Annotated in this window: 60 protein-coding genes (1 of these 60 running past the window's edge); 34 read left to right on the top strand and 26 right to left on the bottom strand. The window is 68.0% G+C overall.

What is annotated here, in order from left to right; all coding sequences use genetic code 11:
* Nucleotides 1-382: the start of a shikimate dehydrogenase gene (locus tag C492_RS20100; RefSeq protein ID WP_008426995.1), read on the bottom strand. 419 nt of this gene lie to the left of the window's left edge; 382 of the gene's 801 nt are visible here — the first part of the coding sequence; it begins with the start codon at nucleotides 380-382; the stop codon falls past the left edge of the window.
* A 103-nt stretch (nucleotides 383-485) separates the two neighbouring features.
* Here C492_RS20100 and C492_RS20095 point away from each other — a divergent pair, with 103 nt between their 5' ends.
* The 4 genes from C492_RS20095 to ftsZ all read left to right on the top strand — a co-directional run bounded on the left by C492_RS20095 (nucleotide 486) and on the right by ftsZ (nucleotide 4668).
* Complete coding sequence (locus tag C492_RS20095) at nucleotides 486-1430, top strand: calcium/sodium antiporter (protein WP_008426994.1); 945 nt, start codon at nucleotides 486-488, stop codon at nucleotides 1428-1430.
* Between the two features lie 52 nt (nucleotides 1431-1482).
* On the top strand, nucleotides 1483-1950 hold the full coding sequence (locus C492_RS20090; protein ID WP_008426993.1) for an NUDIX hydrolase: 468 nt from the start codon (nucleotides 1483-1485) through the stop codon (nucleotides 1948-1950).
* A gap of 56 nt (nucleotides 1951-2006) precedes the next feature.
* A complete protein-coding gene (locus tag C492_RS20085) occupies nucleotides 2007-3326 on the top strand; it encodes a D-aminoacyl-tRNA deacylase (RefSeq protein WP_008426992.1) in 1320 nt (439 codons plus the stop codon).
* A gap of 157 nt (nucleotides 3327-3483) precedes the next feature.
* Nucleotides 3484-4668, top strand: coding sequence for a cell division protein FtsZ (ftsZ, locus tag C492_RS20080; RefSeq protein ID WP_008426991.1), 1185 nt, complete (start codon nucleotides 3484-3486; stop codon nucleotides 4666-4668).
* 49 nt (nucleotides 4669-4717) lie between these two features.
* On the opposite strand, the gene C492_RS20075 is transcribed toward ftsZ, so the two are convergent.
* Complete coding sequence (locus C492_RS20075) at nucleotides 4718-5044, bottom strand: 2Fe-2S iron-sulfur cluster-binding protein (protein WP_008426990.1); 327 nt, start codon at nucleotides 5042-5044, stop codon at nucleotides 4718-4720.
* A gap of 163 nt (nucleotides 5045-5207) precedes the next feature.
* On the opposite strand from C492_RS20075, the gene C492_RS20070 reads away from it, so the two are divergent.
* Together C492_RS20070 and C492_RS20065 are read left to right on the top strand one after the other, a co-directional pair.
* Nucleotides 5208-6614, top strand: coding sequence for a geranylgeranyl reductase family protein (locus C492_RS20070; RefSeq protein ID WP_008426989.1), 1407 nt, complete (start codon nucleotides 5208-5210; stop codon nucleotides 6612-6614).
* 255 nt (nucleotides 6615-6869) lie between these two features.
* A complete protein-coding gene (locus C492_RS20065) occupies nucleotides 6870-7784 on the top strand; it encodes a DUF4397 domain-containing protein (RefSeq protein ID WP_008426987.1) in 915 nt (304 codons plus the stop codon).
* A 110-nt stretch (nucleotides 7785-7894) separates the two neighbouring features.
* On the opposite strand, the gene C492_RS20060 is transcribed toward C492_RS20065, so the two are convergent.
* Both C492_RS20060 and C492_RS20055 read right to left on the bottom strand, forming a co-directional pair.
* Nucleotides 7895-9172 (bottom strand): amidohydrolase, encoded by a 1278-nt coding sequence (locus C492_RS20060; RefSeq protein WP_008426985.1) that lies wholly within the window; start codon nucleotides 9170-9172, stop codon nucleotides 7895-7897.
* A gap of 57 nt (nucleotides 9173-9229) precedes the next feature.
* Complete coding sequence (locus C492_RS20055; RefSeq protein WP_008426984.1) at nucleotides 9230-9565, bottom strand: uS10/mL48 family ribosomal protein; 336 nt, start codon at nucleotides 9563-9565, stop codon at nucleotides 9230-9232.
* Between the two features lie 104 nt (nucleotides 9566-9669).
* Between C492_RS20055 and C492_RS20050 the strand changes: the two genes are divergently transcribed.
* Nucleotides 9670-10107 (top strand): bis(5'-nucleosyl)-tetraphosphatase, encoded by a 438-nt coding sequence (locus C492_RS20050; RefSeq protein WP_008426983.1) that lies wholly within the window; start codon nucleotides 9670-9672, stop codon nucleotides 10105-10107.
* A 166-nt stretch (nucleotides 10108-10273) separates the two neighbouring features.
* Entirely contained in the window at nucleotides 10274-11326 is a 1053-nt protein-coding gene (locus C492_RS20045) for a DUF5787 family protein (RefSeq protein ID WP_008426982.1), read from the top strand.
* A 27-nt stretch (nucleotides 11327-11353) separates the two neighbouring features.
* Here the strand turns inward: C492_RS20045 and C492_RS20040 are convergent, their stop codons facing one another.
* On the bottom strand, nucleotides 11354-11854 hold the full coding sequence (locus C492_RS20040) for a DUF5797 family protein (protein WP_008426981.1): 501 nt from the start codon (nucleotides 11852-11854) through the stop codon (nucleotides 11354-11356).
* Nucleotides 11855-11916: 62 nt separating this feature from the next.
* Nucleotides 11917-13203 carry an MFS transporter gene (locus C492_RS20035; protein ID WP_008426980.1) on the bottom strand — a complete coding sequence of 429 codons (1287 nt, stop codon included), beginning with the start codon at nucleotides 13201-13203 and terminating at the stop codon, nucleotides 11917-11919.
* Between the two features lie 115 nt (nucleotides 13204-13318).
* Between C492_RS20035 and C492_RS20030 the strand changes: the two genes are divergently transcribed.
* Both C492_RS20030 and C492_RS20025 read left to right on the top strand, forming a co-directional pair.
* Nucleotides 13319-13573 (top strand): DUF5789 family protein, encoded by a 255-nt coding sequence (locus tag C492_RS20030; protein ID WP_008426979.1) that lies wholly within the window; start codon nucleotides 13319-13321, stop codon nucleotides 13571-13573.
* Nucleotides 13574-13620: 47 nt separating this feature from the next.
* Nucleotides 13621-13929: a transcription factor S gene (locus tag C492_RS20025; protein WP_008426978.1), complete on the top strand. Its 309-nt coding sequence runs from the start codon at nucleotides 13621-13623 to the stop codon at nucleotides 13927-13929.
* 260 nt (nucleotides 13930-14189) lie between these two features.
* Here the strand turns inward: C492_RS20025 and C492_RS20020 are convergent, their stop codons facing one another.
* Nucleotides 14190-14924 (bottom strand): methyltransferase domain-containing protein, encoded by a 735-nt coding sequence (locus tag C492_RS20020; protein ID WP_008426975.1) that lies wholly within the window; start codon nucleotides 14922-14924, stop codon nucleotides 14190-14192.
* 3 nt (nucleotides 14925-14927) lie between these two features.
* Nucleotides 14928-15314 carry a nascent polypeptide-associated complex protein gene (locus C492_RS20015; RefSeq protein ID WP_049893214.1) on the bottom strand — a complete coding sequence of 129 codons (387 nt, stop codon included), beginning with the start codon at nucleotides 15312-15314 and terminating at the stop codon, nucleotides 14928-14930.
* A 118-nt stretch (nucleotides 15315-15432) separates the two neighbouring features.
* Between C492_RS20015 and C492_RS20010 the strand changes: the two genes are divergently transcribed.
* Entirely contained in the window at nucleotides 15433-15705 is a 273-nt protein-coding gene (locus C492_RS20010; RefSeq protein WP_008426973.1) for a hypothetical protein, read from the top strand.
* A gap of 33 nt (nucleotides 15706-15738) precedes the next feature.
* Here the strand turns inward: C492_RS20010 and C492_RS20005 are convergent, their stop codons facing one another.
* The gene (locus C492_RS20005; protein ID WP_008426972.1) at nucleotides 15739-16227 is read right to left on the bottom strand and encodes a PUA domain-containing protein; all 489 of its coding nucleotides are present in this window, start codon (nucleotides 16225-16227) and stop codon (nucleotides 15739-15741) included.
* A 130-nt stretch (nucleotides 16228-16357) separates the two neighbouring features.
* Here C492_RS20005 and C492_RS24790 point away from each other — a divergent pair, with 130 nt between their 5' ends.
* A complete protein-coding gene (locus tag C492_RS24790; RefSeq protein ID WP_008426971.1) occupies nucleotides 16358-16531 on the top strand; it encodes a hypothetical protein in 174 nt (57 codons plus the stop codon).
* Here C492_RS24790 and C492_RS20000 read toward each other — a convergent pair.
* Both C492_RS20000 and C492_RS19995 read right to left on the bottom strand, forming a co-directional pair.
* Nucleotides 16528-17025, bottom strand: a complete 498-nt coding sequence (locus C492_RS20000) for a LabA-like NYN domain-containing protein (RefSeq protein WP_008426970.1) — start codon at nucleotides 17023-17025, stop codon at nucleotides 16528-16530. The genes C492_RS24790 and C492_RS20000 overlap by 4 nt on opposite strands.
* Before the next feature lie 101 nt (nucleotides 17026-17126).
* The gene (locus tag C492_RS19995; RefSeq protein ID WP_049893213.1) at nucleotides 17127-17951 is read right to left on the bottom strand and encodes a M48 family metallopeptidase; all 825 of its coding nucleotides are present in this window, start codon (nucleotides 17949-17951) and stop codon (nucleotides 17127-17129) included.
* Between the two features lie 385 nt (nucleotides 17952-18336).
* Here C492_RS19995 and dapA point away from each other — a divergent pair, with 385 nt between their 5' ends.
* From dapA to C492_RS19970, 5 genes are all read left to right on the top strand, one after another.
* Nucleotides 18337-19260: a 4-hydroxy-tetrahydrodipicolinate synthase gene (gene dapA / locus C492_RS19990; protein ID WP_008426968.1), complete on the top strand. Its 924-nt coding sequence runs from the start codon at nucleotides 18337-18339 to the stop codon at nucleotides 19258-19260.
* Nucleotides 19257-20024 (top strand): 4-hydroxy-tetrahydrodipicolinate reductase, encoded by a 768-nt coding sequence (gene dapB / locus C492_RS19985; RefSeq protein WP_008426967.1) that lies wholly within the window; start codon nucleotides 19257-19259, stop codon nucleotides 20022-20024. The genes dapA and dapB overlap by 4 nt, the downstream gene beginning before the upstream one ends.
* Entirely contained in the window at nucleotides 20021-20857 is an 837-nt protein-coding gene (locus tag C492_RS19980; protein WP_008426965.1) for a 2,3,4,5-tetrahydropyridine-2,6-dicarboxylate N-succinyltransferase, read from the top strand. Before dapB ends, C492_RS19980 begins: the two co-directional genes overlap by 4 nt.
* Nucleotides 20858-21366: 509 nt before the next feature.
* On the top strand, nucleotides 21367-22116 hold the full coding sequence (locus tag C492_RS19975; RefSeq protein ID WP_008426963.1) for an enoyl-CoA hydratase/isomerase family protein: 750 nt from the start codon (nucleotides 21367-21369) through the stop codon (nucleotides 22114-22116).
* Between the two features lie 70 nt (nucleotides 22117-22186).
* On the top strand, nucleotides 22187-22600 hold the full coding sequence (locus C492_RS19970) for a universal stress protein (protein WP_008426961.1): 414 nt from the start codon (nucleotides 22187-22189) through the stop codon (nucleotides 22598-22600).
* 56 nt (nucleotides 22601-22656) lie between these two features.
* Here the strand turns inward: C492_RS19970 and C492_RS19965 are convergent, their stop codons facing one another.
* Nucleotides 22657-23244: a MaoC/PaaZ C-terminal domain-containing protein gene (locus C492_RS19965; protein ID WP_239643465.1), complete on the bottom strand. Its 588-nt coding sequence runs from the start codon at nucleotides 23242-23244 to the stop codon at nucleotides 22657-22659.
* A 61-nt stretch (nucleotides 23245-23305) separates the two neighbouring features.
* On the opposite strand from C492_RS19965, the gene C492_RS19960 reads away from it, so the two are divergent.
* From C492_RS19960 to C492_RS19945, 4 genes are read left to right on the top strand one after another with little or no spacing between them, the layout of a single operon-like run.
* Nucleotides 23306-23785 (top strand): hypothetical protein, encoded by a 480-nt coding sequence (locus C492_RS19960; protein WP_008426959.1) that lies wholly within the window; start codon nucleotides 23306-23308, stop codon nucleotides 23783-23785.
* Nucleotides 23782-25278, top strand: coding sequence for a UbiD family decarboxylase (locus tag C492_RS19955; RefSeq protein WP_008426958.1), 1497 nt, complete (start codon nucleotides 23782-23784; stop codon nucleotides 25276-25278). Before C492_RS19960 ends, C492_RS19955 begins: the two co-directional genes overlap by 4 nt.
* Nucleotides 25275-26684 (top strand): UbiD family decarboxylase, encoded by a 1410-nt coding sequence (locus C492_RS19950; protein WP_008426957.1) that lies wholly within the window; start codon nucleotides 25275-25277, stop codon nucleotides 26682-26684. The genes C492_RS19955 and C492_RS19950 overlap by 4 nt, the downstream gene beginning before the upstream one ends.
* The gene (locus C492_RS19945; protein ID WP_008426956.1) at nucleotides 26677-27633 is read left to right on the top strand and encodes an MBL fold metallo-hydrolase; all 957 of its coding nucleotides are present in this window, start codon (nucleotides 26677-26679) and stop codon (nucleotides 27631-27633) included. Before C492_RS19950 ends, C492_RS19945 begins: the two co-directional genes overlap by 8 nt.
* 131 nt (nucleotides 27634-27764) lie before the next feature.
* On the opposite strand, the gene C492_RS19940 is transcribed toward C492_RS19945, so the two are convergent.
* The 6 genes from C492_RS19940 to C492_RS19915 form a co-directional block, all read right to left on the bottom strand.
* Entirely contained in the window at nucleotides 27765-28604 is an 840-nt protein-coding gene (locus C492_RS19940; RefSeq protein ID WP_008426955.1) for an enoyl-CoA hydratase/isomerase family protein, read from the bottom strand.
* A gap of 116 nt (nucleotides 28605-28720) precedes the next feature.
* On the bottom strand, nucleotides 28721-28900 hold the full coding sequence (locus C492_RS19935; protein WP_008426954.1) for a PaaD-like zinc ribbon domain-containing protein: 180 nt from the start codon (nucleotides 28898-28900) through the stop codon (nucleotides 28721-28723).
* Complete coding sequence (locus tag C492_RS19930; RefSeq protein WP_008426953.1) at nucleotides 28900-29664, bottom strand: Phenylacetic acid catabolic protein; 765 nt, start codon at nucleotides 29662-29664, stop codon at nucleotides 28900-28902. Before C492_RS19930 ends, C492_RS19935 begins: the two co-directional genes overlap by 1 nt.
* A complete protein-coding gene (locus C492_RS19925) occupies nucleotides 29657-29869 on the bottom strand; it encodes a hypothetical protein (protein ID WP_008426952.1) in 213 nt (70 codons plus the stop codon). Before C492_RS19925 ends, C492_RS19930 begins: the two co-directional genes overlap by 8 nt.
* Nucleotides 29866-30261 carry a metal-sulfur cluster assembly factor gene (locus C492_RS19920; RefSeq protein ID WP_008426950.1) on the bottom strand — a complete coding sequence of 132 codons (396 nt, stop codon included), beginning with the start codon at nucleotides 30259-30261 and terminating at the stop codon, nucleotides 29866-29868. The genes C492_RS19925 and C492_RS19920 overlap by 4 nt, the downstream gene beginning before the upstream one ends.
* A gap of 1 nt (nucleotide 30262) precedes the next feature.
* On the bottom strand, nucleotides 30263-31183 hold the full coding sequence (locus C492_RS19915; protein WP_049893211.1) for a Phenylacetic acid catabolic protein: 921 nt from the start codon (nucleotides 31181-31183) through the stop codon (nucleotides 30263-30265).
* 306 nt (nucleotides 31184-31489) lie between these two features.
* On the opposite strand from C492_RS19915, the gene C492_RS19910 reads away from it, so the two are divergent.
* Together C492_RS19910 and C492_RS19905 are read left to right on the top strand one after the other, a co-directional pair.
* Complete coding sequence (locus C492_RS19910; protein ID WP_008426947.1) at nucleotides 31490-31981, top strand: GNAT family N-acetyltransferase; 492 nt, start codon at nucleotides 31490-31492, stop codon at nucleotides 31979-31981.
* Between the two features lie 2 nt (nucleotides 31982-31983).
* Nucleotides 31984-32268, top strand: coding sequence for a 2Fe-2S iron-sulfur cluster-binding protein (locus C492_RS19905; protein ID WP_008426946.1), 285 nt, complete (start codon nucleotides 31984-31986; stop codon nucleotides 32266-32268).
* Nucleotides 32269-32608: 340 nt separating this feature from the next.
* On the opposite strand, the gene C492_RS19900 is transcribed toward C492_RS19905, so the two are convergent.
* On the bottom strand, nucleotides 32609-33220 hold the full coding sequence (locus tag C492_RS19900) for a GNAT family N-acetyltransferase (RefSeq protein ID WP_008426945.1): 612 nt from the start codon (nucleotides 33218-33220) through the stop codon (nucleotides 32609-32611).
* A gap of 125 nt (nucleotides 33221-33345) precedes the next feature.
* Nucleotides 33346-34986 carry an acyl-CoA synthetase gene (locus C492_RS19895; protein WP_239643464.1) on the bottom strand — a complete coding sequence of 547 codons (1641 nt, stop codon included), beginning with the start codon at nucleotides 34984-34986 and terminating at the stop codon, nucleotides 33346-33348.
* Between the two features lie 223 nt (nucleotides 34987-35209).
* Between C492_RS19895 and C492_RS19890 the strand changes: the two genes are divergently transcribed.
* The 11 genes from C492_RS19890 (at nucleotide 35210) to C492_RS19840 (ending at nucleotide 48286) form a co-directional block, all read left to right on the top strand.
* Nucleotides 35210-36436: an ABC transporter substrate-binding protein gene (locus C492_RS19890; protein ID WP_008426943.1), complete on the top strand. Its 1227-nt coding sequence runs from the start codon at nucleotides 35210-35212 to the stop codon at nucleotides 36434-36436.
* An 87-nt stretch (nucleotides 36437-36523) separates the two neighbouring features.
* Nucleotides 36524-37393 carry a branched-chain amino acid ABC transporter permease gene (locus C492_RS19885; RefSeq protein ID WP_008426942.1) on the top strand — a complete coding sequence of 290 codons (870 nt, stop codon included), beginning with the start codon at nucleotides 36524-36526 and terminating at the stop codon, nucleotides 37391-37393.
* Complete coding sequence (locus C492_RS19880) at nucleotides 37394-38473, top strand: branched-chain amino acid ABC transporter permease (protein WP_008426941.1); 1080 nt, start codon at nucleotides 37394-37396, stop codon at nucleotides 38471-38473. It begins immediately after the preceding gene.
* Nucleotide 38474: 1 nt separating this feature from the next.
* A complete protein-coding gene (locus tag C492_RS19875) occupies nucleotides 38475-39275 on the top strand; it encodes an ABC transporter ATP-binding protein (RefSeq protein ID WP_008426940.1) in 801 nt (266 codons plus the stop codon).
* The gene (locus tag C492_RS19870) at nucleotides 39259-40020 is read left to right on the top strand and encodes an ABC transporter ATP-binding protein (RefSeq protein ID WP_008426938.1); all 762 of its coding nucleotides are present in this window, start codon (nucleotides 39259-39261) and stop codon (nucleotides 40018-40020) included. Before C492_RS19875 ends, C492_RS19870 begins: the two co-directional genes overlap by 17 nt.
* A 28-nt stretch (nucleotides 40021-40048) precedes the next feature.
* Nucleotides 40049-40573, top strand: coding sequence for a gamma carbonic anhydrase family protein (locus tag C492_RS19865; RefSeq protein WP_008426937.1), 525 nt, complete (start codon nucleotides 40049-40051; stop codon nucleotides 40571-40573).
* Nucleotides 40570-41385, top strand: a complete 816-nt coding sequence (locus tag C492_RS19860) for an enoyl-CoA hydratase/isomerase family protein (protein ID WP_008426936.1) — start codon at nucleotides 40570-40572, stop codon at nucleotides 41383-41385. The genes C492_RS19865 and C492_RS19860 overlap by 4 nt, the downstream gene beginning before the upstream one ends.
* A 31-nt stretch (nucleotides 41386-41416) precedes the next feature.
* Nucleotides 41417-42193: an enoyl-CoA hydratase/isomerase family protein gene (locus tag C492_RS19855; protein WP_008426935.1), complete on the top strand. Its 777-nt coding sequence runs from the start codon at nucleotides 41417-41419 to the stop codon at nucleotides 42191-42193.
* 82 nt (nucleotides 42194-42275) lie between these two features.
* Entirely contained in the window at nucleotides 42276-43820 is a 1545-nt protein-coding gene (locus C492_RS19850; protein WP_152424962.1) for an NADH-ubiquinone oxidoreductase-F iron-sulfur binding region domain-containing protein, read from the top strand.
* The gene (fdhF, locus tag C492_RS19845) at nucleotides 43817-47029 is read left to right on the top strand and encodes a formate dehydrogenase subunit alpha (RefSeq protein WP_008426933.1); all 3213 of its coding nucleotides are present in this window, start codon (nucleotides 43817-43819) and stop codon (nucleotides 47027-47029) included. The genes C492_RS19850 and fdhF overlap by 4 nt, the downstream gene beginning before the upstream one ends.
* 147 nt (nucleotides 47030-47176) lie before the next feature.
* Complete coding sequence (locus C492_RS19840; protein ID WP_008426932.1) at nucleotides 47177-48286, top strand: NAD(P)-dependent alcohol dehydrogenase; 1110 nt, start codon at nucleotides 47177-47179, stop codon at nucleotides 48284-48286.
* Between the two features lie 104 nt (nucleotides 48287-48390).
* Here the strand turns inward: C492_RS19840 and C492_RS19835 are convergent, their stop codons facing one another.
* The 6 genes from C492_RS19835 to C492_RS19810 form a co-directional block, all read right to left on the bottom strand.
* Nucleotides 48391-49197, bottom strand: a complete 807-nt coding sequence (locus tag C492_RS19835; RefSeq protein ID WP_008426931.1) for an enoyl-CoA hydratase/isomerase family protein — start codon at nucleotides 49195-49197, stop codon at nucleotides 48391-48393.
* Nucleotides 49190-50080: a 3-hydroxyacyl-CoA dehydrogenase family protein gene (locus tag C492_RS19830; RefSeq protein WP_008426930.1), complete on the bottom strand. Its 891-nt coding sequence runs from the start codon at nucleotides 50078-50080 to the stop codon at nucleotides 49190-49192. Before C492_RS19830 ends, C492_RS19835 begins: the two co-directional genes overlap by 8 nt.
* Before the next feature lie 77 nt (nucleotides 50081-50157).
* Nucleotides 50158-51678 (bottom strand): amidase, encoded by a 1521-nt coding sequence (locus tag C492_RS19825; protein ID WP_008426929.1) that lies wholly within the window; start codon nucleotides 51676-51678, stop codon nucleotides 50158-50160.
* Nucleotides 51679-51736: 58 nt separating this feature from the next.
* On the bottom strand, nucleotides 51737-52114 hold the full coding sequence (locus C492_RS19820; RefSeq protein WP_008426928.1) for a DUF7344 domain-containing protein: 378 nt from the start codon (nucleotides 52112-52114) through the stop codon (nucleotides 51737-51739).
* Nucleotides 52115-52207: 93 nt separating this feature from the next.
* The gene (locus C492_RS19815) at nucleotides 52208-53614 is read right to left on the bottom strand and encodes an OB-fold domain-containing protein (RefSeq protein WP_008426927.1); all 1407 of its coding nucleotides are present in this window, start codon (nucleotides 53612-53614) and stop codon (nucleotides 52208-52210) included.
* A partial coding sequence (locus C492_RS19810) for a thiolase C-terminal domain-containing protein (protein ID WP_394295483.1) occupies nucleotides 53611-54077 on the bottom strand: 467 nt, incomplete at its 5' end. The genes C492_RS19810 and C492_RS19815, both read right to left, overlap by 4 nt.

Below are 54077 nucleotides of genomic sequence, written 5' to 3'. Positions count from 1 at the left end.
CGCCGCCGGCGCCCACCACGAGGGCGTCGGCGCCTTCGAGGGCGACGCCGTGGTCCCGCAGCGCCCGCAGGGCCCCGGCGGCGTCGGTGTTGTGGCCGGTCGGCTCCGCGCCCGAGAAGTCGATCGTGTTCGCCGCGCCGATCCGACTCGCCAGCTCGTCGGGCTCGACGAACTCGAGGACGTCCCGCTTGAACGGGATCGTCACGTTCAGCCCGCGAATGCCAAGCGCGCCGGCGCCGCGGATCGCCGCCTCGAGTTCGTCCGGAGCGGGCTCGAAGGTGACGTAGCGTGCCTCGAGCGCGAGTTCGTCGTAGGCCGCCTCGTGCATCGGCGGCGACAGCGAGTGGCCGACCGGGTTGCCGAGCAGTCCGTACACGTCCATGGGATCACTCGCCGCGCGGCGGGGATAACCGGTGCGACTCCGGCAGCGTTTCCGCCGGGCGGGTTCCGGGTCGCTTATACGGCGTTCTCGAGTAGCGGTCGCCATGCTGTCGGAAACCGGATTCTCGCTGCTCCTGTTGGGCGCCGGGATCGTCGCGCTGTACGCCGGAGCCGAGTTGCTGGTCGCCGGGGCCGGCCGCCTCGCGCTCGGGATCGGCCTCCGCGCCGCGACCGTCGGCGTCACCGTGATCGCGTTCGCGACGACCGCCCCCGAGCTGTTCGTCGCCACGATCGGCGCCCTCGACGTCTCGACCGACATCGGGCTGGGCGCGGTCGTCGGTTCGAACATCGCTAACGTGGGGCTAGTACTGGGCGTCTCCGCGCTCATCAAGCCGCTGTCGGTCGGCGAGATCGTGATGAAACGCCACGTTCCGTTCATGGCGATCGCGGCGCTGTTGCTCGTCGCCTTCGGCGCGAACGGACGGATCGGCCGGCTCGAGGGGGCGATCTTCCTGCTGGTGCTCGCCGGCTTCACCGCCTACTTGCTGTACTACGTCAACGCCGACCCGATGCCGGCCGAGGAGACGCCCGAATCCAGCGGCGGCGTCTCGGTTCGAGACGTCGCGCTCGTCGGCGGGGGACTGCTCGCGCTGGTGGTCGGCTCGCGGTGGCTCGTCTCCGGCGGGACCGACCTCCTGCTCGCCTTCGGCTTCTCGGAGCTGTTCGTCGGGCTCACGGTGCTGGCGCTTGGCACCTCGCTGCCGGAGCTGGCCGCCTCCGCGATCGGGGCCCTGCGCGGACAGACCGAGTTCGCCGTCGGCAACGTCGTCGGCTCGAACATCTACAACGTCCTCGCGGTGCTCGGGATCGTCGCCCTGATCACGCCGATCGAGGTCGCCGCGAGCACGATCCGGTTCGAGATCCCGGTACTGGTGGGGTTTACCGTCGTCCTGATCGGAATGATGGGGTATGGCCGCCGCCTCACCCGGCTCGACGGCGCCACCCTCCTCGCGGCCTACCTCGGATTCGTCTACCTGCTCGTCCCGTAGAACCCAAAGGATTTGGGAGTGGACTTTACGGGATACCCGCTGTACGAAACGTATGATCGAACCGGAAGAAACCACGTACGTCGGGAAGGCCTGCGCGTACATCACCCGGGAGACGGGCGAGTTACTCGTCTTCGAAGGCCCGGGACACGAGGGTCTGCAGATCCCGAAGGGGACCCTCGAGGGTAACGAATCCCCTCGAGAGGGGCTGTTCCGCGAGGTACGCGAGGAGAGCGGTCTGATGACGCTGCAGGGTGCCGAGCACCTCACGACGGACATCTGGGTGCGACGCCCGTCTCCGCCGAAGTACTACGTCCGTCACTTCTTCCACGCGACCGTCCACGAGCCCCGGGACAGCTGGACGCACACGGTCCGGGACGGCGGGGACGAGCACGGCTCCGAGTTCGAGTTCAGCTGGATCGAGCCGACGGGCGACCGCGAGTTCGCGCTGGATCTCGACGACTACGTCGGCCTGTTGCCGTCCGCGACGGCCGGCCCGGATCGGCCGGTCGCCTCCGACTGACGCGTTTCCGGAACGAAAACGGAGAGTATTCGAGGCGCCGTCCCCGAGCGTTCGTCGTGATCGCAATCGTCGAGAGCCGCGCCGACAGCGCCTCCGTCCACGTCTGCGAGCGGCTCCGGGAGCTCGCCGACTGGACCGAACGCGAGGACGACGCCCGCCCCGCGGGCGACGGCGGCGGCACGTACTACCGCCTCGAGGACGCCGAGTTGCGCTCGTTCGACGACCTCCACCTCGAGCTCGAACGCCCCGCCGAGGCCTTCGACTGCGACCCCGAGCTGCTGGTCTTCGCCTCCCGGCACTCGGGCGACACGGGCGCCCTGCTGACGGGCCACTTCACGGGAAGTTTCGGCGCCGCGGAGTTCGGCGGCGATGACGACTCCCTCGCCGAGGCCTGTCCGAACGCCCTCGCGCGACTGCTCGAGGCCTTCGAGACCCACGCGCCCGAGGGGTACGACGTCGGGATGGAGTGTACCCACCACGGCCCCAGCGACGTCGGCTGTCCGTCGCTCTTTGCGGAGCTGGGCAGCGACGAACCCCAGTGGACCGATCCCGACGGCGCCGCGGCCGTCGCGCGAGCGATCCTCGAGCTCCGCGGAGTCGACGCTCACCGCGATCGGCAGGTCGTCGGCTTCGGGGGCAACCACTACGCGCCTCGCTTCCAGCGGATCGTCGAGGAGACCGAGTGGGCGGTCGGCCACGCCGCCGCCGACTGGGCCCTCGAGTCGATGGGCCACCCCGAGAGCCACCGCGAGGTGATCGAGCGCGCCTTCGAGGCGAGCCGCGCCGAACTGGCGGTGCTCGACGGCGAGTGGCCCGTCCTCGAGGACGTCCTCGACGACCTCGACCGCAGGATCGTCGGCGAGACCTGGCTGCGCGCGGTCGGCGACCGCCCGCTCGAACTCGTCGGCGCCGTCGAGGACGAACTGGGCCGCGTCGAGGACGGCGTTCGCTTCGGCGACCGTCGCGAGGTCTCCTTCGTCGTCCGCGAACTCCCGGCCGACCTGCTCGAGACCGCCCAGGGGATCGACCCCGACCGGGTCCGGGAGCTGGTCGAACGCCACGCCGTCGCCTTCGAGACCGAAAACGCCGGCAGCCGCGTCGGGAGCCGCGTCGCCCTCCCCGACTCCGGGACGAAACGGGAGCTTATCGAGGCCGTCGCCGACGTTCTCGAGGCGAAGTTCGAGCGCGTCGCCCTCGAGGACGACGCCGTCGTCGTCGAGGAGCTGGCGTTCGATCCCGACCTCGCCCGGACCCTCGGGGTTCCGGAGGGGCCGGCGTTCGGCGCGCTCGCGGACGGGGAGGCGGTGACCGTCGACGGCGAGCGGATCGACCCCGACGCCGTCCACCGCGAGCGGGACCGCCGGTTCGAGTTCTGACCGGTTCGATCCCGGAGGGAAGTCCCCGATTGTTCCGCCCCGCCCCGCGATCGGTCGGTTCTCGAGTTCCGACACGTAACCCCGCGTTATCCCGCCTCCGGGCGGCTGACGTGTAGGGGAAAGGTAATTATGCTCCATCTACTACAGGCTCCCAGGAATGGACTCTCTCATCGAAGACGCGATCGACGAGGCCGAGACCGCGGAGGGGGACGTCCCCGCCGACGCGTCGCGGTCGGGCCAGTCGGGCGCGAACGGGGCCGACAACAGCGGGACGATGACGGACGACGAACTCGAGGACGTTCTGCAGGATCTCCAGACCGACATCACGGTCGTCGGCTGCGGCGGCGCCGGCGGCAACACCGTCAACCGGATGCACGAGGAGGGGATCCACGGGGCCAAACTCGTCGCCGCGAACACCGACGTCCAGCACCTCGTGGAGATCGAAGCCGACACCAAGATCCTGATGGGCGAGGACAAGACGGGCGGTCGCGGCGCCGGCTCGCTCCCCCAGGTCGGCGAGGAGGCCGCCCTCGAGAGCCAGGAGGACATCTCCGGGGCGATCGAGGGGTCGGACATGGTCTTCGTCACCGCGGGGCTGGGCGGGGGCACCGGTACCGGTTCGGCGCCCGTCGTCGCGAAGGCGGCTCGAGAGTCCGGGGCGCTCACGATCTCGATCGTCACCACGCCTTTCACCGCGGAGGGAGAGGTCCGCCGCACGAACGCCGAGGCCGGCCTCGAGCGCCTGCGGGACGTCTCCGACACCGTCATCGTCGTCCCCAACGATCGCCTGCTGGACTCGGTCGGCAAACTGCCGGTTCGCCAGGCGTTCAAGGTCAGCGACGAAGTACTGATGCGGTCGGTGAAGGGTATCACCGAACTCATCACCAAGCCCGGCCTCGTCAACCTCGACTTCGCCGACGTCCGCACCGTCATGGAACGCGGCGGCGTCGCGATGATCGGCCTGGGCGAGTCCGACTCCGAGGCCAAGGCCGAGGACTCGGTCAAGACCGCGCTGCGCTCGCCGCTTTTGGACGTCGACATCTCCGGGGCGAGTTCGGCGCTGGTCAACGTCACGGGCGGCAACGACATGTCCATCGAGGAGGCCGAAGGCGTCGTCGAGGAGATCTACGACCGCATCGACCCCGACGCCCGCATCATCTGGGGGACCTCGATCGACGAGACCCTCGAGGGCAGCATGCGGACGATGATCGTCGTCACGGGCGTCGAGTCGCCCCAGATCTACGGCAACGGCGACGGCGAGTCGACCCAGCCGGAACGCGGCTCCGGGGCGCGGGGTCGGGGCGGCGCTCGCGGCGAGGACGACATCGACTTCGTCAACTGATCGGCGGACGCGACTCGCGGGACGCTTCTTCGCAGAATCGCCGGCGCCGTCAGTCGTCGGCCGTGGCCGGCTCCCCGCCCGCGAGATCGCCCTCGATGCTCGGGGGGTACTTCCCGCGCTCGAGTTTTAGATCCGACTGGGGGCGAGCCATGCAGGTCAGCGCGTAGTTCTCGGCTTCCTCCTCGGTGAACCCGCGGGCCGCGGGCTGGGTGACCTCGCCCTCGAGGATCTCGGCGGTACAGGCCAGACACATTCCGACGCGGCAGGAGTACTCCTGGGCGATCCCCTCCTCGAGACAGCGGCTGAGAATCGTCTCCTTGTCGGTACAGGTGATCGACTCCCCCGTGCCGACGAACTCGACCGTGTACTCAGTCATACCGAACGGTACGGAAGACCGCACTAAAACTCTTTATTACGATTCGTCGCCCTCGAGCCGACGAAATCGACCGACGACGGAGCCGTGCCCGCGGGTCGCGATCCGAGCGAGCGAAGATATGCACATAAAACGTTTTCTTACCGCGGAGTTCACACTGTCCTATATGAGCACGCAGGAGCAGTCGGTCGACGCCGCGACGCCGGGCACCCGATCGGCGGACGTGGTCGTCGTCGGCGCCGGAACCGCGGGCAGCTACGCCGCAGCCACCGCCGCGAGCGAGGGGTACGACGTCGTCCTCCTCGAGCGCAAGTCCGAGGAGGAAGCGGGCCACATCGCCTGCGGGGACGCCCTGAAGGGCGCGGCCGATTTCCCCGACGCGATCCCCAAGTCCCAGCTCGAGCCCGCCTTCACGAACACCGACGTCGACCACGGCCGCTTCGAGATCCCCCAGGAGGACACCGTCCTCGAGATTCCGATCCCCGGGGAGCTGGCCGTCGTCGACCGCTGGGAGTACGGCAAACTCGTCATCGAGGGCGCCGCGAACGCAGGCGCGGAGATCCACTACGACACCGTCGTTCAGGACGTCACCCAGGCCGAGGACGGTCGGGTTACGGGCGTGCGGGCGACCCGGAAGGGCGAGCCCCTCGAGTACGAGGCCGAGATCGTCGTCGACGCCGCGGGCTCGCTGTCGGTGCTGCAGGACCACGTCGACTTCTCGGGGTCGACGTTCGACACGAACGTGAACTACACCCACTTCTGTTCGGGCTACCGCGAGGTCGTCACCGTCGACGACCCCGTCGAGTGGTCCGACGCCCTCGTCTTCAAGCCGACCGACCGGGCCGCGGGCTACCTCTGGTACTTCCCGCGCACCGAGACCGAGATCAACGTCGGCCTGGGCTTCCAGATGACCGAGGAGCCGATGAAACTCGTCGAGAGTCTGAAGCGCGACCTCCGGAACCGCCCGGAATTCGAGAGCGCGCAGGTCGACGACAAGCTCGGCGCCGCGCTCCCGACGCGTCGACCCTACGACTCGGCGGTCCACCCGGGCTACGTGGCCGTCGGCGACGCCGCGGGCCACGTCAACCCGACGACGGGCGGCGGGATCGCGGGCGCGGCCTACGCCGGCAAGTACGCCGCCGAGGCTGCCGTCGAGGCGATCGAGGCCGGCGACGTCGGCGAGCGAGCGCTCTGGGAGTACAACCAGCGCGTGATGGACCACTTCGGCGCCCGCTACGCCGCCCTGGACGTCTACAACATCCTCTCGACGGCCGTCGACGTCGACGACCTGATGGGGCTGCTCGCGGCGATGCCCGGCGACAAGCTCGCCGAGGCGCTGTACTCCGGCAGCACGGACATCGGAACGAAGCTCAAGCTCGAGGCCCTGCTCAAGAGCCGCGACCACTGGGGGACGATCTGGAACCTCTACAAGACGAAGCGGTGTGCGGACGACCTGCTCGAGCACTACGGTCACTACCCCTCGCACCCGGGCGCACTCGACAGCTGGCAGGACCGACGCGACGACCTGATGGAGGCGGTCTACGAGACGACGGGCGCCGATCCGAAGTACTAACACCGACCCGCTACTCTGTCGTTCGAAAGCGCTTCGCTCACGAAGCCACTCCGTCCTCCCCTCCACTTCGTTTCGGGTCAGTCGTCGGCCCGCTCGCCGCTTCGAGGCTCGCGGTGGGAATCGGCAAGCGCCTGCCCTTCCCCGGGTTCTCGCGGTGGGACCGCGCTCTCGGCCGAGCGTCGGTGCGAATCGCCGACCGAATTTCCTACTCTGTTAGGGAAAGCCGACTATTCCTGTCCCCTGTAATGAGTATCCATGTCGCAAGGACATACCCGTCGACGCACGCTAGCGCTGGTCGGAACCGCGGGCGCCGGTCTGGTCGCTGGCAGCTTCGCAGCGGCGAGCGACGAACACGGCGGCGAGGATCACGGCAACGAGTCCGACGAAGATCACGAGGACGACGGTGCGGAGGCGACGGCCCGCGTCCGTGCGGCCCACCTCTCGCCGGACGCGCCGAACGTCGACGTCGCGGTCGAGGGCGAGACCGTCCTCGAGGACGTTCCCTTCCGCGCGGTCAGCGACTACCTCGAGCTCCCGGTCGGCACCGCAAACGTCGCCATCTCGGCGACGGAGGATCCCGATACGGTGGTGTTCGACGAGGAACTGGAGCTCGCCGAAGGGGCCTTTACGATCGCCGCGCTGGGCGAGCTCTCCGGAGAGACCCAGCCCTTCGCACCGGCCGTCCTCGAGGACGACCCGAGCGATCCGGGCGAGAACGCTCGCGTACGGCTCGTCCACGCCTCGCCCGACGCCCCGGCGGTCGACGTTACCGCCGGCGACGGCGAGACGGTGCTGTTCGAAAACGTCGCCTTCGGGGAGGCCGGGGCCCTCGAGGTGCCTGCGGGCGAGTACACCCTCGAGGTCCGCCCCGCGACCGACTGTAACGACGGCGACGTCGTCGCCGAGTTCGACGTCGCGCCCGAGGCCGGCGGCGTCTACAGCGCCTTCGCGGTCGGCTACCTCGAGCCCGACTGCGCGCCGGCCGACGAGGCGTTCGACCTCGAGGTCGTCGCGGACGCCACCGGCGACGGGAGCGGAGAGGACGGTGGCGACGAGCACGGCAACGAGTCCGACGACCACGGCAACGAGTCCGACGACCACGGCAACGAATCAGACGATCACGGTAACGAGTCCGACGATCACAGTAACGAATCAGACGAAGACTACTGAGACGTCCGCTGCCGCGACGATCGACGCCGACAGCCACTGACCTCTTTTTCCGTCACCGTCGATTACAGCGATTCGAGGAGAACGCCCACGACGTCAGCCGTGGGAGGGTGTCAGGGGCGCTCGGTAGCAATCCGTTCGATCGCGCCCGCGATCGTCTCGATCCCCTGGCCGATGCTATCCTCGTCGACGTCGAACGTCGAGGTGTGGTGACCGCCGGGGTGGTCGGTACCGACGCCGACGTAACACGCCAGCCCGCCGTTCTGTTGGACTTCCCGCATCAGGAACGTCGCGTCCTCGCTGCCCCCGAGCTGGTCGCGTTCGAGGACGTTCTCGACCCCGGCGACGCCGCCCGCGACGTCGGCGACGACGTCGGCGAGTTCCCGGTCGCTCGTCGCACTGGGTGCGTCGGCGCCGATCTCGAGGGCGACCTCGCAGTCGTGCATCTCGGCCGCGGATCGCATCACGCGCTCGGCTTTCCCGTACATGTACTCCATCAGTTCGGTCGTCTCGCCGCGCACCTCGGCGACGATGCGGGCCTCCTCGGGGATGACGTTGGCCGCACTGCCGCCCTCGACGACGCCCGCGTTGATCCGGGTAGCGCCGTCGCTGTGGCGCGGGATGCCGTAGCAGTTCTGGACCGCCGTGGCCATCGCCTGGACGGCGTTGCGGCCCTGCTCGGGGTGGCCGCCGGCGTGGGCGGGCTCACCGGTGAACGTGGCCACGAGGTGGCGCACTGCGAGGAAGCCGTCGATCCCGGCGACGATCTCGCCGGTCGGGTGGTCCAGCCCGACGTGGAGCGCGAGCAGGTAGTCGACGTCGGCGAGGTGGTCGCTTTTGGCCATCGACTTCCCGCCCCCGACGACCTCCTCGGCGGGCTGGAAGAAAACCTTCAGCGTCCCCTCGAACTCACTCTCGGCGATCCGTTCGAGGACGCCGATCCCGATCGTCGCGTGGGCGTCGTGACCGCAGGCGTGCATCGCCCCGTCGTGTTCGGAGCGAAACCCCTCCGCGGCGGGCGCGTGGTCCGGGTCCTCGGACTCGGGCTGGGGGAGGCCGTCGATGTCGACCCGGAGCCCGACCGTCGGCCCCTCGCCGCGCTCGAGGACGGCGACGGCGCCCGTGTACCCGCCCTCGAGGGTCTCGAGGACGTCCTCGTCGGCGCCGTGGTCGCGGGCCCGCTCGAACCAGGTCTCGAGTTCGGCCTCGTCGGGGACGCCCATTCGGTGCTCGCCCGCGAGGGCGTCGGGGCCGACGTGGAGTTCTTCGAGGTCGAGACGGGACCGGAGCTCCTCGACGATCCTCGCGGTGGTGTAAAACTCCCGCCAGGCGGGCTCGGGTTTGCGGTGGAGGTCGCGACGCAGCGAGACGAGGTCCGGATCGGTGGACATGGCGCCGTCTTCGTCGGGCGCCCTCAAAGCAGTGGCGGGTCCTTCGAGACGGCCGTCTCAGTTTCCTCGCCCGGCGCCGTGGATCTGCTCGACCTCGGCCTCGATGTGGACCGAGTCCGGGAAGTTCTGTTCGGCGATGTTTCGCGCGAGGTCGTCGTGACCGTGGATCTCGAGTTCCCGCGTGAAGACCGTGTACTCCCAGGACGCGAACCGGCGCTCGTCGTCGCCGTGCAGGCGAGCGTGCTGGGGGACGGTCAGCTTTTCCGGGGGGTGAGAGTGGGGCCCCTTCAGCGCCGCACCCTTGCGCTCGGCGGTGGATTTGATGTCGTCGACGATGCCGTCGAGTGCGGCTCGATCGCCGCTTTGAAGCGTGAGCCGGGTGACGAAGGTCATGCTGTACGACCTTGAACGGCCGGCGCGTAAAAACCTGCTGAGATCCGGTGCCGGCGGACGCACGGTCCGATATTCTCTTAACGTCGGGCACGTTACTCGAGGTAATGGCAGTCGAAGCTACGAGCGCAGGCGCGATCCTCTTCCGCGATACGCGGGGCCGGCGCGAGTATCTTCTACTCAAGAGCCGCCCGGGCGACTGGGAGTTTCCGAAGGGCGGTGTCGAAGGAGATGAAGAGCTACAGCAGACGGCGATCCGCGAAGTAAAGGAAGAGGCAGGTATCGACCAGTTCAGACTACTCGACGGGTTTCGCGAGGACTACGACTACGTCTTCGAGGCCAACGGGAAGACGATCCACAAGACCGTCCACCTCTTTATCGCGAAGTCGTTCGAGGCCAGCGCGGAGCTCTCGAACGAGCACCGCGACCTCCAGTGGCGCGACTACGAACAGGCGATAAACACCGTCACTCAGGACGGGCCCCGCGAGATCTTAGAGGAGGCCCACGAGTACCTGGACGTGATTCTGGAGGAAGACGAGGAGTAGGCCCCCGCCGCCGACCCGAGCCGCGACGGAACAGCGGTCGGCGAGTCCGGGCTCCGTCGATCACGTCGATCTACGGCGACCGCCGACCGCTCGAATACGAGCGAGTCGTTCTCGGAGCCGTCGGCGGACCGCAGTACACTTGTCTCCGATCACCCTACCGACGCCAGTGACGCGAGCGACCGACAGCGAGTTCGCCTTCGAGCTTCGGACCTGCCGGTGGGCCGAGCGGGCCTGGCCGCCGGCCGAGGACGTCGGCGACGACCGGGCCGTCCTCGTCGCCCGCCAGCTCGGCACGAAGCGTCGGCGCTGGGACACGATCGTCTTCGAGTGCGACCGCGAGGCCCTCGAGCGACGCGCGAACTTCGGCCCGAAGCGACTCGATAGCGACCTCCTGCACGTCGTCCGGAACGCGCCCGCCGACTGGCGCTACTACCGCGACGCGCTCCCGGACCCGGGCTACCCCTGGCGGTACGTCCGCGAGGCGATCCACGAGGCCGACGACCGGGGGGTCCTCGAGACCCGCAAGTCGGGCAACCGCATCGAGATCCGCCGGAAGTGGGAGTATCCGGAGTGGGTCGATCGGATCGTCGCGATCGAGAACAAGCCCGACCTCGACGCCAGCGCGGCCCGGAACCTGGCCGCCCAGCTCGAGTACGACGTCGCGCTCGGGCTCGCCGACGAGGTCTGGGTCGCCACCCGGGCGACGGGCGAACGGGTCGAGCCCGTGCTGTTCGAGGACCTGCCCGTCGAGGCCGGCGTGCTCGCGCTCGAGCCCGAGTCGCCGTCGGCCGACGTCGCGTGGTATCCCCGCTCGCTTTCGGTCGGCGAGCCGGGGACGCGCGTCCTCGAGCGGCCCGAGGGCGGTCGGCGGGACGGGTCGGCCGCTCGGTTCGAGTACGTCCCCCCGAAGACCAAAGCCGAGAAGCGCCTGGCGATCGCCGAACGGGCCTACGAGCGGGGGTGGCGCTCGTTCGCCGACACGATGCGGCCCGACTGTCGACACTTCGCGCTACGGGGGACCGACGGAACCCAGTTGCGTCCCTACTGCGGGGCCAAGGGCCGCTGCCAGACGGCCGCGGAGTGTTCGGGCGCCTGCTCGGAGTTCGAACCCGAACCGCCGCGCTGGCGGACGAAGGGGTGGCCCATCGAGGGCGGGCCGGGAACACGCTGTCGACGGCTGCTCGAGGAACGGCGCCGCCGTCGCCGTCCCGGGCTGTAGTCGGACCGCGGGCCGATACGCCGGGGGTCAGTCCATCGTCGAGACCTCGAGCTCGTCGCGGTCGACGGCCAGCCGGAACGTCGGGACGGTGCGGTACTCGATCTCGACGACGCCCTTCCGGCGCAGGCTCTGGAGCCCCGAGCGGACCGCCTCGGAGTCGGGGTCGACGTCGTGGGCGTCCCGGAGCTTGTGTAACACCGAGACGACGCTCTCCGATTCCTCGTCGGGGCCGGCGAGAACGTCGACGATCAGCGCCTGAAGCTCGGGCACCCGGATCCTGGAGGGCGTGCCGTCGTCGGGATCGCTCTCGACGCCGGGTTCGACGTCGACGAGGTCGGCCGCCTCGGCGGTCGCCCGGATCAGGCTGTTGTCGTCCCGAAAGTAGTAGTCACCCAGCTCGTCCTCGAGGTAGCCGTGAACCTCGCTGCCGCTTTCCAGCCCCCACCGTTCCTGCAGCTCCGAGTTTTTCGTCGGCTGTAGTTCCACCACGTCCGCCAGCCGTTCCCTGGCCTCGTCCGAGAGCGTCATCGCCCGGAGGTACGCGGATCCGATACTTTTGCGTTGTGTCCCTCCGGCGGGGCGCGGCCCGCTCAGTCCCCGAGTATCGAGACGGGCGCGGCCGTCTCGAGGGTCTCCTCGACCTGGGTGTAAACGAGAACGGCGCCGAGCGCCGCCAGGACGGTGCCGAAAGCGAACGGCGCCCAGATCCCGAACCCGATCAGCGCCCCCGAGGAGAGCGGGCCGATCGCGATCCCGAAACCGAAGGCCATCGTCAGCACCGAGAGCTTCGAGCCGGACTCGCCCTCCCCGGCGAGATCCCCCGCCAGGGCGAGTGCCGGCGCGAACACCATCGCGCCGGCGACCCCCTGCGCGAGGCGGGCCAGGAACATCGCCGCCGAACTCGCGACCAGCCCCTGGGCCATCGTCGCCGGGATCAAGATCACCATTCCGGCCAGGATGAACGGCCGTCGCCCGTACCGATCGCAGGCCCGTCCGATCGGCGTCTGCAGCAGGATCTGGGCGATGATGAACGCCGAGAACTGGAGTCCGAACCAGGTCGATCCCTGCTCGAGGTGGGCGTTGATCTGGGGCTGGATCGTCGAGAACAGGGCGATCGCCGCCGCCATGAATAGCGAGACGACCCCCAGGGTGAAAATGGGGTCGAGCAGGTTCTCGCCCGACGGATCGAGGACGTCGATCGAGAGGTCGGCGCCCGCGGTCGCGCCCGTCGAGTCGGGATCGGTGATCAGGATCGTCACGAGCAGATAGCTCAACGCGGCCGTGATCGCGGCGACGGAGAAGGCGGCGTCGAACCCGCTGATCGTCAGTCCGCCGGGAAGCGGGTAGGGTCCGGCGCTGACGACCGCACCGGCGGCGACGGGACCGGCGCCGAACCCGACCAGCCGGAACGTGTTGTAGACGCCCATGTTCCCGCCCCGGTCGCCCGTCGTCGCGAGTTCGTTGACCAGCGCGACCGACGCGGGGATGATGAAGGCGACGCTGATCCCCTGAAGCCCCCGAATCGCGAGCAGGGAGACGTACGTGTCGGCGAAAACGTACGCGAGGTTCGTCAGCGCGAGGCCGCCCAGTCCCACCAGGATGAAGGTCTTCCGGCGCCGGGTTCGATCCGAGAGCCGTCCCGTCAACGGCTGGAAGGAGCTGTTGAGAAAGCCGAACAACGAGAGGATGACCCCGATGATCATCGACTCGCCGAGCCCGAACGTCGGCCCGCCGACAACGTCGTCGGCGATATACAGCGGAATCACGATGATCAGAAACGAGTTGCCGATCCCGTCGGCCATCCGTGCGAACGCCAGCGCGAGCACCCGCCTGTCGACGGCGAACTGCGCGACAATCCATCGAACGAGACGCCGCATCGACTCGAGGTGTGCGGTCCATCCCGATTACCGTTTCGAATCGAAGTTCCTGCCGTCCGGACCGTCCGTGCAATCGCTGCGATTCTACAAGCCCCTGGCCGTCGTCTCCGCTCGCATGGACGAGGTCAAACTCAGCCGGATCGACGACGCCCTCGAGGAGCTCTCGTACCCGATCGACGCCGACGCGGCCGCGAGCGAGCTCGCGGGCGTCACGCTGTTGCTCGCCGACGGCGAACGCGACCTGGGCGAACTGCTCGAGCGGGCGAACGCCGAGCGATTCGAGTCGGCCGACGACCTCGAGACCGAACTGCACAACGTCTTACCGCGCGAGGCCGTCGGCGAACCCTACCAGTCGGAGGGCGAGGGGTAATCCAAACGGGTCGCTTAAGTCGCTCCGTCGTCGTATGCCGGACAACGATGGAATTCTGCGACGAATGCGGTTCGATGATGAAAGCCGAGGACGGCACCTGGGAGTGTGGTAGCTGCGGCTTTACGAAACCGAAAGGCGACGCGGCGGAGTACACGGTAACCGAGGACCAGGAGGCCAGCGAGGTCATCGAGTCCTCCGAGGAGACGTCGCTGCCCGAGACCGACGCGAACTGCCCCGAGTGTGGCAACGATCGGGCCTACTGGTACATGCAACAGATCCGGTCGGCCGACGAGTCAGAAACGCGGTTTTTCATCTGCACCGACTGCGAGTACAAGTGGCGCGAGGACGACAACTAGCGCTTCGAGCCGTCGGGGAGCGTCGAACGAAGGGGGAGTGGGTGGGGAGAACGGTGGGGGTCGAACGGCAACCGGGCCTCTGACACCTGCGGTCGCCCCGTGGAGGCAACCGACCCGCACTGCACTCCGAACCTACCGCTCCGAAAACAAAAGCCCGGTTCCAATATCGTTTGGTACTTCGTACGGTCTACTGTACGTTATTTCCGGAGCGACCGCGGGACGATCCCGGTCGCTCCGATAAACAGTTACGGCAGACCGTCTCACTCGTTTCGAGCGAGCGTCAGGTATCCGGTGTGGCCGACCGGAGCCGTCGACGGTCGCGAGCCGCGGTCGTCGAACTGCATCTCCCGCTGGATCGTCTCCCGGGTGCGAATCTCCGAGAGATCCGCCTCGCGGGCGGCCGCGACGACCTCGCGGGTCGACTCGACGAACGGGCTGTAGACCGCCAGGAACCCGCCCTCGACGAGCAGCTCCGGAACGTGCTCGACCACGTCCGGGGCGTCGCCCGTATCGAGGGTGACGACGTCGAACGACGATGGCTCGAGCTCGTCGACCGATTCGGTCAGATCGCCGGTGCGAACGTCGACGTCCTCGGCGACGCCGCCCAATCGCATGTTCTTCCTGGCGACCTCGGCGAACTCGGGGTCGCGCTCGTACGTGACGACCGACGCGCCCGCGCGGGCCAAAAGCGCCGCGAGCACGCCCGTGCCGGTTCCGGCGTCGAGGACGCGATCGCCCCGCGAGATCCCGGTCTCGCCGATCACCAGGCCGATATCCCGGGGGACCATCGGGGCGCCCGTGCGCTCGAAGTGATGGAAGAGGTCGGGACCCCGGAGCCGCCGGACCCGAAATTCCTCGCCCAGGTGGGTCTCGAGGGACGTGCCGGGTTCGACGTCCTCGGGGACCTCGAGGACGCCCAGATCGGTACCCATCTCTCCGCCGGGCTCGACGAGGAACTCGCGGTCGCCGCGGACCAGTAGAACGGGAACGGTCACGCGTTACTCGAGGGCCTCGACCGCGGCGGCGAGGTCGCCGTCGTGGTCCTCGAGGGCTTCGCGGGCCTCGCTCTCGCTGACGCCCGTTCGGGTGGCGACGATCTCGACGTCGTCGTCGGGGATCGCGCTCCCGGCGTCGGCCTCGTCGGTGTCGCCGGCGCCGACGGCGCCCGCCGCACCCGACTCGACCTCTTCAGGCGAGCCGACGATCTGGTAGGTCTCCTGGCCGCGGGCGTCCATCTTCGTGACCTCGGCGTCGTCGAAGACGAGGTCGTACTCCGCGGTCCGGATGACGACCTCCTCGGCGTCGACGTCCTCGACGTCGATCCCCATCTGTTCCATCATCTGTTCCATCTTGCGCGGGTTCATGCCGCCGCCTCCTCCGAACATACCCGGTACGTCGCCACCCGCAACCTTTTACTTTGTCGTTCGGAGAGCGCCCGACGGGATCCGAAGCGGTCGCTCCCGCAGGGCCAACGGGTATCCGTCCGTCGCTCCTTGCCTTCCCATGCCAGCCGAGCGAGACGACGTTCGCGTGTGGCTCGTCGAGCGCGGATACAACAACCGCGACCTCATCATCCTCAAGTACGCCACTCCCGACGGACAGCGACTCTTCCGCAAGGAACTCGCCGCCCAGGCCGTCGACGTGGGGAACGTCACCGCGGCCAGGGACGTCTCGCCGGACAACCTCGAGGCCGTCGACGACCCCGAACTCCGGGACCGGTACGCCGACGAGGCCGCTCGAGTGGCCGACGAGCGCGATCCCGACGACTCGATCTGACCGCCGCGCTCGAGTCCGGACGGTCGCCGAGGGTCAGCGCTCCGCGGGAACGCCCTCGCGGACGCTCACCGCCATCCCCGTCTCGAAGTCGCCCATCGCCGGACCGTCGATCCGGGCCGTCCCGACCGCGAGCACCTCGCCGCGCTCGTGGACGACGACCACCTCGTCACCCGGGCGGATCTCGGAGCCAGCCTCGAGGACGAACTTCGCGAAGACGTTCTTCTCCTCGCGGACGAACGGCTCGCTCTCGTCGTCGACGACGACGCGGTAGGCGGGGTGGGCGAGCGCGGCGTCGAGCCGTCGCCCCCCCTCGATTCCCAGGGTGAACCGGCCGTCGATCCCGAACGAGACGAGGCGGCCGTTCGCGCAGTGGACCTGCTGGGGTCGACCCGAGGTGGTGCGTTTGACCGTCAGCGACTCCGTCGGCGGGAAGAGGCTCGCGCCCGCGCCGGCGCCGAACTGGTAGTCGGCGATCGTCCGCAGCGCCGGCAGGCCCGCGTTTCCGTCGGCTGGATCGCTCATAGCCCGGGTTCGCCGCGGGCGGTCGAAAGCCCTTCGACCTGCCGGCGACGGCGTTGCGAATCGCTGACAACCAGTGTCCCGCGACTGTCATCAGGAGCGTTATATAGCTTGCTGGCGACTGGACGGTCAAATGGATCTCACTCAGGTCGGCCTCGGACTGGCGTTGCTCGCCGTGAGCAGCCTGACCTTCGTCGGCCCTGCCGTCCTCGAGTCCGACCTCCTGGGGTACGCGCTGACGGGGTCGGCGCTGGTGGTCGGAACGTGCGCGCTGTTTGCCGATATCGTCCGCGAGCAACGCGTCTAGAGCAGGAACGTCTCGTGGCGCGACTCGAGGTCGAGAAACGAGTCGGCCTCCGCGATGAGCTCCTCGGCGGTCGAAGACTCGAAGGCCATCACCTCGACGCGGACTCCCTCGTGGCGCAGGTGCGAGCAGAGCCGCGAGAAGTCGCCGTCGCCCGTACAGAGCACGAGCGTGTCGATGTGGTTCGCCAGCGTCACCGCGTCCAGGCTCATCCCGACGTCCCAGTCGGCCTTTTTCGACCCGTCGGCGAACGTCTTGATGTCCTTGATCTTCGTCTCGAAGCCGATGTCGATCAGCGCGTCGAAGAAGCTCTCCTCCTCGGGCGAGTCCGCGCGGATGACGTAGGCGATGGCGCGGGTGAGCTGGCGGTCCTGGACCGCCTTCTCGAGCAGCGCGGAGTAGTCGATGTTCCGGCTGTGGAGGCTCTGTGCGGTGTGATAGAGGTTCTGCGCGTCGACGAGAACCGCGACGCGCTGACCCGCGTGAATCTCGGTCATGTCCTACCCGTGACGGGCGATCGTGAAAACCCTTCTCACAACGGGCGGCCCTCCGGCGATCCGTGGCCGACGTGTCGCGGAAAAAACGTGCCGGCGCGAGATCAGCTGCGCAGCTTCGCGATGCGCTTCTCGGTCGGCGGGTGGGTCGCGAACACCGTCTCGAGCAGCCCGCGCTCGGAGTTGAAGATACAGAGCGCGGCCTGGCCCTCGTCGATGGTCGACTCGCGGTTCTGGGCGCCCTTCTTGATCTTCTCGAGGGCCCGCGCCAGCGGGTCGCCGCTGCCGATGTACTGGCGGGCGTCGTCGTCGGCGACGTACTCGCGGTACCGCGAGATGGCCATCACGAGGACCGTGACGAGCATCTGGGCGACCATCGAAAGGATCCAGCCGACGATGAAGCCCCCCGGGTTGTCCTCGCCGGCGAACACGTAGACGAAGTAGACGGCGTAGCCGACCATCATTCCGACGGAGCTGCCAAGCGTCATCATCAGGACGTCGCGGTTCTTGATGTGGGCCAGCTCGTGGGCGACGACGCCCTCGAGTTCGTCGCGGTCGAGCAGCCGGATGAGCTCCTCGCTGACGACGACGACGCCGTTGCCCTTCCGACCGGTCGCGAAGGCGTTGGGAACGCCCATTCCCTGGACCATCAGTTTGGGCTTTTTGATCCCCATATCGCGGGAGAGCGACTCCGTCATGCGGTGAATATCGGCGTACTGCCCCTCCTCGGGCATCTCCTCGGCGCCGCGGGTCGCACTCCAGGTGCCGATCTTGTACTGGACGAACGGAAACGTCACCAGCAACAGCAGGACGATCGGCCAGGCGCCCGTTCCCAGAAACGCCAGGCCGACGGCCCCGACGAACAGGTACAGCGCCGCCAGCAGCGAGCCGACGACGAGCATTCGCACTTTCAGTCCGAAGTCTGTCATAACCCGACCTAGGGAGTCGCGGTGTATAAATTTCGCGGGAGGATTCGACAGACGGCGCAAGGAAATCGCACCCGGGGTCGCGGGCCGCGAGCCGCCGCGGCCTACGGGGGCGACTCGAGACGCCCGCACCGACGAGAGCCCCGCGCGTTCGCAAATACGAGAGGGAGCGAAATCCATAAGTCCGTCCCCGTCGCTGTTTCGCGTATGCCACGCACCGCTCGCGTCGCCGACCCGGTCTCCGTGAGCGGAGCGAGCGCGACTTCCTTCTCGAAAAAACGCGTCTGAACGGTGTGCTCGTGGCGAGCGTAGCGACCTCGTTTCGGGCGCGATTCGGTGCGGTTCGATGGATCGGTCGACGAACTCACAGCCACCACAACCCAGATACATGACATCCGACATCGACTTCAGCGGCGTCTTCCCGGCGATGTGTACGCCGTTCGACGAAGACGAAGGAATCGACTTCGAAACGCTGCAGACTGACGCCCAGCGACTCGAGGAGGCGGGCGTCGACGGGCTCGTTCCCGTCGGCTCGACGGGCGAATCGGCGACGCTGACCCACGACGAACACGTCGAGGTCGTCGAGGCGGTGATCGACGCCGTCGACGACGTGCCCGTCATCGCGGGCTCGGGCTCGAACAACACCCGCGAGGCCCTGGAACTCTCCGAGCGCTCGGCCGACGCCGGCGCCGACGGCTTGCTTCTGATCTCGCCGTACTACAACAAGCCCGAACAGCAGGGCTTCGTCGAGCACTACGAGACGATCGCCGACGCCGTCGACCTCCCCCAGATCGTCTACAACGTCCCATCGCGGACGGGCCAGAACATCGAACCCGACACGGCCGTCGAACTGGCGAGCCACGAGAACATCGCGGGCTACAAGGCCGCCAGCGGCGACCTGGGCCAGATCGGCGAGGTCGTCGAACGCACGCGCGACGAGGACTTCGCGGTCCTCTCGGGCGACGACGCGCTCACCCTCCCCGTCCTGTCGGTCGGCGGCACCGGAACGATCAGCGTCTCGGCGAACGTCGAACCCGAGCGAACGTGTGCGATGGTCGGGGCCGCCCTCGAGGGCGACTACGAGCGCGCTCGAGAGCTCCACCACGAGCTCGGCCCGCTGTTCCGGGCGCTATTCGTCGAGACCAACCCGATCCCGGTCAAGGAGGCGATGGAGATCCGCGGCTACGGCCCCGCGCGGATGCGCTCGCCGATGACTCGCCTCTCGGCCGAGAACCGGGAACTGCTCGAGGACGTCCTCGCCGAGTTCGAGGACGAGCCGACGGCGGTCGCCGACGCAGAGGCCGGGCCATGACGGTCGGGATCGGCGTTACCGGGGCGACGGGGCGGATGGGACGGGAGGTCGTCGCCGCCGTCGCCGACCGCGAGGACTGCGAGGTCGCCTTCGCGGTCAACCGCGACCCCGACGGCGGGGACGTCGACGGCGTCGAACTCGAGGCCGCGGCGCGGTTCGACGCGCTGCTTTCCGAGCGCGAGCCCGACGCCGTGATCGACTTCACCGGACCCGAGTCGGCCGTCGACTACGCCCGGGCCTGCGCCGAGACCGGCGTCGCCTTCGTCACGGGCACGACCGGGTTCGACGACGACGGGCTCGCGGCCCTCGAGGACGCCGGCGCCGAGGTTCCGATCCTCCACGCGCCGAACTTCGCCCGCGGGGTCCAGGCGCTGGTCAACGTCGTCGGGCAGGCGGTCCGGAACCTCCCGGGGTACGACGTCGAACTCGTCGAGACCCACCACAACGGGAAGCGCGACGCCCCCAGCGGCACCGCGAACCGCCTGCTCGAGGAGATCGAGGAAAACGGCGAGTTCGCCGGGCGCACGCACGGCCGCGAGGGCGAGGCCCCCCGAGAGGACGGCGAAATCGGCGTCCACGCGCTCCGGGCGGGCGATATCACCGGCGAGCACGAGATCCTGCTGGCGGGCAACGACGAGGAGGTCCGCCTGACCCACCGGGCCGAAGACCGCGGCGTGTTCGCCGCGGGCGCGGTCGACGCCGCGGTCTGGATCGCAGGACGGAAGGCGGGGAGCTACGACTTTGCGGACGTGATCGACGAATGAGCGCGCTCGAGAGCGAGATCGGCGAGCTGTGGGACCGCAAACAGAACGGCGAGGTCGACGCGGAGTCGGCCGGCGAGGACGAGTTCGCGACCCTGGAGGCCTTTCTCGAGGCCCTCGAGGACGGCGAGGTCCGCGCCGCCGAGAAGTCAAGCGGCGAGTGGGAGGCAAACGAGTGGGTCAAGCGGGGGATCCTGCTGAACTTCGGCCTGCGGGAGAACGCGGCCTACGAGTACGGCGGCGTCGACCACTACGACGTCCTCCCCCTCCGGGAGACGGACGACCTCGGCGAGCGCGGCACGCGGAACACGCCCGACGGGACGACGATCCGGCGTGGCGCCTACCTCGGCGCCGACTGCATCATGATGAGCCCGAGCTTCGTCAACGTCGGCGCCCACGTCGGCGACGGCACCCTCGTCGACTCCTGTGACACGGTCGGCTCCTGCGCCCAGATCGGCGAGAACGTCAAACTCGGCGCGAACACGCTGATCGGGGGCGTCCTCGAACCCGTCGAATCGGCGCCCGTCGTCGTCGAGGACGGCGTCTCGCTGGGTGCAGGCTGCCGGGTGACCTCGGGGTTCGTCGTCGGCGAGAACAGCGTCGTCGGCGAGAACACGCTCCTGACGCCGCGGATTCCCGTCTACGACCTCGTCGAGGAAGAGGTCGTCTACGGCGAACTGCCCGCCGACCGCCGCGCCTTCACGCGGTTCGTCGAATCCTCGGTCAGCGACCACGACCTCTTCGAGGGCGGGGCCTACAAACCCGCCGTCGTCGCCACCGACCTCGAGACGGAGACCCTCGAGGCCACCGAGCGCGAGGACGCGCTCCGCGAGTAGGCGTCGACAGTCGTTTCGATCGGGGAGTTCTTCGAGTCCCCGTCTCGACAGCGCCCGGTGTCGGCGGCCCCCTCCGGAACTACCATCTTGCTATAGTTCTACGAATACCGATACTTCTCGAACGGAGGGGATCGAGCGATTCGGTGAACGAGATCCGAGTATCGGTCGAAGGCGCGTTCCAGGATGCCTGAGGAGGTCGATCCGTACTTTCGTTCTGGGCGTCGATCGCGGACGCTGTAGCGGACGCCCCGATGGAAGCGGATGCTCTCGATTCGGTGTCGTCTACGCGTCACGGACGACTCTGTAGCCCGTCCAGCCGCGTCGGGTCGCCGTCGGCGACGCCGCACCGAGACACGCGTTCGATACTCTCTAGAGCCGAGCTATTTCGAATTTCCTCCGGAAAATGATGAGTAAAAGGCGGTTCGCGGATCGGGAGGTATTCCGCGACGAGATCGGTCGTCGGAACGAAATATGAGAATCGTTATTGTACTCGACGCTGTCGCCAGCGTATGCGCATCGACGACGAGAACGGCGTGCGGAGGGTCACCTTCGACCGACCGGAGCAGCTGAACTCGTTTACGGCCGACGAGGCCAGCGAGCTGGCGGCGGCCATCGAGGGCGTCGACGAGGACGAGTACGACGCGGTCGTCCTCACGGGGGAGGGCGAGGCGTTCAGCGCCGGCGGCGACCTCGAGGCGATGGACGAACGCGAGGAGACGCCCAAGGAGTCGTACGACCGAACGACCGAGACCCTGGGGCGGGTCGTCGAGGTCGCGCTCACCTCGCCCGTTCCGATCGTCGCGAAGGTAAACGGCGACGCCGTCGGGGCCGGGTTGGCGGTCACCGCCGTCAGCGACTTCGCCTACGCCGCGGAATCGGCCGCGTTCAGCTGCGCGTTCGTCCGGGTCGGGCTCGTTCCCGACACCGGGGGGACCTTCCTGCTCCCGCAACTGATCGGGCTCCGGGACGCCAAGCGACTGGCGCTGACCGCCGAGTTCGTCTCCGCCGAGGAGGCCGCGGAGCTCGGACTCGTCAACGAGACCGTCCCGGACGACGAGCTCGACGAGGCGGTCGCGGAACTGCTCGAGACGCTGCGGGAGCGCCCGACGGCGACCCTCGGGCTGACCAAGCGGGCGATCCACGAGAACATGGGGCGGTACTGGCAGGAGGCGCTCGATCACGAGCTGCTGACCCAGTCGCTGGCGTACGGAACGCCCGAACACGAGGACGGCGTTCGGGCCTTTCTGGAGCGACGGTAACACCGGTCTTCGCGTTCCCGGCCGACGAGGAATCACCTAGCTATTTCACGGTCGGCGAGTATGTGCTGGTATGCCAACCGCACTGCTCGCCGTCGACGACGACGAGTCGCACGTCGAACGCCAGATCGAGACGCTCGTCGGACTCCCGTTCTCGAGCGACGAGCTGACGGTGACGATCCTGCACGTGTTCTCGGAGAACCCCTCGGGAGCGTCGGTCAACCAGCTCAAGACCGCGCGACTCGCGGCGGATCGACTCGGGGAGGCGGGGTTCGAGACGGCCTTCGCCGAGCGAAGCGGCGATCCCGCCGCGGAGATCCTCGAGCACGCGACCGAGAACGACGTGGCGCTGATCTGTGTCGCCGGCCGGAAGCGCTCGCCGACCGGAAAGGCCCTGTTCGGAAGCGTTACCCAGGACGTGATTCTCAGCGCCGAACGACCGGTACTCGTCGCCGGAGAGCTCGGCGACGATCGCTCCGCGGCGTGACGACCGCGACCCTCGTCTCGGGCCGCAGGGGGGCCGAGGACTGGGTCGCGTTCGGGCTACGGCGACCGCCGCTCGAGCAGTTCGTGGTTCTCGAGGGTCAACACCTCGACGCCGTCCTGGTTGGTCACTACGATCGACTCGTCGATGACCCCGGTCCCGGGATCGCTTTCGGAGGCGCGCGCGTCCGTGATCGTCGTCGTCACGGAGAGCGTGTCGCCGGGTCGGACGGGTTCGCGCCAGCGAACGTCGTCGATTCCCAACCCCGCGATCACGGCTCGTTCCTTCCGAACCGTCTCGACGAGCAACCGAACCGACAGCGAGAGCGTGTGGTACCCGCTCGCGATGAGCCCGTCGTACCTGCTCTCGGCGGCCGCGGACGGATCCGTGTGGATCGCCAGCGGATCGAACCGCTCCGCGAAGTCGGTGATCTCCTCCTCGGTGACCGTCACCGAGCCGCACGAAATCGTCTCGCCGACCGTAACGTCCTCGAGGAAGACGGCGTCCTCGTCGGTCCCGTTCATACGCTCGCCGACGGCGCCGGGACGGATGTGCGTTACTGCTCCGGAAAGGAACTCCGTTCCGGGCACTGCAGCGGCGGCGGCGGTCGCGTCGCTCGAGGGACCGTCTCGTGCCGAAGGGTCCATTGAATAGAGTTTTTGTGGTGGGATCCCCTATTCTGTGGTAGTAGGTATGACAGGGAAATACATGACATCCGAAAGCAACTTACCGGACGACCCGGAGGGGGAGGAGATACAGCTCCAGGTCAGCGACGAGCGCACGAAGGAAATCTTCGACGTCCGCGCGAAGATCGACCGCGAGCCGGAGAACCTGTCGGATCCGGATCGGCTGACGGTGGTCAAAGGGCCCCACGAGAACACCGAGGAGGAGTGGTACATCGACGTCCTCGAGACCGAGGACGACGACGTCGATCGGGAGCTGCTCGAGTCGACGATGGCCGCCGTCGAGGAGCAGTCGACGGTCATCAACACCCGATCGAAGGAGGTCAAGACGCTGCTGCGATACCTCGCCGAGACGGGCGAGTACGACTCGGTCTCCGAGGCCAGCCGGACGATCATGCTCGACTACCTCTCGGAGCAGTACCCGGATCTCGTCGGCGAGTACATCGATCTCAAGGTCCAGTCCGAACGCAGCGAACTGGCCGACGAGCTGTACGACGACACATGACCGCGGACAGCCTCCGGCAGTACCTCCAGCTCCTCGAGACCAGAGGCGACCTCCACCGGATCTCGGAGCCGGTTTCCTGGAACCTCGAGGCCAGCGCGGTCACGATGCTCGCGAACACGGAAGACGCCGGGATCCCCCTGTTCGAGTCGGTCGACGGGGCGCGGCTCGTCGGCGATCCGTATCGAGGTCGCCAGCGGCGCCCCTGGGATCGGATCGCGCTCGGCCTCGGGCTCCCGCCGGATCTCTCCGCCGAGGAGTACTACGAGGCGGTGATCGAGCGGTTGAACGACCCGAGGGAGCCGACGACCGTCCCGACCGCCGACGCCCCCTGCAAGGACGTCGTCGCGACCGGCGACGAGGTCGACCTCCTGGAGTTTCCCTGGCCGTACATCCACGCGGGCGACGGCGGTCGCTACTCGAACCTGCACACGCTCGTCGCTCCCGACCCCGACTCCGAGTGGGTCGACTGGTCGTACCACCGCTCGATGATCCACGACGGCGAGACCGCCAGCGTCCTCCTGCTCGCGGGCGAGCAGACGCCGAACCTCTACTACTACAAGTACGAACAGCGCGACGAACCGATGCCGGTCGCGATCGCCGTCGGCGCCGAACCCGCGGTCCAGGCCACCTCCGTCATGTGGATCCCGACCGGACGGGACGAGGCCGAGTACGCGGGCGGACTGAAGGGCGAGCCGATCGAGCTCGTCGAATGCGAGACCAACGACCTCCGGGTGCCGGCGACGGCCGAACTCGTCGTCGAGGGCGAGATCGTTCCGAACGAGCGCCGCGACGAGGGGCCGTTCGGCGACTACTTCGGCTACGTCCACGGCCCACGGCGGTCGATGCCGCTGCTTCGGATCACGGGGATCACCCACCAGCGGGACCCGATCATTCCGTTCTGCGTCGAGGGGACGGGGGTCGGCTACTCCGAGAACTCGACGAGCTCCATGGAGGTCGGCTGCGTCGGCCCCGACGCGACGCTCGGCCTTCGCACCGCCGGCTTCGACGTCGAGCGCTGTGCGCCCTGGAAGTCGACGCCGCGAACGGTGTACACGATCGCGACGCCGACCGACGACGACGGCGCCCTCCACGAGCTCGCGAACTTCATCTTTACGACCTGGGGGATGCTCCACGTCGACTTCTTCATCTTCGTCGACGCCGACGTCGACCCGCTCGACCAGCGCCAGGTGCTCGAGGCGCTCGCGCTTCACGCCGACCCCGACGAGGACTTCCACCAGTTCGGCGTCGAGACGATGCCGAAGGTGCCGCTGAACATCTACCAGACCCCGACCGAGAAGGGCGACGTCCAGACCGGAACCTCGAAGGCGAAGACGGCGAAGGCCTACATCGACGCGACCAGCGACGAGGACGGGGCCGGGGACGGGGACGGCGGCGATATCGAATTCGAGTACCGGGCCCAGCAGATCCTCGAGTCCGCCGGCGTCGACCCGGAGAAGCTGCCGTTCGTCGACCCCGGGGTGTCCGAGCGATGACTACCCTCGACGACCACCTCGAGACGCTGCGGGGAACCGACGATCTGGTATCGATCGACGAACGGGTCCACTGGGACGGGATGGCCGCGTCCATCGCGACCGAGGCGGCCCGACACAACTGTCCCGCGGTGCTGTTCGAGAACACGCCCGGCGAGGTGCGCTTCGCCAGCGGCGTCTTCGGCGGCCCCGATCAGTTCGCCAGCCTCGATCGCCGACCCTGGCGGCGGATCGCCCAGTCGCTCGAGTTCGGTCCGGACTGCTCGTACGAGGCGGTGATCGAACGACTCTCGCGGTCGCGAGCGTCGACGGCCGCCCTCGAGGCCGACGGGGAACCCGCGGCGACGGCGCTTGCCGATACCGACCTGTACGGGCTCGGACTGCCGACGGCCGACGACGGCAGCCCACTGGTCGAGCTCGGGATCGCGATCGCGACCCGGGACGGCGACACCAGCTGGGCGCCGATCCGGGGGATCGAACGGCGCAGCACGCGGCTCCGCCTCGCGGTACCGAGCGCGTTCGCCGACTGGTGCGGGGAGCGAACCGACGCGAGCGTCGCCCTCGGCGTGGGGGCAGCACCGCTCGTGGCGGCGTTCCAGGGGTGGACCCAGGATCGAACCGTGCCCGACGTCCCCGGGCTGGCGACGGGGATCGCCGACGTCCCGCTGGGGACCGTCGACTCCCGGGTCGTCCCGTCGGAGGCGAACGTACTGATCGACGGTCGACTGACGGCCGACGGAACCGGCGACGATCCGAGCGACAGGACGGCGGCCTGGGAGCTCTCCTGCGAGACGACGACCGTCGACGTCAGCGTCGATCGCGTCGCGACCCGCGAGGATCCCGTCGTCGCGTTCGCGCCGTTCGAGGGCCCCCTGACCGACGACCTCCACCTCGCGAGCCTCGTCGAGGCGGCCCAGCTCTTCCGGCGCGTGAACGGCTACTGGGGGGTCTCGCCCGTCGAGTGGATCCGTCTGCCCGTCGAGGCTCGCCTCGGGCTCTGTATCGTCTCGAGCGAGATCCTCTACGCGGGATTCGAGTGGCAGCTGGCGAACACGCTGTTTTCGTTCTCGGACCTGTTCGACAAGGTGCTCGTGCTCGACGAGAACGCCGATCCCGCGAACCTCGCGCGGTCGATCGACGATATGTGGGTGAAAGCCCACCCCGGAAACGACTGGATCTTCAGCGAGCCCAACGCTCCGAGCGCGGCCACGCCCACCTACCGGCGCAACGGCGAAACCGGCTCCCGGCTGTACATCAACGCGACGTGGGACCCCCACTGGGACGAGGAGTACATCGCGCCGCAGGTTACCTTCGAGACGTCGTTTTCCGACAGCGTCAAGGACGCCCTCGAGGAGCGATGGGAAGCCTTAGGACTCGACGACCTCATCGGTCCGAAACGCGATGACTGAGATCGAACGCATCCCCGTCGGCGGCGGCACGCCGGAGGGGACCAACAGCGCGTACCTCCTTCCGAACCGCGGCGTCCTCGTCGACACCGGACCGCCGTCCGAGCGGGCGTGGCGGGACCTCCGCCGCGGGATCGAGGACTCGCTCGGGCTCGAGGTCCTCGAGCACGTCGTCCTCACGCACTGGCACGCCGATCACGCCGGACTGGCACACCGCATCGCCGACCGCGCCGACGCGACGGTCCACGTTCACCGCGAGGACGCACCCTTGATCGGCGACTACGCGGACGCTCGAGCGCGCCGTCTCCGCCGGGACGAGCGAACCCTGGAGCGGTGGGGCGTCCCGGAGTCGGTTCGGCGGACAGTGATCGAGCGCGACGCGCCGTCGCCGCTTCCCGACGCCGCACCCGTGAACCGACTGGACGACGGCGACGCCGTCGCCGGGCTCGAGGTCGTCCACACGCCGGGCCACACGAAGGGCCACGTCTCGCTGCGGATCGACGAAACGGTGCTTCTGGGCGACCTCCTCCTGCCGACGTACACCCCGAACGTCGGCGGGAGCGACACCAGACTCGAGGATCCCCTCGGCGCGTACCTCTCGTCGCTCGAGCGCGTCGCGGACCACGAACGCGGCGAACCGGGACACGGAACGAGCGTGGCGATCGACGAGAGCATCGCGGAAGTGCGACGCCACCACCGGGACCGGGCCGCGGCGGCGTTTCGAACGATCGTCGAGGCCGACGCGGCGTCGCTGACCCCGTGGCCGGTCGCCCGCGAGCTGTTCGGCGAGATGGAGGGCGTCCACGCGAAGTTCGGCGCGGGCGAGGCGGCCGCGCATCTGGCCCGGCTCGCCGAACTGCGGATCGTCGAGCGAAGCAGGGACGATCGCGGTCGGACTCGGTACCGACCCGTAGTCGACTCGTATCCGTCCGTACTGTCCCTCGCACCGTAGGCTTCCGTCGCTGTCGCTTCTCGGCGAGAAACGTCCGCGAAAATACGGATGAACTATGGGAGAGACACTCGAGGCGCGCGTAGCGGACCGTCTCGATCCACGCTACGGGAGTCCCGGTCTCGAGGCGAGTCTTACTCGTCGCCCGGTTCCTTCTCGCCGAGCTCGACGCCGAGGAAGTCCGGCTCGCGGTCGTTGAGGAAGGCGTCGACGCCCTCCTCGGCGACGTCGGAGCCCAGCAGGCGGTTCTGGAGCTCGCGCTCGTGGGCCAGCGCGTCCGAGAGCGGCATCTCGAGGCCCTCGTTGACGGCCAGCTTGTTGTTGCCGACAGCGACGCTGGGCTTTTCGACGATCTGCGCGGCGAACTCGCGGGCCTGCTCCTCGACGTCCTCCGGCGGGTGGATCTCGTCGAAGATGCCGCGACCGGTCGCCTCCTGGGGGGTCAGCGTGTCGCCCGTGAGCATCATCCGAAGCGCCTCGGAGCGGTCGATGTAGCGCGGAAGCAGCTGCGTGCCGGCCTCGCCCGCGATCATGCCCAGGTGGATCTCGGGCATGCCGACGTTGTAGCTCTCGTCGTCGCCGACGTACCGGAAGTCACAGGCGAGCGCGAGCTCGAGGCCGCCGCCCATGCAGTGGCCGTTGACGACGGCGATGAAGATGGTGTCGGTCGTCCGCATCTTCATGATGATCTCCTTGCTCGTCTGGCTCGCGTAGCCGACCTGTCGACCCGACTTGTCCTGAAGCTCCTGGATGTCGAACCCGGTCGAGAAGAACTTCTCGTTCGAGCTTCCGAAGATGACGGCGCGGACGTCCTCGTCGAAGCGCACCGATTCGACCGCACGCTGGAGGTCCAGCAGGACCTCGATGTCGTGTGCGTTTGCCGGCGGGCGGTCGAGACGCAGTTCCCCGATGTGGTCGTTGACCTCCGTCGTGAAGTACTCTAGGTCCAACTCGTCGAACGCTTTGAGTTCCATACAGTATCCCAATCACGCTCCCCCCACATGAAGGTTTCTATTCATCCAGTTTTGTAGAATATATTTGGATATACTCGGAAGTATTGGGGCGATTAGCCTCTGATTGCTGTCCTCTGTTATCTTCCGGTGTCTGGATTGTCGCCGTCGTACTTGATCCGCTCGAACACGGTGTTGCAGCCGTTACAGTAGTACTGGGTCTTCGAGATCTCGCTCCCGAACGCCGACTCCCGTTCCGTGTCGACCGACTCGCAGAACGGACACGTAACCTCCGGCTCCGAGGCGTGGTCGGTCATCATCAGCTCAGGGCGAACTCGGCGTTGCGCTCGCCGCGGAGCTGTTCGACGTCTTCGGTCGAGATCGCGTCCGTTCCGGTCCGGCGTCGGGTCTCGTCCCAGTCGTCGACGGCGGGCGCGTCCCAGTCGACGCCCTCGAGGGAGACGTCGGTGTCGGCGAACAGCTCGCGGTAGTGGTCGGCGAACGCCGCTCTGATCTCCGAGACCGGGCGGTCGGTGAAGCCGGCCTCGTAGAGGGGGTCCTCGCTTTCGTCGTACGCCGCCGGCCCGATGAGCGCGAGCGCCTGCGGAAGCGTCCGCTCGAGCGTGGCCTGTACCGTCTCGGGATCCTCTTCTGCCAGCGTCTCGAGGCGGGCGTCGTGGTACTCGAGGTGGAAGTACTCGTCCTCGCCCATCTTCGTGATCAGGCCCTCGAGGTCGTCCTCGTCGATCGCGTCGAGCAGGTACCACGCGGCTCGGTCGGCAGGCGCGATCGAGGCGACGTACTCGGTCCAGTCGCCGTCGATCCGATCGAGACACGCGGCGTTGGCGAACTCGTCGGAGTCGCGCTGGCCCTTGGTCCACTCGAGGTCCCGTCCCTGGGCCTCGAGTTTGCTCGCGAGCTGTCGAACGTGGCCGATCTCCTCCTGCGCTGCGCTGGCGCCGCCGATGTCGTCCTCGAGGGAGGGTCCCGAGAGCGCCCACTGCGCGTACCGGTGTCCAAGGACGAGCTTGGTGTCCGTGATCGCCTGGACGTAGTCGACCGCGGGTTCGGGCCAGTCACTCACTGGTGCTCACCCCGACGGTCGGCTTCGGATCGTTGCTCACTCGCTGGTAGTCGTCCTCACGGACGACCGCGAGCATGTCCCAATCTTCTTCGTCGAACGTGTTGTACGCGTACATCTTTGCCAGTCTGTCGCTCTTTGCGGTGACGTTGCCGATGTGTTTGGTCTCGTCACCTTGGTTGATTCGTGCGAATACTTCGTACTTCATAGGCTGATCCCCGCCTCGCGGATCTTTTCGCGAACCGATTCCGTAAGCATGTCCTTCGACCAGACGGGATCCCAGACGACGTCCACCTCGACCTCGTCGACGCCGTCGACGAGCGCGAGACAGCTCCGCACGTCGTTGTGGATCATGTCGTAGGCCGGACACCCCATACAGGGAAACGACATCTCGACGGTGACGTTCCCGTCGTTCTCCGCGACGTCGTAGATCATCGCCATCTCGACCAGACTCACCGGAATGTGTGGATCCGGAATCTCGTCGAGGACGTCCCACAGCTCCCGCTCGAACGGCGTCGTATCGTCACGCCGTCCCTCGACGAACTCGCTGGTCCGGGAGATGTCGGTCAGTTCGTCGCCGTTTCGCTGTGCGCTTGACATGTTAGACCTCGACCTCGACGGTACCGGACTGGATCAGGTCGACGTACTTCTCGTTGGCCGGGCCGCGATTTCGCCAGCGGTCGATCGTGTCGGACCACGAGATCGGTTCGTCGAAGCGCCAATCCTTGTTCTCGGCGTCGAACGCGACCGGGAAGTCGTACTCGAGGACGTACTCGTCGGCGTCCTCGTCGTAGTGGGCGGGCACGTCCAGATCGAGCTCGTCCATCAGCGGCATCGTCCGCGAGAGCCAGTCCTGACGGAGCTCGTCGTTGGACTTGCCCTTGATGCGGTACTCGAGCTGATCGTCGTGTTTCTTCTTGTCGTCGGGCATCCCGAACCACTCGACGCCCATCGGGAACATCCAGTCGACGGCCTCCTGGAGCTGCCGTTTGGTCTTCTCGCCGTTGTTCGCGAGCCGGCGCATCCACGTCTCGCCGTGGCGCAGGTGGAACTGCTCTTCCTTGCTGACCTTCGTCAGCGCGCGCTTCCAGGGCGCGTAGGAGGTGTTCTCGTGGATGTCGCCGAGCAGGACGATCCCCGCGCGGTCGAACATCCCGTGTGCGGAGACCAGTTCGGCGAAGTTGTCGATGCGCTGGTCGAACCCGTAGGTGTTGCGAAACTCGTGGGGCTCGCGCCCGTAGATAAGCTCCTCGCGGTCCTCACCCAGGTCCTCGAGCAGTCGGTAGGCGATGTGGCCGTGGCCGAGCTCGTCCTGGATCACGCTGATACACGACGCGCGGGCGTCCAGCGACGGGGCGTTGAGCGACTGGTCGTAGTACGCCGGCGCGCTCATCAACTCGGTGTCGCCCGACACCAGGAGGATCTGCTTGAGGGCTTTCTTGTAGCCGTCGGTCATCTCCTCCGTCGATTCGATCATCCGCCCGTTCTGTAGTTCTTGCTTGAACTGCTTTTCTGAGGGCATGGCTCTAATCGTCCATCTATCGCTTGTCCGCCCAGGGTTATAATTGTTTTCTGTATACGCTTCGTGTATCATATCGGCCGTTTCGGCGACGGTCGCGAACGCGGACTCCGCTCACCGGTCGCGAGCGGTCCCGATTCGGCCGTCCTCGATCCGGCGAATCCGTATACGCCTCGAGCGCCGGCTCGGGAACCCGTCCGAACGGACCGAACCCTGCCGACGATCGTATCGCGTCGCGCGCGTAAATAAGACAAATATATTACAAATACAACAGTGCCTTTTTTAGTAATCCGATCCAGATGGTAAGCTATGACGTACGACGTACGACAGGCGACCAGCGACGACGGCGAGAACCTCCTCGAACTGTGGCACGGCTTTACCGACCACCTCTCGAAGCACGACGACCGGTACCGCCACAAGGAGAGCGCCAACGACCGGTGGCTCCAGTACTTCGAGAACCAGCTCGTCGACTCGAAGTACGGGACGGTCTTCGTGGCGGAACACGAGCAAAGCGGTGACCTCGTCGGCGTACTGGAGGCGCGGATCATGGGCAACCATCCGATCTTCCGCCTGCAGGACCACGGCTACATCAACGGTCACTTCGTCGCCGAGGACCACCGCGGCGAGGGAGTCGGCAGTCAGTTGCTCGACGCGGTCCACGAGTGGTTCGATCGGTCCGAGCGCGAGATCGACTTCTACCGCGTCGACGTCATTCAGGGCGACGACGACTCGGAGGGGTTCTACGAAGCCAACGAGTTCGAACCGGTCGAGCACGTCTTCGAAAAGTCGATCGATCAGTGAGCATGGTCGAGACCTACACAGTCGAGTTCGTCGACGAGGGTCGAACGCTCGAGATTCCGGAGAACCAGCCGATTCTGGAGGCGGCGGAGGAGGCGGGACTCACACCGCCGTACCAGTGTCGGATGGGCGTCTGTGGCGTCTGTTGCGGAATGATCGTCGAGGACGGGGAGGTCGAGCAGACCGAGGGAATGTTCCTCTCCGACAGCGAGAAAGAAGAGGGGTACGCGCTGACCTGCGTAGCGAAACCGCGGTCCGATCTCCGGATCCGAACCGACGAGAGTCCCTGACGCCGGGACGATCATCGAACGCTCTTTTCGGCTGTCGCTATCGACTCGAGAGCGGGCGGGCTCTTTCGCTCTCGAATTTTGTATACGTCCTCCGTATACGGGACTACGCTCTCCTCGTTCGGCGCGGACGCCGGTATTATTACAGTAGTATTTCTGTAAATAGATAGCGCGCTCGTTTACGGAGGTACCGGTGTAATCCACCGAGGCGAAGCCGGCCGACGGTCTCGAGCCGACGAGTCGAGAGAACGGCCGTATACACGGCCCGTATTTGAGGAGCGATTACGGAATACGTATACGCAAAGGCTGGCGTTGAGAGGACGCAAGCGTTGCGTTTCGTGGCTCAGTCGCGTTCCGCGGGCGGTCGCCGCACTCGCCGCGTGAGCGGCTGTCGAAGCTCGAGCGCCATCGACAGCTCGGAGAACCCGCGTTCGATCACCTCGAAGCCGACGTTCTTGTACACCGTAATCGCGCGCTCGTTCCCGGTCGACACCTCCAGGGCGAGTTCGTCGCCGTCGCGCTCGTCGGCGTACGCGACGAGCTGTTTGAGCAGCTCGGAGCCGACGCCTTCGTTCTGGTACTCCTGATGGACGAAAACGATGAACTTCCATTTCCCTTCGGCCGACTCGGTGGGGACGACCGCGACGTGGCCGACGGCCCGGCCCCCGTCGAACGCGACGAGGTTCCACCCCGCCGACATCAGCCGTTCCAGCCAGCTCTCGATCCGCGACTCCCCGTTGGGCGGCAGTCCCAGGCTCCGGCTGTACTGATCGAAGCCGTCGTACATCCGGACGAGCGAGTCGAGATCGTCCGACTCGGAGGGGCGGACGAGAAGCGAGACGCCGGTTTTCGTCTCGAACCGCGGACACCGCGGCGGACAGTACGGCGTGCCGCGACACTCGGAGTTGTCCCACCCCGTACAGGCGCCGGCCGCTCGGCTGTCGCTCGATGACATACTGATACCGTCTATCGGACGCGGAATAACTACTGTGCCGAACATGTTTCGACGCCGCCGAGAACGAGCGAAACGGCGTCGACGGATCGGCAACGTGTCGCGGATCGATCGCAGAACGGGGTCGATCAGCTACCGTGTTCCTGCTCCCGGAGTTCGGTCCGGCGGATCTTCCCGGTTTCCGTGCGCGGAAGCGACTCCGTGAACTCGATCTCGCGGGGGTACTTGTACGGCGCGAGCGTGTTCTTGACGTGGGTCTGGATCTCGTCGACGAGGTCGTCGTCGGGCGCAGTGCCGTTCGAGAGCACGGTAAACGCCTTCACGACCTCGCCGCGTTCCTCGTGGGGGCTGCCGACGACGGCGACCTCGGAGACGGCCTCGTGTTCCTCGATGACCGCTTCGACCTCCGGACCCGGAATGTTGTACCCGCTCGAGATGATGAGGTCGTCGCTGCGGGACTTGTACTCGAGACGGCCGTCCTCGCGCTGGACGAAGATGTCGCCGGGGATCGACCAGCCGTCATCGGTCGTCGATCCCTCCTGCTTGTCGGGGCGGTTCCAGTACTCGACGCCCGTTGGCCCGCGAACGGCGAGCAGGCCGGCCTCGCCGCGCTCGAGTTCCTCCCCGGTGTCGGGATCGATGATCTTGCACTCGTAGCCGGGGACGGGAAAGCCGGTGGCGGTCGGGTCGATCTCGCCGTCGTGGCGGTGGCTGACGAAGATGTGGAGCATTTCGGTCGTCCCGATGCCGTCGAGCAGGTTGATGCCGTACTCCTCCTTGAAGTTCTCGAAGGTCGTCGGCGTGAGCGGCTCGCCGGCGCTGAGCCCCACCCGAAGCGACGAGACGTCGTACTCCTCGGGCCCCTCGGGGTAGTTCGAGAGGATCTGATTGAACCCGGTCGGGATCGAACACAGCACCGAGACGCCGTGGTTCTCGACGGCCTCGAGCAGGTCGCCGGGGCTGGCGTCCTCGACGAGGCTCGTGCTCGCGCCGAACCGGAGCGGGAACGTAACCAGGTCGCCGTAGCCGTACGCGAACGGAAGCGGCGGGTTCCCGCCGAAGACGTCCTCTTCGCTGGGGTCGAGGCAGTACCGGGCGTACGTGTCCGCGGTCGCGAGCACGCTCCGGTGGCTGTGGATCGCACCCTTCGGTCGTCCCGTCGTCCCGCTGGTGTACAGCATCAGCGCCAGGTCGTCGCGTTCGGTCTCGTAAGCCTCGAGCTCGTCGTCGGCCTCCTCGAGGAGGTCGTCGTAGCTGTGGTGGTCGTGATCGACGCCGTTGCGCTCGGCGACGATAACGTCCTCGACGGTCTCGAGGTCGGGGAGCGCGTTCTCGACCTCGTCGAGGAGGGCGTCGTAGACGACGACGGCCGTCGCCTCCGCGTTGTTGATGATGTAGTCGAGTTCCTTGGCCCGCAGCAGCTTCATCGACGGCAGCGCGACCCCGCCGATCTTCTGGACGGCCAGACACGTTACGATCGCTTCCGGACGGTTCGGGAAGCGAGCGACGACGCGATCGCCGGCTTCGACCCCGAGGTCGCGGAGGGCGTTCCCCATCCGGTTGACCTTCTCCTGGAGTTGCTCGTAGGTGATCGTTCGATCCTCGAAGTAGATCGCGACGTTGTCACCGCGGCCCTCCCGGACGTGGCGGTCGACGAGTTCCTCGGCGACGTTGGTCCGCTGCGGGTAGTGAGCTTCCGGCGTGGGATGAATGTAGTCCGGGGTGATCGATTCGTCCGGTAGATACTCCTCTGGGACGGTCGGCTGCATGTACGAGTAGTTCATCATAGCTTTAAATTATATACCTATCGGTTCATCTCCCCCGTGATACGTAGGGAAATTTTTCTGTTCGGGTCGTTGATCGGGGACGAAATCTCCGGGGCCGTCGACATCGCGCACCCGACCGGAGATCCGCCAGCCCGTTCATGTTCGACGCGCAACGTAAATTATAAATAGGTATGGAGGACACTGATTGCATATGTCTGGCAAAGGTGTGGGTAGATCCCACAGTAGTACCACCAGCGGGGGCTCCGTCTCGAGACGGCAGCTCCTTGCGAGCGGTGCCGCCGTCGGTGGGACGGCGGCGCTCGGCGGGTGTCTCGGCAGTCGCGAGGACGGGCTGACCGTCGGGTTCGCGCTCCCGTTCACCGGGACGTACGCGCTGCTCGGCGAGAGCATCGTCGACGGCTTCGAACTGTACCTCGACCAGCGGGACGGGGAGGTGAACGGGGAGGAAGTCGAACTCGTGCGGCGCGACACCGAAGCGGACACGAACAAGGGCGTCGACGTCACCCGCGAGCTGCTGATCAAGGAGCGAGCCGACGCCATCGTCGGCCCCGTCTCGAGCGCCGTCGCGATGGCGATGATCCAGCCGATCGAGACCGAATCGAGCGCGATCTGGTTCAACGCCAACGCGGGCGACTACCGGATCACGGCGGAGGGGTGTCCGGAGTACCACTTTCGGACCTCGTTCAACGACTGGCAGACGAGCGCGCCGCTGGCGCGGTTCGTCTACGAGGAGATCGCCGACAACGTCTGTCTGGCCTACGCCGACTACGCGTTCGGCCAGAACTCCAAGGAGTTCTTCAAGGAGGCCTTCGAGGAGCTCGGCGGCGAGGTCGTCGACGAGGTGGGCGCGCCGCTGGGAACCGACGACTTCTCGCCGTACCTCGGGGACATCCAGGACTCCGGGGCGGAGGCGGTGTACTCCTTTTTCGCCGGCGGCGACGCGGTCAACTACGTCAACGCCTTCAGCAGCTTCGGCCTCGACGAGGAGATGACCCAGACCGGAAGCGGATTCCTGCTGGCGAACGACACGCTCCCCGCGCAGGGCGCCTCGGCGCTGGGGATGTACTCGCTGCTTCACTACACGACAACGCATGACTCAGACCGAAACCGAACGTTCGTCGAGAACTACGAACAGCTACACGGCGGATCGCCGAACGTCTACGCCTGCCAGGGGTACGACTCCGCACAGGCGTTCGTCGATGCCGTCGAGGAAACCGGCGGCACCGACCCCGACGAGATGGTCGACAGCCTCGTCGAGATGGAGTTCGACAGTCCTCGCGGGCAGTTCCGGTTCAACCCCGATACCCACGAACCGATCCACAACATGTACGTCCGGGAGGTCGTCGAGAGCGACGACGGCGAGTCCGTCGAGAACGAGGTCATCGACACTCTCGAGGAGGTCGAGGGTCCGGCCTGGGGGTGCAGTAACTGATGCGCTCGCGACCGCCCGCAACTCGAGGCTCCGATCGACGCTCCGCAGGTCCGGCTGCCGGTCGCTCGGCCCGGAGGTGCGTTCGCCGTGATTGAGTCGGTCCTCCGCGCGACGCTGCTGGGACTCCAGCTGGGAATGACGCTGGCGCTCATCGCCGCCGGCCTGACGCTCATCTTCGGGATGCTCGACGTCATCAACTTCGCCCACGGCGCGTTGTACATGCTCGGGGCGTACTTCGGGACGGTAGTCGCGGGCCAGCTCGGGAGCTTCTGGCTCGCGCTGGTGCTCGCGCCGCTGATGGTCGGGCTCGTCGGCGCGGCGATCGAAATCTTCTCGCTGCGCCCGCTGTACGACCGGAACCCGCTGTATCACATCCTACTGACCTTCGGCGTCGCGATCATGATCCAGGGGGCCATCATCGAGATCTGGGGCGCCCAGTCGATGCAGATCCCGGTTCCCGACCTCCTCTCGGGGTCGGTTTCGGTCGGCCCAGTCAACTACCCGGTCTACTGGCTGTTCGTGCTGGCGGTGAGCACGCTGTTGATCGCGGTCGTCTGGCTGGCCATCGAACGAAGCGACCTCGGCATCCTGATGCGGGCCAGCGCCCACGACACGGAGATGGTCAGCGCGCTCGGCATCGACGTCTCGAAGGTGTTCACGGGCGTGTTCGTCTTCGGCGCCGTACTGGCCGGCGTCGCCGGGGTGTTGCTCGGCGGCTCCCGGTCGGTCCACCCCGGGATGGGATTCGGGATCATCATCGAGACGTTCATCGTCGTCGTCATCGGCGGCCTGGGTAGTTTCCGCGGCGCCGTGTACGCGGCGCTGTTGATCGGGCTGGTGACCGCCTACGGGGCGTTGATCGCCCCGACGCTGACGGACCTGTTCCTGTTCGCGATGATGGCGATCGTCCTCATGGCAAAGCCGAGCGGACTGTTCGGCGCAACGGAGGCGGCGTAGATGAAGTCAGTCGTCGAACTCTTCGGTCGAAGCCAGTCGTCGCAAACGGGCGATCAGTTGCTCTCGAGCCGGGGTCGACTCGCGGTGCTCGTCGCGGTCGGCGCGCTCGCGCTGTTCGCGCCGATCGCGGACGCCTACGAGCCGTTCTGGCTCAATATGCTCGTGCGGATGATGATCTTCGCGCTGCTGGCGCTGAGCCTCGATTTCGTCTTCGGGTACGCCGGCCTGCTCTCGTTCGGCCATGCCGCCATGTTCGGCGCCGGCGGGTACGCCGCGGCGATGCTGATCAGCGAGGTGACGGCGAACGCGCTGGTCGTGCTTCCGGCCGCGATGGTCGTCGGCGCGGTCGTGGCAGGGATCATCGGCTGGTTCAGCGTCCGCGCTCGCGGGATCTACTTTGCGATGTTGACGCTGGCGTTCGCCCAGCTGTTCTACGTGATGGCGTTTACCGACCTGCCGGCGACGATCCTCGGCGTGGAGTCGTTCACCGGGGGCGACAACGGCCTGTACGGGATCCAGCGGTACGCGCTGTTCGGCGTCGACTTCACGCCGACGCTCGTGTACTTCTACCTGACGCTGGCGGCCGTCGCGCTCTCGTTCGTGGCGCTGCTGCGGCTCTCGAACTCCCCGTTCGGACGCGTCTTGCAGGGGATCCGCGAGAACGAGGAGCGGGTGCAGTTCCTCGGCTACGACGTCCGCCGGTACAAGGTGCTCGGGTTCGCGCTCAGCGGCGCCTTCGCCGGCCTGGCCGGCGGCCTGTACGTTCCCTTCCAGAGCGTCTCCCACCCCGGGTTGCTCCACTGGATGATCAGCGGCGAACTGGTCGTCATGCTGTTGCTCGGCGGGCTCGGCACCCTCTGGGGACCGATGCTCGGCGCCGCCCTCGTCGTCTTCCTCGAGGAACAACTCGCCGGGTTCGCCAGCTGGGAGATCGTCCTCGGCGGCATCTTCGTCGTCGTGGTGATCTTCGCGCCCCGGGGGCTGGCCGGGGCGATCATCTCCGTTCGAGACGACCCGACGAACGTCGCGACGAACGCGAAACGCGCGATCCGCAACTACATCGACAAGGTGAGGCGATAACATGAACGAAACCGTTACCGCGACCGCGAGCGACGTATCGGAAACCGACCCGATCCTCCGGACGGAGGGGGTCACGAAGAAGTTCGGCACGCTGACCGCGATCGACGACGTCTCGATCGAGATCCCCGCCGACGAGATCACCTCGATCATCGGCCCGAACGGCGCCGGGAAGACGACGCTGTTCAACCTCTTCACCGGGAAACACGAGCCGACCGGAGGGCGAATCGAGTTCCGCGGCGAGTCCATCGGCGGGCTCGCCCCACACGAGATCGTCGACAGGGGCGTCGTCCGGTCGTTCCAGATCACGAACTTCTTCGGGGAGCTCACCGCCCTCGAGAACGTTCGGATCGCGACCCAGGCTCACTACAGCGGGTTCGGACCGGGCGACTTCGCCAGACACCACGCCTCGCTCGAGGAGCCGATCGCGGACGCCTACGAGATCCTCGAGCGCGTTCACCTCGAGGACGCCGCCCGCACGACGGCGGCGAACCTCTCGTACGGGCAGCGTCGCCACCTCGAGATCGGGATCGCGCTCGCGGCCCGTCCGGAGCTGCTGTTGATGGACGAGCCGACGGCCGGGATGAGCCCGGAGGAGACCCACGAGGTGGTCGACCTCGTCAGGGCGATCGCCGACGACGTCACGCTCGTGCTCATCGAACACGACACCGACATCGTGATGGAACTCTCCGACCAGATCGCCGTACTCAACGAGGGCGAACTGCTCTCGTGGGGCGCTCCGGCGGAGATCCAGGCCGACGAGCGCGTCCAGCGGGCGTACCTCGGAGGTGGCGGCCGTGAGTGAAACGCCGGCCGCCGACCGAGCGTCGACGGCCGAGGAGCTGCTCGCCGTCGACTCGATACACACCTACTACGGGCAGAGCCACATCCTGTTCGACCTCTCGCTGTCGATCGATCGCGGCGAGATCGTCGCCCTGGTCGGCCGGAACGGCGCGGGCAAGACCACGACGCTGCGAAGCGTCCTGGGACTCACCCCGCCGGCCGAGGGGACGATCGCGAAGGACGGCGAGCCGATCGACGGGCTCGAGCCCTACGAGATCCGCAAGCGCGGGATCTCCTGGGTGCCCGAGGAGCGCCGGGTGTTCGGCGGGCTGACCGTCGAGGAGAACCTCCGGCTGGCCGCCAGCACCGGCGAGGGCGACCAGTCCGACGGGTTCGAGGACGTCTACGAGCGGTTCCCCCGCCTCGACGAGCGCCGCAGCCAGAAGGCCGGGACGATGAGCGGGGGCGAACAGCAGATGCTGGCGATCGCCCGCGCGCTGCTCGGCCCCGAGACCGACGTCCTCCTGCTCGACGAGCCCAGCGAGGGCCTGGCCCCCCAGATCGTCGACGACGTCGCCGACATCGTCCGCGAGCTCAACGAGGAGGAAGGGGTGACGATCCTGCTGGTCGAACAGAACGCCGAGATGGCCCTCGAGCTCGCCGATCACGCCTACGTGCTCGAGAACGGGCGGATCGTCCACGACTCGCCGGCCGCGGAGCTGCTCGCGGACCGGGAGGCGATGGAGGGGTACCTGGGGGTCAAGTAATAACTTGCCCGCCCGACACAGTCGGAGTATGCAACGCGCATTCGAAGGCACGACGCCGTCGATCGCCGACTCGGCGTTCGTCTCGGAGATGGCCTACCTGATCGGAGACGTCACCGTAGCGGAGAACGCGAGCGTCTGGCCGTTCACCTGTCTCCGCGGGGACTACGGCCCGATCTCGGTCGGCGCGGACTCGAACGTGCAGGACTTCACGATGCTCCACGAGGCGACGATCGGCTCCGGAGTCACGATCGGCCACAACGTCGTCGACCGGGCGACCGTCGGCGACGACGTCCTCGTGGGGATCTCGAGCACGCTCCTTCCCGGCGCGACGGTAGGGGACGACTGCATCGTCGCCGCCGGGACGTTGCTCCGTGAGGAGCAGGAGGTGCCAAGCGGTCACATGGCCTACGGCGCGCCGGCGGAGATCCGGCCGCTCTCCGAGGACCACCGCGAGCAGATCCGGTGGTACTGCGAGGAGTATCTGGCCCTCGCCGAGCGATATCGTAATGACGGTGCGGTCCGTGGCGACGAACGCGAGGGCAATCAGGGATGATAGCGAACACCGAACGCGTACACGAGGAGGTTCGGATCGAGCACCTCGAGGATCGGGAGATGGCCCGCCTCGTCATGGAGAACGGGGACTCGCCGCTGAACACGTTTCGTCCGTCGAAGGTCGAAGCGATGGCGACGGCCGTCGAGGCGCTGGCGGGCGACGTCGACTGTCTGGTCGTCTACGGCGAGCCGGTGTTCTCCGTCGGCGCGGACCTGCGCGCGATCGAGCAGCGACCCCAGGAGATGCGCCCCGCGAAGATCGACGCGATCGCGGCGGCGTCGAACCGGTTCATCCGCACCGTTCGAACCTTCCCCGCCCCGGTGATCGCGGCGGTGACCGACGTCGCGGCGGGGGGCGGGCTCGGGTTCGCGCTGGCGTGTGACCTGATCTACCTGCACGAGGACGCCGTCTTCGACACCGCCTACGCGCGGATCGGGCTGACCCCGGACAACGCGACGCCGTTTTTCCTCGTGAAGACGGTCGGGCCGTACAAGGCTCGCGAACTCCTGTTCGACCCGCAGCCGATCACCGCGGCCGAGGCGGTCGAACTCGGCCTCGCCAACGAACGATACGAGACGGAGAAAGCGGCGTTCGTCGACGAGGTGACGGCCGACGCGAGGACCTACGCAGAGGGACCGACGGAGACCCACGCCCGGACCAAGGAGCTCGTCGACTCGGTGTTTGCCGGGCGGCTCGACGAGCACCTCGAGCACGAGCGAACCGCGATCAAGCGGATGAGCGACTCGAACCTCTTCGACGAGGGACTGTCGGCGTTCTTCGCGGACCGCGAACCCGAGTGGGCGAGTCAGTAGAATCAAGACGGTTCCATCCGTCTACCGACGCATGACGTTCGACACGCTCGACGTTACCGTCGACGACGGCATCGCGACGGTCCGGATCGACAACGACCCCGTCAACGCGATCGACCAGGAGATGCGCCACGAACTCGCCGAGGCGGTCGACGTGCTCCGGGAGGATCGGGTTCGGGTCGGCGTGTTCGCCGGGAACGCCGACGTCTTCTCGGTCGGCGCCGACGTCGGCCTCTTCGAGACGGCACAGGACTGGACCACCGCCGAGTTCCGTTCGAACTCCCGGATCCTCGGCCGGGCGTTCGACGGCCTCGAGACGATGGAGAAACCCGTCATCGCCGCGATCGAGGGCACCTGCGTCGGCGGCGGGCTCGAGCTCGCGCTCGCTTGCGACGTTCGAATCGCCGGGCCCGATGCGACGCTCGGCTTTCCCGAGCACAACATCGGCCTCATCCCCGGGCTCGGCGGCTGCTCCCGCTTCGTCCAGCTCGTCGGTCCGGGGACTGCCAAGGATCTGATCTTCAGCGGCGAGCTGATCGACGGCGAGCGCGCCCGCGAGATCGGCCTCGTCGAGCGCGTCGAGGACGACCCCGACGCCGCTGCGCGGTCCTACGCGGAGTCGCTGCTCGAGCAGCCCCCGCAGGCGCTCGGCCTGGCGAAACGCGTCGTCAACGCCGCCCGCGACACCGACACGCAGACGGCGGGTGTCCTCGAGTCGCTCGCCCAGAGCACGCTCGTCGAGACCGCTGACCACCGCGAAGGGCTCGAGGCGTTCCGCGAGGACCGCAATCCCGAGTTCACCGGCGAGTAGCCGGACCGGGCGCCCAGCTACGACCGCGCGACTTCGTCACGGAAAACAACACTTACACCGGACCGCTCGAGAGATGCAGTCGATGGATCGGAAGAGTTCGTTCGACGCCCAGGCAGTCCTTCGCGTCCCGATCGGGGCGCGATCGATCGAGACGGACGCCCTGCGTGCGAACGCCAGTGAGAGCGGTACCGAGTCGCCGTCGATCGTCGAGGTTGGCCCCACTGGGGTCGCCGCGCTCGATCCCTGCGTCGCGGCGACGATCGGGGGTCGAACGGCGTTTTTCGCCGATCCCGACCGGGCGCGTGTCGAGGCGCTCGCCGAGTCGCTAGCGCGGGACGAGCTACTGACCGACGGCGCGACGGCCGTCGTCGAACACGATTCCGGAACGACGACGCTTCCGGGGGACGAGGACGCCCCGTTCGCCATCGGTCGGGGGCGGGTGGTGGGCGCCTGCGGCTGGACCCGACCGACCTCGGTCGCCGACTATACCGCCAGGGGGCCGGTCCTCGCCGACGAATCCGGCGAGAGAGTCGAGCGGGCCGCGGACGCGGGCCTCCGCGGACGCGGCCGAGGCGATATCGCGACGGACGAACCGGTCGGCGAGTACTGGGAAACGGCGGCGAGCACCGACGGCGAGGCCGTCGTCGTCGTCAACGCCAACGAGGCGGACCCGCGCGTGACCGTCGATTCGCTGTTGCTCGCCGCGGATCCGCTGGCCGTCCTCGATCCCGCGGTCGCGGTCGCCGACCGCGTCGGCGCCGCGGACGTCGTCGTCTACTGCAACGAGGACGACGAGTGCGTCCACCGAACCGCGGCCGAAGCGGCCGCGCGTCTCGAGGGGGCCGGCGACGGCGACGTCTCGATCGACGTCGTCGCCGGCCCCGACGAGTACGCGGCCGGCGAGCCGACGATGGCCCTCGAGGCCCTCGAGGGCGCGGATCGAATCGAGGCGCGGCGCACCCCGCCGGGACCGTCCGAGTACGGGCTGTACGGCCGGCCGACCGTGATCCACACGCCGCGGACGCTCGCGCAGCTCCGGGCGCTCGCGCTCGAGGACGGTCGAGTCGGCGACGACGCCGACCCCGGAACGCGGCTGTTCGAGGTCGGCGGCGACCTCGGGCCGTCGACGGTCGTCGAGGTGCCGACCGACGAGACCCTCGCGACCGCGATCAAACCGCTGGGAGTCGACGAGGCCGCGCTGGCGTGTGTCGGCGGGGTCTTCGGTGGGCTGACCGAGACGCTCGACGTCTCCGCGAACGCGACCGCCCTCGCGGCTGCGGGACTGGGCACGAACGGCGCGATCGAACTGTTCGGCAAGGATCGCTGTCCCGTCGCGCTCGCGGGACGGCGCGCAGCGTTCGCCCGCGAGACGAACTGCGGTCGCTGCGTTCCCTGCCGCGAAGGGGCGACCCAGCTGGCCGACCTGCTCCGGTCGACCTACGAGCGCGAGGAGGCGATCGACGAGGCTCGAGAGCTGGCCCGCGTGATGGAACGGTCGAGCCTCTGCGGGTTCGGTCGGGACGCCGCCCGCCCGACGACGACGGCGCTCGAGGCGTTCGAGACCGAGTTCGTCGCCCACGCGAACGGACGCTGTCCCGCCGGGGAGTGTGACGGAGGGAACGCATGAGCTTACAGGATCACCGCCAGAGCCACCGCGACCGAACCGAAGTATCGGACGAGCAACCGCTGCCGAGCGTGCCGGACGTCGACGATCCGCAGCCGAGCACCCCGATGACCGAGAACTTCACGACGGGGACGGCGAACGATCCCGACCCCGCGGGCGCCGACGGCCGAACCACGCTCGCCGTCGACGGGCGAACGGTCACCGTCGACGACGGCGCGACGATCCTCGACGCCCTCGAGGCCGCCGGAGCCGACGCCGACGTGCCCGCGCTGTGTCACTACGAGGGCAGCGAGGAGATCGGCCCCCGGAGCACCTGTCGGACCTGCGTCGTCGACACCGACGAGCACGGGATCGTGCCCGCGTGTAGCCACCCCGCCGAGGAGGGTCTCGAGGTCCGCACCGACGAGGAGGAAGCCGCGGAGGCCCGGGACGTCAACCTCGATCTGGTGCTCTCGAACCACAACCTCCGGTGTACGACCTGCGGCCAGAACGGGCGCTGCGAGCTGCAGGACACCGCGATCGAGAACGAGGTCGAGGAGCCGCGCTACGGCGTCTTCGACGACCGCGAGGAGTACGAACCCCTCGACGACACCTCGCCGTTCATCCGGATCGACCGGAACAAGTGCATCCTCTGTAATCGCTGCGTCGAGGCCTGCAACGACGTCCAGGTCGAGGGCGTGCTCCGGATCGAGGGCACCGGCGAGGACACCCGGATCGGCTTCCAGGACGACGCCGAGGCGATGGTCGACTCGGCCTGCGTCTCCTGTGGCCACTGCGCGACGGTCTGTCCGACGGGGTCGATCACGGAGACGGGCCTCGCCGACAGCGCCACGCTGCCCGTTCCCGGCTTCAACCAGAAGAACTCCATCGGAAAGACCGTCGAATCCGAGGACTCGAGCGAGGCCCACGGCGCGGGCGGTTCCGCCGAGCCCGAGGACGACGCCGAACTGTCGGGCGTCGCGGGCGTCATGGAGCGGGCGAAGCGACGGGCGACCGAGACCGTTCGGAACGCCGGCGAGCGCGCGCTCCTCGAGGCCGAACACGCCGGCGAGAGCGTCGCCGCGAGCGTCCTCTCGGAGGGGCAGATGTTCGACATCGCCGAGTTCGTCGCCGACCGTCGGCTCGACGATCTCGACGTCACCGAGACGACCTGTGGCTACTGCAGCGTCGGCTGCCGGTTCGACGTCTACACCGACGACGAGGAGGTACTGGGGGTCCGACCGACCGACGCCGACCACGCCCCCGCCAACGACGGGTTCTCGACCTGTGTCAAGGGGAAGTTCGGCTACGACTTCGTCGACAGCGAGGACCGCCTCGAGCAACCCCTGGTGCGAGACCGGGAGAGCGGCGAGCTCCGCGAGGCCGGCTGGGAGGAGGCCCTCGAGCGGGTCGTCGACGGACTCTCCGGGATCCACGAGGAGCACGGGCCGGACGCGCTGGCTTGCTTTGCCTCCTCGAAGTGTACCAACGAGGAGAACTACCTGCTACAGAAGTTCGCCCGCCAGGTTCTGGGGACGAAAAACGTCGACAACTGCGCGCGGCTCTGTCACTCCTCGACGGTCGCGGCGCTGAAACAGACGGTGGGCTACGGCGCGATGACGAACCGCATCGAGGACGTCGCCAACGCCGACTGCTACCTGATCACCGGTTCGAACACGACCGAGAGCCACCCCGTGCTGGCTACCCGTATCAAGCAGAACGTCCGCGACGGCGCGGACCTGTTCGTCTTCGATCCGCGACGGGTCGGCATCGCCGAGCACGCCGACCAGTACACCCGGGTCGAACCCGGCTACGACGTCGCCTGGATCAACGGGTTGACCCGGTACGTCCTCGAGCACGACCTCCACGACGAGGAATTCGTCGCCGAACGAACGACGAACCTCGAGGAACTCCGCGAGAAGGTCGAGCCGTTCACGCCCGCGGAGGTCGAGCGCCTCTGTGGCGTCGCGCCCGACGAACTCGCGAACGCGGCCGAGACGATCGCGACCGCCGACAGCTGCGTGTTCGGCTGGGCGATGGGGATGACCCAACACTCCCACGGCACCCAGAACGTGCTGGCGCTGGCGAACCTCGCGCTCGTCACGGGCCACGTCGGCAAGCCGAACGCGGGGCTCTCGCCGTTCCGCGGTCACAACAACGTCCAGGGCGGCGGTGGCGACATGGGTACGCTGCCCAACAGCCTGCCGGGCTACCAGCCCGTCGACGACCCCGACGTCCTCGAGGTCTTCGAGGACGCCTGGGGCGAGCGACCCCCGAGCGAGCCCGGGTTGACCGTTCCCGAGGTCTTCGAGGAAGCCCACGCGGGCGCCGTCCGCGGGATGTACGTGATGGGCGAGAACCCCGCGCTTTCCGAACCCGACATCGACCACGCCGAGGCCGCCCTCGAGGAACTGGACTTCCTCGCCGTCCAGGACATCTTCCTGACCGAGACCGCCGAACACGCCGACGTCGTCCTACCGGCAGCAAGCTTCGCCGAGAAGGACGGCACGTTCACCAACACCGAACGCCGGGTCCAGCTGGTCCGCCAGGCGCTGTCCCCGCCCGGGGAGGCCCGCCAGGACTGGCAGATTCTGCAGACGATCGCGAACCGGTTGGGCTACGACTGGAGCTACGCTTCGCCTGCAGAGGTCATGGACGAGATCAGTGATCTCGCACCGATATACGGCGGGATCAGCCACGAGCGCCTCGAGCGCGAGGGCGGACTGCAGTGGCCCTGTCGGGACGAGTCCGATCCCGGCACGCCGTACCTCTACGACGAGGAATTCAACTTCGAGGACGGGAAGGCCCGGTTCGTCCCCGCCGACCTGGGAGAGCCCGGCGAGCTCCCTGACGAGGAGTACCCGCTGACGCTGACGACCGGGCGCGTCCTCTATCACTTCCACACGGGGACGCTCACCCGCCGCGTCGAGGGGATCATGTCCCACGTCGGCGAGAGCTTCGTCGAGGTCCACCCCGAGACGGCCGCCCAGCTCGGCGTCGCCGACGGCGAGGACGTCCGCCTCGAGTCCCGGCGCGGCTCGATCGAGGTGACCGCGCAGGTGACCGACCGTCCCGACCGGGGCGTCGTCTTCATGCCGATGCACTTCGCCGACGGCGCGGTCAACGAACTCACCCAGGAGACGTTCGACCCGATTAGCGGGATTCCGGAGTTCAAGGTCTCGAGCGTCCGGCTCGAGGCCGCAGGCGGGACGGCAGCCCCCGCGGACGACTGACGCGCCGTCGAGGTCCCGTCTCGGTCCGAAGTCCGATTCGACTCGACCGGGCGTACCGGATCGTCGCCCGCGACGATCGACGACCCAAGCTGTGGGATAGCGTGCCAAAACGAATAAGCCCCACCGCGTGGAGTGTCGGTCGTACCCATGAACGTTCGCGCGGCGGTCGTACGCGAGGAGGAAGGATCGTTCGAGATCGAGGAGGTAACGCTCGAGGAACCGCGATCGGACGAGGTGCTCGTTCGCGTCGTCGGGGCCGGCGTCTGTCACACCGACCTGATCGTTCGCGACCAGCTGTATCCGACGCCGTTGCCCGCGGTGCTGGGCCACGAGGGGTCAGGGGTCGTCGAGGAGGTCGGGTCGAACGTGACGACCGTCGAACCCGGCGACCACGTGGTTATGAGCTTCGACTACGACGGGACGTGTCCGAGCTGCCGGGACGGCCATCCCGCGTTCTGCGCGGACTTTTTCGCGCACAACTTCGGCGGCGCCCGACCCGAGGACGGAAGCTCGCCGATCTCGCAGGACGGCGACGGGATCAGCGGCCACTTTTTCGGCCAGTCGTCGTTCGCCACCCACGCGGTCGCAACCGAGCGAAACGTCGTCCCCGTCGAGAAGGACGTTCCGCTGGAAGCGCTCGGGCCGCTGGGGTGCGGGATCCAGACGGGTGCGGGCGGCGTCATCAACTCCCTGTCGCCGGATCCGGGATCGTCGATCGCGATCTTCGGCGCGGGATCGGTCGGCCTCTCCGCCGTCATGGCGGCCGAGCTAACGGGCTGCACGGAGATCGTTTCTGTCGATCTAGTGGATGGGCGACTGGAATCGGCCCGCGAGTTCGGCGCCACCGAGACGGTAAACCCCGACGACGCCGACGGCGTCGTCGACGCAGTTCGGGAGCTAACCGGGGGCGTCGACTACGCGCTGGAGACGACCGGGGTCCCGGATGTCGCCGAGCAGGCGACCGACGTCCTCACCCAGCGGGGAACCCTCGGGATCGTCGGCGCCCCGGCGCTTGGCACGCGGGCCAGCTACGACGTCAACGACCTCATCCTGAACGGGCGGAGCATCACCGGGATCGTCGAGGGCGACGCCGACCCGCAGCAGTTCATCCCGGATCTGGTCGATCTATATCGGGACGGGAAGTTCCCGTTCGACGAACTCATCACGTACTACGACTTCGAGGAGATCGAACAGGCGGTCGCGGACTCGGAGAGCGGCGACACGATCAAGCCGGTTCTCCGCGTCGGCGACGCCTGACGCGGCGCCGACAAGCGTTCTCGAGGACGCGTTCGTCGAGACCTCGTCTTCCCACGTGGTTCGCAAACGCGCAGTTCGAAGGAGAGCCACGGACGCCGATGCGGTTACTCGCCGGTGAACTCGGGGTCGCGTCCCTCGAGGAACGCCTCGATCCCCTCGTCTTTGTCCTCGGTGGCAAAGAGCTGGACGAACAGCTCGGCCTCGTAGTCGAGTCCCTCCTCGAGGCCCGTCCGGGAGCTGGCCTTGATCGCTTTTTTGGCGAACTCCAGGGCGATCGGACTCTTCGATGCCATCGTCCCGGCGAGTTCGTAGACGCGGTCGTCGAGGGCCTCGGCGTCGTGGACCTCGTCGATCAGGCCGATCTCCTTCGCTTCGGCGGCGTCGATCAGCTCGCCCGAGAGCACGAGCTTCATCGCCTGGCCCTCGCCGACCAGGCGGGTGAGCCGCTGGGTGCCGCCGCCGCCGGGCATGATCCCGAGGTTGATCTCGGGCTGGCCGAGCTTCGCGCCCGCCTGCGCGATCCGGACGTCGCAGGCCTGTGCGAGCTCGCAGCCACCGCCCAGCGCGTGGCCGTTGACGCGGGCGATCACGGGGATCGAGGCGTCGTCGACGGTCTCGTAGACGCGGGGTCGCTCGCTGGCCTCGCGCTGCTCGACGACGCCGCGGTCGGCGAACTCGGTGACGTCGGCGCCGGCGACGAACGCGCCCGACCCGTCGCCCCCGGTGAGCACGAGGACGCGAACCTCGTCGTCGGCGTCGGCCGCGGCGACGGCCTCTTTGAGCTCCGTGCGGACCTGGCCGTTGAGCGCGTTGCGGGCGTCGGGGCGCTCGATCGCGACGGTCGCGACCCGATCGGCGCGCTCGCCGACCTCGACCGACAGCAGCTCGTACTCGTCTTCGAGCTCAGTCATCGTCCTCACCCCGGTCGCCGCTCGTGCCGACGCGCTCGCCGTCCTCCCAGACGTAAAAGCCCTCGCCGGACTTCTTGCCGAGCTTGCCCGCCCGGACCTTCCGGCGCAGCGTCTGCGGGGGCTTGAACCGCTCGCCTAACTCCTCGCGGAGGTGTTCGGCGATGTGCAGCCGGACGTCGAGCCCGACGAGGTCGGTCAGCTCGAGGGGCCCCATCGGGTAGCCGTAGCCGATCTTCATCGCCTCGTCGATATCGGCCGGGCTGGCGACGCCCTCCTCGACCATCCGGATCGCCTCGAGTCCGGTCGCGACGCCGAGCCGCGAGCTAGCGAAGCCGGCCGTATCCCGGACGACGACGTCTTCCTTCTCGAGCCCGCGGACGTACTCGATCGCCGCCTCCTCGGTCCGGGCGTCGGTCTGCTCGGCGATCACGATCTCGACTAAGTCCATGATGTGAGGCGGGTTGAAGAAGTGCAGCCCGACGGCGCGCTTGGGTCGCTCGAGCGCGCTTGCCATCTCGGTCACCGACAGCGAGGACGTGTTCGAGGCGATGATCGTCTCCTCGTCGGCTGCGTCCTCGACGTCGGCGAAGACGTCCTTCTTCAGCTCCATGTCCTCGGGAACCGCCTCGACCACCAGATCGGCGTCGGCGACGGCGTCTGCGAGGTCGGTCATCCCCTCGATCCGCTCGAGGGCCTCCTCCATCTCCGCCTCGGTGACCTTGTCCCGGTCGACTCCGCCCTGGAGGTTCTCGCGGATCCCCTCGAGGCCGTCCTCGACGAACTCCTCCTCGATGTCGCGCAGGACGACGTCGTGGCCCGCCATCGCGGACACCTGCGCGATTCCGTGTCCCATGCTCCCGGCTCCGAGTACCGTGACGTGCATATGCAAATCCACTCGCGAGACGATGAAAAGTGTTCCCATCCCACCTCCCGTCCGTTCGGAACGGCCGGCGGGGACGATCAGACGGTCGGGTCGACGCGTCGCTCGAACGCGCGGCCCGCCCGCAACACCGTCGCGTCCTCGAACGCCTCGCCGACGAGCATCAGTCCTACCGGGAGCCCGTCGCTCGAGCCCGCGGGCACGGAGAGTGCAGGATGGCCGGTGGCGTCGAACGGGGCGGTGTTCTCGAGCATGTTCACCGCTCGCTCGAGGACCTGGAGCCGCGAGGGGTCTTCGAGGCGTTCGTGGGCCGTCTGGGGCGTCGTCGGCATCGCGAGGACGTCGACGTCGGCGAGGGCCTCGTCGTAGGCGGCCGCGAGGTCCAGCGCGAGGTTCCGGGCCCTGGCGTAGAAGCGACCGTGATACTCCTCGGCGAGGTACTCCCCGAGCGCGACCACGAGCTTGACCGTCGGCGGGAACTCGTCGGCCCGCTCCCGGCGCGCCCGACCGAACGCCGCCATCAGCTCGGCGTCGTAGTAGCCGTTCCCGAAGGAGCCGATTCCCTCGCCACGGATCGTCGCGGTCGTCTCCTCGATGGCGATCCCGTTCCAGATCGCGAGCCCGTCGCGGTGCATCGGCACCGACACCTCGCGCAGCTCGGCGCCCGCGTCGGCGAACTCGTCGAGCGCGTCGCTGACGGTCTCGTCGACACCGGGCTCGCTCTCCTCGCGGTCGAACCCCTCCTCGAGGACGCCGATCGTGAGGTCGCCTGGGTCAGCCTCGAGCCCCTCGACGTACGGCTCCGTGGGGACGGCGCCCTGGCGCGGGTCCAGCCCGTCCGCGCCGGCGATGGCCTCGAGCGCGCGGGCGCAGTCCTCGACCGAGCGCGCGAGAGGGCCGGCGTGGTCGAACGATCGGCCGAGCCCGACGATCCCGGTGTAGGGGACGAGCCCGTAGGTGGGCTTGTGTCCGACACAGCCACACCACGCGGCCGGAATGCGGATCGAGCCGGCCTGGTCGGTACCGATCGCGACGTCGACGTCGCCGGTGACGACCGCGGCGGCCGACCCGCTCGAGGAGCCGCCGGCGAGGTGGTCGGGATCCCGCGGGTTCGGGACGGGGCCGTAGGCCGACAGCTCGCCGCTGCCCGAGAAGGCCATGTCCTCCATGTTGAGTTTCCCGGTGATCGTCGCACCCGCCTCGAGCAACCGCGTCGCGACCGTCGCGTCCGTCGAGGGCACGTACTCCGAGAGCACCGCGGAGCCACAGGTCAGCCCGATCCCGGCGAGGGAGACGCTGTCTTTCAGTCCGACGTCGTACCCCTCGAGGAGGCTGTCGCCGTTCGCAGGGCCGGATATCGAGCAGCGCCTGACGAAGGCGTTATACGGGTTCTCGTCGTCGTCCGGGACGGTTCCGGCCCGATCGGGGTCAGTAGGCGTCGTCGGCTCCGACGGCGAAAGCGCCGCGAGTCGCTCGTAGGAGTCCAGGAGTCCGGCGGCGGCGGCCGCGAGGTCCTCGCGCTCGTCGTCGGAGAGTTCAACGTGGTGCACCGCGGCGTATCGCTCGAGTTCGTCCGGGGTCGGCGTTCGAAGGTCGCGCATACGTCATTCTCTCCCACGATACCGATAAGCATACCGGAGGCCGCGACCGCGGCGCCTCTCATTCTTCCTCGAGCGGTCGGATTCGCTCGTACAGTCGCTCCAGACGCTCGTGGCCGCGGACCCGGACCGTTCGGCTCCGCGAGTCGTACTCGAGGACGCCGACGTCGGCCAGTCGCGGCAGGTGGCGGTGGCGGAGGTCCACGGCGATCACCTCCCGCTTCGGTCGCCTGTCTCCCCGTCGTTCCAGCTCCGCGAGGACGCCGTCGGTGACGTCCTCGAACGACGCGGCGGCCGCGTCCCGATCCAGCAGGTACGCCAGCAGACACCGTCGGCGTCGGTCGGCCAGCACCTCGAGGAGGTCGTCGAGTGACCGCGTCTCCGCCCCGTACGGGCTCCCTGGACGCGCGCCCCGTCGCTCGTCGCAGTCGTCTGTCATGCGTCTACACGTACCTCGTACACCGTTACCGCGGTAAAGGCAGCGGTCCCGTCGGTTCTTGCAACCGGTAGGGGGACCGAGCGCGTCGGGACGCTACTCGACCGGTTCGAACTTCACGCCGTAGCGGGGCACGCCCTCCTGCGCGTAGATCTTCCGGATCGTCGCCCTGACCTCGTCGCCCACGGCCACGGAGTCGGGATCGACGTCGGTGAGCTGGGCCGGGAGCGTCACCGTCCCGCCGCCGGCCTCGAGCTCGACGATCGCGACCGCGTAGGCGCCGTCGCGCTGTTGCAGTTCGGCGAACTCGGGCGGCGCGCCGCCCTGGCCGATGACCGTCACCGCACGGGTCGTTCCGGTCCGGGAGGCCTCGACGGGCTCGAACTCGACGCGGGCGTGACACTCCTGGCAGGCGCCCTCGGGCGGGAACGTGACCCCGCCGCAGTCCGGGCACTCGCCGGCGACGAGCCGGTAGCGCTGCTCGAGCGAGCGCCGCCAGTTCGGCAGGCTGACGTTCGCGCCGCCGCCGGCGACCTCGCCGTCGACGACGTAGCCGCGCTCGCGGAGGTAGGTCGCGTACTCGACGGGCTCGCCGCCTTCGAGGTCCTCGAGACCCGAGACGGAGAGGCTCCCCTCGCAGGCGAGCGCGGCTGCGGTGCCGCCGCCGACGAAGACGCCGAGCGTCGCGTCGTCCTCGGCCTCGGCGAGGGCCGCGAGCAGCCCGATCGGCACCGTCGCCGCGCCGGCGTCGCCGATGCGGTCGGCGACGGTGCCGGCCGCCACCGCCTCGCCGGAGACGGGGATATCGCCCGTGATGCGGTAGGGAAGCCCGCCGTCTGGCTGGTGGATCGCCGCGGCGCCGACGTCCTCGAGGTCGACCGCGAGCGCCGACGCGGTCTCGGTGACGGCCTCGCGGAGCGCCGTTCGCTCGTAGGTCGTGATGTCGAGGGACTCGACGCCGCGCTCGCCGCGCTCGCGAAAGCGGACGCCGGGCGCGTGGTCGTTGTGCCAGGTGACGTCGCGGATCGGGACCGCGGAGTCGTCGTCGATCACGAACGCCGCCGCGCCGGCGCCGAGCGCGTGGTCGGCGTCCGCGGGGTCGCCCTCGGGGCAGTCCGAAGCGACGACCAGCGCGGGACCGTCGGCGTCGAGCGCCCGCGAGAGCGCCTCCGCGCCGCCCGCGGCGTGCTGGGTAACGGTCGCGCTCGCGACGTCCGAGGGAAGGTCCAGCGCCCGCACCAGCTGCGGGACGACGTCGCCCTCCTCGAGTGGCGGGTTCGTCGTCGCGACCGCGACGGTCCCCAGGTCCGCACGGTCGAGCGCGGCGTCGTCGAGGACCCGCCGGGCCGCCGCGATCGCCATCGTCAGCGCGTCCTCGTCGGCCGCGGGGACGGCCTTCTCCCCGACGCCCGAGGCGTGGTTCGTTCCCCACGCGGACTCGAGTTCCTCGCTCTCGAGTCTGAACCGGGGGACGTAGACGCTACCCGCGACGATCCCCCTCATGCGTCCACCTCCTCGCGCTCGAAGACGTGAACGGTGACCCCGCCCCCGCTGCCGCCGACGTTGTGGGTGAGTCCGTACCGGGGATCGTCGACCTGGACGTAGGCCTCCCCGCGGAGCTGCTTGAACGCCTCGACGACCTGACCGGTTCCGGTCGCGCCGATCGGGTGGCCCTTGGATTTGAGCCCGCCGCTGGTGTTGGTCGGCAACTCGCCGTCGGGATCGGTGACGCCCTCCCGCAGCAGTCGACCCGCCTCGCCGCGCTCGCAGAAGCCCAGGTCCTCGTAGGCCAGCAGCTCGGCGATGGCGAAACAGTCGTGGACCTCGGCGAAGTCGAGCTCCTCGGGGCCGATCCCGGCCTCCTCGTAGGCGTCCTCGCCCGCCCGGACGCTCGCGGGGATCGAGGTCAGCGACTCGCGCTGGAAGAGGCCGACCCTGTCTCTTATACACATCTCTGATGGCGCGA

Source organism: Natronococcus jeotgali DSM 18795 (assembly GCF_000337695.1).
GTDB classification, from domain to species: Archaea; Halobacteriota; Halobacteria; order Halobacteriales; family Natrialbaceae; genus Natronococcus; species Natronococcus jeotgali.
The sequence above is the reverse complement of the archived record's forward strand: the minus strand, read 5'-3'. Positions and strand labels throughout refer to the sequence as shown.

What these genes read in the sequence shown, in the direction of transcription:
- C492_RS20095 (WP_008426994.1), top strand. Translation starts at nt 486, where the DNA reads ATGCTGTCGGAAACCGGATTCTCGCTGCTCCTGTTGGGCGCCGGGATC.
- C492_RS20090 (WP_008426993.1), top strand. Translation starts at nt 1,483, where the DNA reads ATGATCGAACCGGAAGAAACCACGTACGTCGGGAAGGCCTGCGCGTAC.
- ftsZ (WP_008426991.1), top strand. Translation starts at nt 3,484, where the DNA reads ATGGACTCTCTCATCGAAGACGCGATCGACGAGGCCGAGACCGCGGAG.
- C492_RS20075 (WP_008426990.1), bottom strand. Translation starts at nt 5,044, where the DNA reads ATGACTGAGTACACGGTCGAGTTCGTCGGCACGGGGGAGTCGATCACC.
- C492_RS20070 (WP_008426989.1), top strand. Translation starts at nt 5,208, where the DNA reads ATGAGCACGCAGGAGCAGTCGGTCGACGCCGCGACGCCGGGCACCCGA.
- C492_RS20065 (WP_008426987.1), top strand. Translation starts at nt 6,870, where the DNA reads ATGTCGCAAGGACATACCCGTCGACGCACGCTAGCGCTGGTCGGAACC.
- C492_RS20060 (WP_008426985.1), bottom strand. Translation starts at nt 9,172, where the DNA reads ATGTCCACCGATCCGGACCTCGTCTCGCTGCGTCGCGACCTCCACCGC.
- C492_RS20055 (WP_008426984.1), bottom strand. Translation starts at nt 9,565, where the DNA reads ATGACCTTCGTCACCCGGCTCACGCTTCAAAGCGGCGATCGAGCCGCA.
- C492_RS20050 (WP_008426983.1), top strand. Translation starts at nt 9,670, where the DNA reads ATGGCAGTCGAAGCTACGAGCGCAGGCGCGATCCTCTTCCGCGATACG.
- C492_RS20040 (WP_008426981.1), bottom strand. Translation starts at nt 11,854, where the DNA reads ATGACGCTCTCGGACGAGGCCAGGGAACGGCTGGCGGACGTGGTGGAA.
- C492_RS20035 (WP_008426980.1), bottom strand. Translation starts at nt 13,203, where the DNA reads ATGCGGCGTCTCGTTCGATGGATTGTCGCGCAGTTCGCCGTCGACAGG.
- C492_RS20030 (WP_008426979.1), top strand. Translation starts at nt 13,319, where the DNA reads ATGGACGAGGTCAAACTCAGCCGGATCGACGACGCCCTCGAGGAGCTC.
- C492_RS20025 (WP_008426978.1), top strand. Translation starts at nt 13,621, where the DNA reads ATGGAATTCTGCGACGAATGCGGTTCGATGATGAAAGCCGAGGACGGC.
- C492_RS20015 (WP_049893214.1), bottom strand. Translation starts at nt 15,314, where the DNA reads ATGTTCGGAGGAGGCGGCGGCATGAACCCGCGCAAGATGGAACAGATG.
- C492_RS20010 (WP_008426973.1), top strand. Translation starts at nt 15,433, where the DNA reads ATGCCAGCCGAGCGAGACGACGTTCGCGTGTGGCTCGTCGAGCGCGGA.
- C492_RS20005 (WP_008426972.1), bottom strand. Translation starts at nt 16,227, where the DNA reads ATGAGCGATCCAGCCGACGGAAACGCGGGCCTGCCGGCGCTGCGGACG.
- C492_RS24790 (WP_008426971.1), top strand. Translation starts at nt 16,358, where the DNA reads ATGGATCTCACTCAGGTCGGCCTCGGACTGGCGTTGCTCGCCGTGAGC.
- C492_RS20000 (WP_008426970.1), bottom strand. Translation starts at nt 17,025, where the DNA reads ATGACCGAGATTCACGCGGGTCAGCGCGTCGCGGTTCTCGTCGACGCG.
- C492_RS19995 (WP_049893213.1), bottom strand. Translation starts at nt 17,951, where the DNA reads ATGACAGACTTCGGACTGAAAGTGCGAATGCTCGTCGTCGGCTCGCTG.
- dapA (WP_008426968.1), top strand. Translation starts at nt 18,337, where the DNA reads ATGACATCCGACATCGACTTCAGCGGCGTCTTCCCGGCGATGTGTACG.
- dapB (WP_008426967.1), top strand. Translation starts at nt 19,257, where the DNA reads ATGACGGTCGGGATCGGCGTTACCGGGGCGACGGGGCGGATGGGACGG.
- C492_RS19980 (WP_008426965.1), top strand. Translation starts at nt 20,021, where the DNA reads ATGAGCGCGCTCGAGAGCGAGATCGGCGAGCTGTGGGACCGCAAACAG.
- C492_RS19975 (WP_008426963.1), top strand. Translation starts at nt 21,367, where the DNA reads ATGCGCATCGACGACGAGAACGGCGTGCGGAGGGTCACCTTCGACCGA.
- C492_RS19970 (WP_008426961.1), top strand. Translation starts at nt 22,187, where the DNA reads ATGCCAACCGCACTGCTCGCCGTCGACGACGACGAGTCGCACGTCGAA.
- C492_RS19965 (WP_239643465.1), bottom strand. Translation starts at nt 23,244, where the DNA reads ATGGACCCTTCGGCACGAGACGGTCCCTCGAGCGACGCGACCGCCGCC.
- C492_RS19960 (WP_008426959.1), top strand. Translation starts at nt 23,306, where the DNA reads ATGACATCCGAAAGCAACTTACCGGACGACCCGGAGGGGGAGGAGATA.
- C492_RS19955 (WP_008426958.1), top strand. Translation starts at nt 23,782, where the DNA reads ATGACCGCGGACAGCCTCCGGCAGTACCTCCAGCTCCTCGAGACCAGA.
- C492_RS19950 (WP_008426957.1), top strand. Translation starts at nt 25,275, where the DNA reads ATGACTACCCTCGACGACCACCTCGAGACGCTGCGGGGAACCGACGAT.
- C492_RS19945 (WP_008426956.1), top strand. Translation starts at nt 26,677, where the DNA reads ATGACTGAGATCGAACGCATCCCCGTCGGCGGCGGCACGCCGGAGGGG.
- C492_RS19940 (WP_008426955.1), bottom strand. Translation starts at nt 28,604, where the DNA reads ATGGAACTCAAAGCGTTCGACGAGTTGGACCTAGAGTACTTCACGACG.
- C492_RS19935 (WP_008426954.1), bottom strand. Translation starts at nt 28,900, where the DNA reads ATGATGACCGACCACGCCTCGGAGCCGGAGGTTACGTGTCCGTTCTGC.
- C492_RS19925 (WP_008426952.1), bottom strand. Translation starts at nt 29,869, where the DNA reads ATGAAGTACGAAGTATTCGCACGAATCAACCAAGGTGACGAGACCAAA.
- C492_RS19920 (WP_008426950.1), bottom strand. Translation starts at nt 30,261, where the DNA reads ATGTCAAGCGCACAGCGAAACGGCGACGAACTGACCGACATCTCCCGG.
- C492_RS19915 (WP_049893211.1), bottom strand. Translation starts at nt 31,183, where the DNA reads ATGCCCTCAGAAAAGCAGTTCAAGCAAGAACTACAGAACGGGCGGATG.
- C492_RS19910 (WP_008426947.1), top strand. Translation starts at nt 31,490, where the DNA reads ATGACGTACGACGTACGACAGGCGACCAGCGACGACGGCGAGAACCTC.
- C492_RS19905 (WP_008426946.1), top strand. Translation starts at nt 31,984, where the DNA reads ATGGTCGAGACCTACACAGTCGAGTTCGTCGACGAGGGTCGAACGCTC.
- C492_RS19900 (WP_008426945.1), bottom strand. Translation starts at nt 33,220, where the DNA reads ATGTCATCGAGCGACAGCCGAGCGGCCGGCGCCTGTACGGGGTGGGAC.
- C492_RS19895 (WP_239643464.1), bottom strand. Translation starts at nt 34,986, where the DNA reads ATGCAGCCGACCGTCCCAGAGGAGTATCTACCGGACGAATCGATCACC.
- C492_RS19880 (WP_008426941.1), top strand. Translation starts at nt 37,394, where the DNA reads ATGAAGTCAGTCGTCGAACTCTTCGGTCGAAGCCAGTCGTCGCAAACG.
- C492_RS19875 (WP_008426940.1), top strand. Translation starts at nt 38,475, where the DNA reads ATGAACGAAACCGTTACCGCGACCGCGAGCGACGTATCGGAAACCGAC.
- C492_RS19865 (WP_008426937.1), top strand. Translation starts at nt 40,049, where the DNA reads ATGCAACGCGCATTCGAAGGCACGACGCCGTCGATCGCCGACTCGGCG.
- C492_RS19860 (WP_008426936.1), top strand. Translation starts at nt 40,570, where the DNA reads ATGATAGCGAACACCGAACGCGTACACGAGGAGGTTCGGATCGAGCAC.
- C492_RS19855 (WP_008426935.1), top strand. Translation starts at nt 41,417, where the DNA reads ATGACGTTCGACACGCTCGACGTTACCGTCGACGACGGCATCGCGACG.
- C492_RS19850 (WP_152424962.1), top strand. Translation starts at nt 42,276, where the DNA reads ATGGATCGGAAGAGTTCGTTCGACGCCCAGGCAGTCCTTCGCGTCCCG.
- fdhF (WP_008426933.1), top strand. Translation starts at nt 43,817, where the DNA reads ATGAGCTTACAGGATCACCGCCAGAGCCACCGCGACCGAACCGAAGTA.
- C492_RS19840 (WP_008426932.1), top strand. Translation starts at nt 47,177, where the DNA reads ATGAACGTTCGCGCGGCGGTCGTACGCGAGGAGGAAGGATCGTTCGAG.
- C492_RS19835 (WP_008426931.1), bottom strand. Translation starts at nt 49,197, where the DNA reads ATGACTGAGCTCGAAGACGAGTACGAGCTGCTGTCGGTCGAGGTCGGC.
- C492_RS19830 (WP_008426930.1), bottom strand. Translation starts at nt 50,080, where the DNA reads ATGCACGTCACGGTACTCGGAGCCGGGAGCATGGGACACGGAATCGCG.
- C492_RS19825 (WP_008426929.1), bottom strand. Translation starts at nt 51,678, where the DNA reads ATGCGCGACCTTCGAACGCCGACCCCGGACGAACTCGAGCGATACGCC.
- C492_RS19820 (WP_008426928.1), bottom strand. Translation starts at nt 52,114, where the DNA reads ATGACAGACGACTGCGACGAGCGACGGGGCGCGCGTCCAGGGAGCCCG.
- C492_RS19815 (WP_008426927.1), bottom strand. Translation starts at nt 53,614, where the DNA reads ATGAGGGGGATCGTCGCGGGTAGCGTCTACGTCCCCCGGTTCAGACTC.